Source organism: Plantactinospora sp. CNZ320, from assembly GCF_002846275.1.
Genome location: NZ_PJMP01000001.1, coordinates 4,751,635 through 4,807,809, shown reverse-complemented (window position 1 = coordinate 4,807,809; position 56,175 = coordinate 4,751,635). Strand labels below are relative to the sequence as shown.

50 protein-coding genes, 3 tRNA genes and 2 pseudogenes (2 of these 55 cut by a window edge) are annotated in these 56,175 nt (G+C 71.9%); 28 read left to right on the top strand and 27 right to left on the bottom strand.

Annotated elements, in window-relative coordinates:
• The 4 genes from CLT71_RS21405 to CLT71_RS21390 form a co-directional block, all read left to right on the top strand.
• A protein-coding gene (locus CLT71_RS21405; protein ID WP_101368672.1) for an adenylosuccinate synthase crosses the window boundary here: on the top strand, positions 1 to 147 show its end. The gene continues 1,149 nt to the left of window position 1, outside the view; only the last 147 of its 1,296 coding nucleotides appear in the window; its start codon lies beyond the left edge, outside the window; the stop codon is at positions 145 to 147.
• A gap of 75 nt (positions 148 to 222) precedes the next feature.
• Entirely contained in the window at positions 223 to 1,512 is a 1,290-nt protein-coding gene (gene purD / locus CLT71_RS21400) for a phosphoribosylamine--glycine ligase (protein ID WP_101368671.1), read from the top strand.
• Positions 1,513 to 1,717: 205 nt separating this feature from the next.
• The gene (locus CLT71_RS21395) at positions 1,718 to 2,347 is read left to right on the top strand and encodes a hypothetical protein (RefSeq protein ID WP_101368670.1); all 630 of its coding nucleotides are present in this window, start codon (positions 1,718 to 1,720) and stop codon (positions 2,345 to 2,347) included.
• 139 nt (positions 2,348 to 2,486) lie between these two features.
• Positions 2,487 to 3,431, top strand: coding sequence for an endonuclease/exonuclease/phosphatase family protein (locus CLT71_RS21390; RefSeq protein ID WP_486483376.1), 945 nt, complete (start codon positions 2,487 to 2,489; stop codon positions 3,429 to 3,431).
• Between the two features lie 32 nt (positions 3,432 to 3,463).
• Here CLT71_RS21390 and CLT71_RS21385 read toward each other — a convergent pair whose 3' ends face one another.
• The 3 genes from CLT71_RS21385 to CLT71_RS21375 all read right to left on the bottom strand — a co-directional run bounded on the left by CLT71_RS21385 (position 3,464) and on the right by CLT71_RS21375 (position 6,914).
• A complete protein-coding gene (locus CLT71_RS21385; RefSeq protein ID WP_101368669.1) occupies positions 3,464 to 5,119 on the bottom strand; it encodes an AMP-binding protein in 1,656 nt (551 codons plus the stop codon).
• Positions 5,120 to 5,130: 11 nt separating this feature from the next.
• Entirely contained in the window at positions 5,131 to 6,345 is a 1,215-nt protein-coding gene (locus tag CLT71_RS21380; protein WP_101368668.1) for an acyl-CoA dehydrogenase family protein, read from the bottom strand.
• Positions 6,346 to 6,461: 116 nt separating this feature from the next.
• A complete protein-coding gene (locus CLT71_RS21375; protein WP_101368667.1) occupies positions 6,462 to 6,914 on the bottom strand; it encodes an SCP2 sterol-binding domain-containing protein in 453 nt (150 codons plus the stop codon).
• A gap of 97 nt (positions 6,915 to 7,011) precedes the next feature.
• On the opposite strand from CLT71_RS21375, the gene CLT71_RS21370 reads away from it, so the two are divergent.
• The 4 genes from CLT71_RS21370 to CLT71_RS21355 all read left to right on the top strand — a co-directional run bounded on the left by CLT71_RS21370 (position 7,012) and on the right by CLT71_RS21355 (position 10,252).
• Entirely contained in the window at positions 7,012 to 7,659 is a 648-nt protein-coding gene (locus CLT71_RS21370; protein ID WP_101368666.1) for a TetR/AcrR family transcriptional regulator, read from the top strand.
• Between the two features lie 179 nt (positions 7,660 to 7,838).
• Positions 7,839 to 8,225: a winged helix-turn-helix domain-containing protein gene (locus CLT71_RS21365; protein WP_101368665.1), complete on the top strand. Its 387-nt coding sequence runs from the start codon at positions 7,839 to 7,841 to the stop codon at positions 8,223 to 8,225.
• Positions 8,222 to 8,584: a hypothetical protein gene (locus tag CLT71_RS21360; RefSeq protein ID WP_101368664.1), complete on the top strand. Its 363-nt coding sequence runs from the start codon at positions 8,222 to 8,224 to the stop codon at positions 8,582 to 8,584. The genes CLT71_RS21365 and CLT71_RS21360 overlap by 4 nt, the downstream gene beginning before the upstream one ends.
• 39 nt (positions 8,585 to 8,623) lie before the next feature.
• On the top strand, positions 8,624 to 10,252 hold the full coding sequence (locus CLT71_RS21355; RefSeq protein WP_143743529.1) for a serine hydrolase domain-containing protein: 1,629 nt from the start codon (positions 8,624 to 8,626) through the stop codon (positions 10,250 to 10,252).
• A gap of 166 nt (positions 10,253 to 10,418) precedes the next feature.
• Here CLT71_RS21355 and CLT71_RS21350 read toward each other — a convergent pair whose 3' ends face one another.
• From CLT71_RS21350 to CLT71_RS21340, 3 genes are all read right to left on the bottom strand, one after another.
• Complete coding sequence (locus tag CLT71_RS21350; protein ID WP_101371657.1) at positions 10,419 to 11,300, bottom strand: pectate lyase family protein; 882 nt, start codon at positions 11,298 to 11,300, stop codon at positions 10,419 to 10,421.
• A gap of 427 nt (positions 11,301 to 11,727) precedes the next feature.
• A complete protein-coding gene (locus CLT71_RS21345; protein ID WP_101368662.1) occupies positions 11,728 to 12,723 on the bottom strand; it encodes a MaoC/PaaZ C-terminal domain-containing protein in 996 nt (331 codons plus the stop codon).
• A complete protein-coding gene (locus CLT71_RS21340; protein ID WP_101368661.1) occupies positions 12,723 to 14,081 on the bottom strand; it encodes a 3-oxoacyl-ACP reductase in 1,359 nt (452 codons plus the stop codon). Before CLT71_RS21340 ends, CLT71_RS21345 begins: the two co-directional genes overlap by 1 nt.
• A 57-nt stretch (positions 14,082 to 14,138) precedes the next feature.
• On the opposite strand from CLT71_RS21340, the gene CLT71_RS21335 reads away from it, so the two are divergent.
• Entirely contained in the window at positions 14,139 to 15,431 is a 1,293-nt protein-coding gene (locus CLT71_RS21335; RefSeq protein ID WP_101368660.1) for an acetyl-CoA C-acetyltransferase, read from the top strand.
• Positions 15,432 to 15,444: 13 nt separating this feature from the next.
• Positions 15,445 to 15,851, top strand: a pseudogene (locus CLT71_RS21330) (hypothetical protein); the annotation flags it as partial.
• 58 nt (positions 15,852 to 15,909) lie between these two features.
• Here the strand turns inward: CLT71_RS21330 and CLT71_RS21325 are convergent.
• Positions 15,910 to 16,452 (bottom strand): hypothetical protein, encoded by a 543-nt coding sequence (locus tag CLT71_RS21325; protein WP_199187673.1) that lies wholly within the window; start codon positions 16,450 to 16,452, stop codon positions 15,910 to 15,912.
• Positions 16,449 to 16,781 (bottom strand): hypothetical protein, encoded by a 333-nt coding sequence (locus CLT71_RS21320; RefSeq protein ID WP_101368658.1) that lies wholly within the window; start codon positions 16,779 to 16,781, stop codon positions 16,449 to 16,451. Before CLT71_RS21320 ends, CLT71_RS21325 begins: the two co-directional genes overlap by 4 nt.
• Positions 16,782 to 17,097: 316 nt before the next feature.
• Between CLT71_RS21320 and CLT71_RS21315 the strand changes: the two genes are divergently transcribed.
• Both CLT71_RS21315 and CLT71_RS21310 read left to right on the top strand, forming a co-directional pair.
• Positions 17,098 to 17,646 carry a UTRA domain-containing protein gene (locus tag CLT71_RS21315; RefSeq protein WP_101368657.1) on the top strand — a complete coding sequence of 183 codons (549 nt, stop codon included), beginning with the start codon at positions 17,098 to 17,100 and terminating at the stop codon, positions 17,644 to 17,646.
• Between the two features lie 14 nt (positions 17,647 to 17,660).
• Positions 17,661 to 18,383, top strand: a complete 723-nt coding sequence (locus CLT71_RS21310) for a GntR family transcriptional regulator (protein WP_101371655.1) — start codon at positions 17,661 to 17,663, stop codon at positions 18,381 to 18,383.
• Between the two features lie 355 nt (positions 18,384 to 18,738).
• On the opposite strand, the gene CLT71_RS21305 is transcribed toward CLT71_RS21310, so the two are convergent.
• Positions 18,739 to 19,170, bottom strand: coding sequence for an uL11 family ribosomal protein (locus CLT71_RS21305; protein WP_101368656.1), 432 nt, complete (start codon positions 19,168 to 19,170; stop codon positions 18,739 to 18,741).
• Between the two features lie 200 nt (positions 19,171 to 19,370).
• Between CLT71_RS21305 and purB the strand changes: the two genes are divergently transcribed.
• Positions 19,371 to 20,795: an adenylosuccinate lyase gene (gene purB, locus CLT71_RS21300; protein WP_101368655.1), complete on the top strand. Its 1,425-nt coding sequence runs from the start codon at positions 19,371 to 19,373 to the stop codon at positions 20,793 to 20,795.
• 109 nt (positions 20,796 to 20,904) lie between these two features.
• Here purB and CLT71_RS21295 read toward each other — a convergent pair whose 3' ends face one another.
• Positions 20,905 to 21,363 (bottom strand): YbjQ family protein, encoded by a 459-nt coding sequence (locus CLT71_RS21295; RefSeq protein ID WP_101368654.1) that lies wholly within the window; start codon positions 21,361 to 21,363, stop codon positions 20,905 to 20,907.
• 218 nt (positions 21,364 to 21,581) lie between these two features.
• On the bottom strand, positions 21,582 to 22,262 hold the full coding sequence (locus CLT71_RS21290) for a DUF1986 domain-containing protein (RefSeq protein WP_101368653.1): 681 nt from the start codon (positions 22,260 to 22,262) through the stop codon (positions 21,582 to 21,584).
• Positions 22,263 to 22,618: 356 nt separating this feature from the next.
• On the opposite strand from CLT71_RS21290, the gene purS reads away from it, so the two are divergent.
• From purS to CLT71_RS21270, 4 genes and pseudogenes are all read left to right on the top strand, one after another.
• Positions 22,619 to 22,882, top strand: a complete 264-nt coding sequence (gene purS, locus CLT71_RS21285) for a phosphoribosylformylglycinamidine synthase subunit PurS (RefSeq protein WP_101368652.1) — start codon at positions 22,619 to 22,621, stop codon at positions 22,880 to 22,882.
• On the top strand, positions 22,879 to 23,562 hold the full coding sequence (purQ, locus tag CLT71_RS21280) for a phosphoribosylformylglycinamidine synthase subunit PurQ (protein ID WP_101368651.1): 684 nt from the start codon (positions 22,879 to 22,881) through the stop codon (positions 23,560 to 23,562). The genes purS and purQ overlap by 4 nt, the downstream gene beginning before the upstream one ends.
• 248 nt (positions 23,563 to 23,810) lie before the next feature.
• Positions 23,811 to 26,238 (top strand): annotated as a pseudogene (gene purL / locus CLT71_RS21275) (phosphoribosylformylglycinamidine synthase subunit PurL); the annotation flags it as partial.
• A 554-nt stretch (positions 26,239 to 26,792) separates the two neighbouring features.
• Entirely contained in the window at positions 26,793 to 27,569 is a 777-nt protein-coding gene (locus tag CLT71_RS21270) for a 2-phosphosulfolactate phosphatase (RefSeq protein ID WP_101371654.1), read from the top strand.
• Between the two features lie 145 nt (positions 27,570 to 27,714).
• Here CLT71_RS21270 and CLT71_RS21265 read toward each other — a convergent pair whose 3' ends face one another.
• On the bottom strand, positions 27,715 to 29,760 hold the full coding sequence (locus CLT71_RS21265; protein ID WP_486483375.1) for a carboxypeptidase-like regulatory domain-containing protein: 2,046 nt from the start codon (positions 29,758 to 29,760) through the stop codon (positions 27,715 to 27,717).
• Between the two features lie 96 nt (positions 29,761 to 29,856).
• On the opposite strand from CLT71_RS21265, the gene CLT71_RS21260 reads away from it, so the two are divergent.
• The 5 genes from CLT71_RS21260 to amcA all read left to right on the top strand — a co-directional run bounded on the left by CLT71_RS21260 (position 29,857) and on the right by amcA (position 34,734).
• Positions 29,857 to 30,210 (top strand): sterol carrier family protein, encoded by a 354-nt coding sequence (locus CLT71_RS21260; RefSeq protein ID WP_101368650.1) that lies wholly within the window; start codon positions 29,857 to 29,859, stop codon positions 30,208 to 30,210.
• Positions 30,211 to 30,361: 151 nt separating this feature from the next.
• Positions 30,362 to 31,927, top strand: coding sequence for an amidophosphoribosyltransferase (purF, locus tag CLT71_RS21255; protein WP_101371652.1), 1,566 nt, complete (start codon positions 30,362 to 30,364; stop codon positions 31,925 to 31,927).
• A gap of 144 nt (positions 31,928 to 32,071) precedes the next feature.
• The gene (gene purM, locus CLT71_RS21250) at positions 32,072 to 33,217 is read left to right on the top strand and encodes a phosphoribosylformylglycinamidine cyclo-ligase (RefSeq protein WP_101368649.1); all 1,146 of its coding nucleotides are present in this window, start codon (positions 32,072 to 32,074) and stop codon (positions 33,215 to 33,217) included.
• A gap of 205 nt (positions 33,218 to 33,422) precedes the next feature.
• Complete coding sequence (gene amcB, locus CLT71_RS21245; RefSeq protein ID WP_486483709.1) at positions 33,423 to 34,526, top strand: cyclophane-forming radical SAM peptide maturase AmcB; 1,104 nt, start codon at positions 33,423 to 33,425, stop codon at positions 34,524 to 34,526.
• Positions 34,495 to 34,734, top strand: coding sequence for a multiple cyclophane-containing RiPP AmcA (gene amcA, locus CLT71_RS21240; RefSeq protein WP_101368647.1), 240 nt, complete (start codon positions 34,495 to 34,497; stop codon positions 34,732 to 34,734). The genes amcB and amcA overlap by 32 nt, the downstream gene beginning before the upstream one ends.
• Positions 34,735 to 34,980: 246 nt before the next feature.
• On the opposite strand, the gene CLT71_RS21235 is transcribed toward amcA, so the two are convergent.
• Together CLT71_RS21235 and CLT71_RS21230 are read right to left on the bottom strand one after the other, a co-directional pair.
• Positions 34,981 to 35,196, bottom strand: coding sequence for a DUF3073 domain-containing protein (locus CLT71_RS21235; protein WP_101368646.1), 216 nt, complete (start codon positions 35,194 to 35,196; stop codon positions 34,981 to 34,983).
• Positions 35,197 to 35,540: 344 nt separating this feature from the next.
• Entirely contained in the window at positions 35,541 to 36,623 is a 1,083-nt protein-coding gene (locus tag CLT71_RS21230; RefSeq protein WP_101368645.1) for a Glu/Leu/Phe/Val dehydrogenase dimerization domain-containing protein, read from the bottom strand.
• A 195-nt stretch (positions 36,624 to 36,818) separates the two neighbouring features.
• On the opposite strand from CLT71_RS21230, the gene CLT71_RS21225 reads away from it, so the two are divergent.
• Both CLT71_RS21225 and CLT71_RS21220 read left to right on the top strand, forming a co-directional pair.
• Positions 36,819 to 37,658 (top strand): DUF8083 family protein, encoded by an 840-nt coding sequence (locus CLT71_RS21225; protein ID WP_101368644.1) that lies wholly within the window; start codon positions 36,819 to 36,821, stop codon positions 37,656 to 37,658.
• A 264-nt stretch (positions 37,659 to 37,922) separates the two neighbouring features.
• Positions 37,923 to 38,132, top strand: coding sequence for a BldC family transcriptional regulator (locus CLT71_RS21220; protein ID WP_007073996.1), 210 nt, complete (start codon positions 37,923 to 37,925; stop codon positions 38,130 to 38,132).
• A gap of 83 nt (positions 38,133 to 38,215) precedes the next feature.
• Here the strand turns inward: CLT71_RS21220 and CLT71_RS21215 are convergent, their stop codons facing one another.
• The 7 genes from CLT71_RS21215 to CLT71_RS21185 all read right to left on the bottom strand — a co-directional run bounded on the left by CLT71_RS21215 (position 38,216) and on the right by CLT71_RS21185 (position 48,870).
• Positions 38,216 to 38,929 (bottom strand): ABC transporter ATP-binding protein, encoded by a 714-nt coding sequence (locus CLT71_RS21215; RefSeq protein WP_101371651.1) that lies wholly within the window; start codon positions 38,927 to 38,929, stop codon positions 38,216 to 38,218.
• A 47-nt stretch (positions 38,930 to 38,976) separates the two neighbouring features.
• Positions 38,977 to 39,963, bottom strand: a complete 987-nt coding sequence (locus tag CLT71_RS21210) for an ATP-binding cassette domain-containing protein (protein ID WP_101368643.1) — start codon at positions 39,961 to 39,963, stop codon at positions 38,977 to 38,979.
• A 25-nt stretch (positions 39,964 to 39,988) separates the two neighbouring features.
• Positions 39,989 to 42,772, bottom strand: coding sequence for a permease (locus CLT71_RS21205; RefSeq protein ID WP_101368642.1), 2,784 nt, complete (start codon positions 42,770 to 42,772; stop codon positions 39,989 to 39,991).
• Entirely contained in the window at positions 42,769 to 45,978 is a 3,210-nt protein-coding gene (locus tag CLT71_RS21200; protein ID WP_101368641.1) for an ABC transporter permease, read from the bottom strand. The genes CLT71_RS21205 and CLT71_RS21200 overlap by 4 nt, the downstream gene beginning before the upstream one ends.
• A gap of 319 nt (positions 45,979 to 46,297) precedes the next feature.
• The gene (locus CLT71_RS21195) at positions 46,298 to 46,546 is read right to left on the bottom strand and encodes a hypothetical protein (RefSeq protein WP_101368640.1); all 249 of its coding nucleotides are present in this window, start codon (positions 46,544 to 46,546) and stop codon (positions 46,298 to 46,300) included.
• Between the two features lie 187 nt (positions 46,547 to 46,733).
• Positions 46,734 to 47,381: a hypothetical protein gene (locus CLT71_RS21190; RefSeq protein WP_101368639.1), complete on the bottom strand. Its 648-nt coding sequence runs from the start codon at positions 47,379 to 47,381 to the stop codon at positions 46,734 to 46,736.
• 115 nt (positions 47,382 to 47,496) lie between these two features.
• Positions 47,497 to 48,870, bottom strand: coding sequence for an ABC transporter substrate-binding protein (locus CLT71_RS21185; RefSeq protein ID WP_101368638.1), 1,374 nt, complete (start codon positions 48,868 to 48,870; stop codon positions 47,497 to 47,499).
• Between the two features lie 170 nt (positions 48,871 to 49,040).
• Between CLT71_RS21185 and CLT71_RS21180 the strand changes: the two genes are divergently transcribed.
• The 3 genes from CLT71_RS21180 (at position 49,041) to CLT71_RS21170 (ending at position 52,630) form a co-directional block, all read left to right on the top strand.
• Positions 49,041 to 49,430 (top strand): hypothetical protein, encoded by a 390-nt coding sequence (locus CLT71_RS21180; RefSeq protein WP_101368637.1) that lies wholly within the window; start codon positions 49,041 to 49,043, stop codon positions 49,428 to 49,430.
• A gap of 85 nt (positions 49,431 to 49,515) precedes the next feature.
• Entirely contained in the window at positions 49,516 to 50,226 is a 711-nt protein-coding gene (locus CLT71_RS21175; RefSeq protein ID WP_101368636.1) for a DUF2786 domain-containing protein, read from the top strand.
• Positions 50,227 to 50,386: 160 nt separating this feature from the next.
• Complete coding sequence (locus CLT71_RS21170) at positions 50,387 to 52,630, top strand: FUSC family protein (protein ID WP_101368635.1); 2,244 nt, start codon at positions 50,387 to 50,389, stop codon at positions 52,628 to 52,630.
• A 27-nt stretch (positions 52,631 to 52,657) separates the two neighbouring features.
• On the opposite strand, the gene CLT71_RS21165 is transcribed toward CLT71_RS21170, so the two are convergent.
• The gene (locus CLT71_RS21165) at positions 52,658 to 53,179 is read right to left on the bottom strand and encodes an SRPBCC family protein (RefSeq protein ID WP_101368634.1); all 522 of its coding nucleotides are present in this window, start codon (positions 53,177 to 53,179) and stop codon (positions 52,658 to 52,660) included.
• 282 nt (positions 53,180 to 53,461) lie between these two features.
• Between CLT71_RS21165 and CLT71_RS21160 the strand changes: the two genes are divergently transcribed.
• Positions 53,462 to 53,965 (top strand): hypothetical protein, encoded by a 504-nt coding sequence (locus CLT71_RS21160; RefSeq protein ID WP_101368633.1) that lies wholly within the window; start codon positions 53,462 to 53,464, stop codon positions 53,963 to 53,965.
• Between the two features lie 138 nt (positions 53,966 to 54,103).
• Here the strand turns inward: CLT71_RS21160 and CLT71_RS21155 are convergent.
• The 5 genes from CLT71_RS21155 to CLT71_RS21135 all read right to left on the bottom strand — a co-directional run.
• Positions 54,104 to 54,177 (bottom strand) — tRNA-Phe (locus tag CLT71_RS21155).
• Between the two features lie 103 nt (positions 54,178 to 54,280).
• A tRNA-Asp gene (locus CLT71_RS21150) sits at positions 54,281 to 54,357 on the bottom strand.
• 37 nt (positions 54,358 to 54,394) lie between these two features.
• Positions 54,395 to 54,467, bottom strand: a tRNA-Glu gene (locus tag CLT71_RS21145).
• Positions 54,468 to 54,606: 139 nt separating this feature from the next.
• Positions 54,607 to 55,398 carry a polysaccharide deacetylase family protein gene (locus CLT71_RS21140; RefSeq protein WP_101368632.1) on the bottom strand — a complete coding sequence of 264 codons (792 nt, stop codon included), beginning with the start codon at positions 55,396 to 55,398 and terminating at the stop codon, positions 54,607 to 54,609.
• Positions 55,399 to 55,489: 91 nt separating this feature from the next.
• A protein-coding gene (locus tag CLT71_RS21135; protein WP_101368631.1) for a MerR family transcriptional regulator crosses the window boundary here: on the bottom strand, positions 55,490 to 56,175 show its 3' portion. Its footprint extends 241 nt past the window's final position; the window shows 686 of its 927 coding nt (coding positions 242–927); the start codon falls outside the window, past its right edge; its stop codon occupies positions 55,490 to 55,492.

The window sequence follows — 56,175 nt, the reverse complement described above, 5'->3', positions numbered from 1 at the left end:
GCGCGTTCCGAGGCGGAACTGCCGGAGAACGCCCGCCGCTACCTGGCCCGGATCGAGGAGCTGTGCCGGACCCGGGTCAGCGTCGTCGGCGTCGGCCCCGGCCGGGACGAGAACGTCGTCCGGCACGAACTGCTCCCACCCCGGTGAGGAAGGGCCCCCCGTACAACAAAAAGCGATAGCCGGGGGCCCTTCCTTACACCCCTGACCGTAGGATCGGTGGCCGTGCGCGTACTACTTCTCGGTGGCGGTGGGCGGGAGCATGCTCTGGCGCTCGGCCTGGCCGCCGACCCGGCCGTCGACCAGTTGATCGCCGCACCCGGCAACCCGGGCATCGCGGCGGTCGCGGAGTTGCGCCCGGTGCAGGCCACCGACCCGGCCTCGGTCGCGGCGCTCGCCGTCGAGGTCCAGGCCGACCTGGTCGTCGTCGGTCCGGAGGCGCCGCTGGTCGCCGGGGTCGCCGACGCGGTACGCGCCAAGGGCATCGCCTGCTTCGGCCCGTCCGGTGCGGCGGCCCGGATCGAGGGCTCCAAGACGTTCGCCAAGGACGTGATGACGACGGCCGGAGTGCCGACGGCCCGGGCCCGGACGGTCGACAACCCCGGGACCGGGGTCGGATCGGCGCTGGTGGCGCAGGCACTCGACCAGTTCGGCCCGCCGTACGTGGTCAAGGACGACGGACTCGCCGCAGGCAAGGGCGTGGTGGTCACCGAGGACCGCTCGGCGGCACTCGACCACGCGGCCGGCTGTGCCCGGGTGGTCGTCGAGGAGTACCTGGCCGGGCCAGAGGTCTCGCTCTTCGTGGTCACCGACGGCGAGACCGCGCTGCCGCTGTTGCCGGCCCAGGACTTCAAGCGGGTGGGCGACGGCGACACCGGGCCGAACACCGGCGGCATGGGGGCGTACGCGCCGTTGCCGTGGCTGCCGCCGGGGACCGTCGACGAGGTGATGGCCACGGTGGTCGAGCCGACCCTGGCCGAGATGCGGCGCCGGGGTACCCCGTTCAGCGGGCTGCTCTACGTCGGGCTGGCCATCACCCGGCACGGGCCACGGGTGATCGAGTTCAACGCGCGGTTCGGCGACCCGGAGACGCAGGTCGTACTCCCACTGCTGGAGACGCCGCTCGCCGGCCTGCTGCACGCGGCGGCAACCGGCTCGCTGGCCGCGCATCCGCCGCTGCGCTGGCGTTCCGGCGCGGCGGTCACCGTCGTGGTCGCCTCGGCGGGCTACCCGGGCACGCCCAGCACCGGTGACGTGATCACCGGCGCCGAGCGGGCCGGGATCGTGCACGCCGGCACCGCACGCCGGGACTCGGACGGGGCGTTGGTCTCCGCCGGGGGCCGGGTCCTCGCCGGTACCGGCCTCGGCGCCGACCTGGACGCGGCCCGGGCCGCCGCCTACGAGCTGGTCGCCGGGGTCGACCTGCCGGGCGGGCACCACCGGACCGACATCGCGGCGCTCGCCGCGGCGGGTCGGCTCGCCGCACCCGACCGGGCCGAGTCGCCGGCTGGCTGAGCCGCTCTCCGGCCTCCGCCCGACCGGGCGTTGAGGCTGCTCTCCGATCGTGCCGCAGCCCCGTCCCTCCGGCGGGCGGTGGGTCCGGCGCGGCGCACGTGTGCCGGCTGGCACGAAACCGTGATTCGCTGATCGCACCCGGTTGCCTACCGTGAGATCAACCCCGGCCGTCGGTCCCGGGGATCCCACTGCCGGAGGAGCCAGCATGCACAGGTACCTGACTCGGGCGGCCCTGTTCGCCCTCGGCGGCGCGGTCGCGGTCGCGGCGACCGGCTGTGTGACGATCGAGAGGGGCGGGCCCGGGACCGCTGGCTCCGCGCCGACCAGCTCGGTGCCGGCCACCGGTGACGCGGGCCTGGGCAGCGCCCCGCCGGACGAGACCGCCGCGACGCCGGATCCGACCGGCAGCCCGGCGGGCAAGGGCGGCAAGCCCGGCGGCGGCTCCAGCGGCGGCGGCAACACCGGCAACACCGGGGGCGGCAGCGACCACAGCGGTACGACGAGCAAGAAGCCGAGCGGCCCGACGATCGTGTACTACCGGATCAAGCAGAAGCCACAGTGCGACCAGGGTACGAACGTGAACCGCATCCCCGGCGTGCCGGTGATCCTGGAGTGGAAGGTGACCGGCGCGGACGAGGTCACCATCTCGGTGGACGGTCCCGGGATCTACAACACCTATCCGGCGGTCGGCACGGCGACGATCGACTTCTCGTGTGGCGGCAGCCCCGGCGAGTACGCCAAGCACACCTACCAGCTGCGTACCGTCGGCGGCGGCGAGGTACGGTCCAAGACGCTGAGCGCCTCGGCCCTGATCCACGAGATCCCCCAGGTCTGAACGGACTCGATCCCTGAAGGCCTGAACGGTTCGCCATCGACAGTCCTTTTCGATCATCCACTGTGTACGGGTCAGACGCGGGCACCCGTCGGCCGTTATCCTCGCCATCTTCGATCGGTCGATCAGCAGGAGGTTGGCGATGCGGTTTCGACGGGGGCTCGCGACGTTCGCGGCGGCGGTGTTGACCATGGTGTCGGCGGCGGTGTTGCCGACCGCCGCGCCGGCCTTGGCTGCCGAGGTCAATGCCACCTACAACGTCTGGACCTGGAACGTGGCCGGCTGGAAGATGCACCGGGGCGCCACCGGCAACGGGCTGATCGGCGCGCTTGCGAACTCGATCCGCGCCCGCAACGCCCACTTCGCGGCGCTTAACGAGCTGTGCTGGAGCCAGTACAAGGCGGTGCAGTCCAACCTGCGCGCCTCGGGTTGGCCGCAGGACGTCGAGAACTTCTCCCGCTTCGAGGCGCACAACCAGACCATCTGCGGCGGTGAGCCGTTCGGGCTGGCCATCTTCAGCAAGGCACCGATGGGGGGTGCCAACCGTTACGCGCTGGCCGCGGACGGCAGCTCGGAGCGGCGCCAGCTGCTCTGTGCACCGCTGGAGGCCCGGCCGCGCCTGCGGTTCTGCACCACCCACATCACCCCGTCCAACGAGGTCATCAACGGCCAGAAGATCAACGAACGCCAGCTCGGCGAGGTGCTGAGCCGGCTGGAGAGCTTCAACACGGCCGGCGACACGGTGATCATCGCGGGCGACTTCAACGCCCAGCCCAACTACGGGCGGATGGACCCCTGGTACTCCCGGAACCTGAACGTCCCGCTCAACGGCGGTAACCGGGGCGACTACCGGGAGTTGGACGACACCCACTCGGCCAGCCCGGGCTACGGCGAAACGACGGTCGCCGACGGCGACACCAGCGGGCCGGGCGGCCAGGGCAAGAAGATCGACATGATCTTCGTACGGGAGAACCGGATCGCCGGTACCTACACCGGTGACTCGCTCTCCATCTCGACCGGGTGCGGCGGCGCCTGCTCCGACCACCGGATCCTGATCGGCACGGTGACCGTCCGGGTCACCACCTGATTCGTGGCCGCCACCACCGGGCCGGGCGGCGGTCAGGCCCGGTGGTAGCGGCGCAGTTCCCGGGTCAGCACCTTGCCGGTCGCGTTGCGCGGCAGGGCGGGTACGAAGAGCACGTCCCGGGGCACCGAGAACCGGGCGCGGTAGCGGCGGACGTACTCGCGTACCGCGTCCGGGTCGAGTGTCTCGCCCGGGTGCAGCACCAGGTACGCCGCCAGCCGCTGCCCGTACGTCCGGTCCGGTACGCCGATCACCGCCACCTCGCGTACCTGGGGCAGCTCGGCGAGCAGGTTCTCCACCTCGGACGGATGGACGTTCTCGCCACCGGAGATGATCATGTCGTCGGCGCGGCCGTCGACGAAGAGCAACCCGTCGGCGTCCAGATGGCCGAGGTCGCCGGTGTCCAGCAGCCGCCCGCCGGCCGGGTCGCCCCGGTCCTCCGCCTCCCGAGCGTCCGCCTCCCGAGCGTCCGCCTCCGGATCGTCCGTCTCCCGACCCTCCGCCTCCGGGCTCCGGGTCGTGTACCCCTCGAAGAGCAGTTCGTTGCCGACCAGGATCCTCCCCACCCGGCCGGCCGGGACCGGCTCGCCACGCGGGTCGACGACCAACAGCCGGGTGCCGTGCGGTGGTCGGCCGGCGGTGTTCGGCTCCCGGCGCAGCTCGGCCGGGGTGGCGATGGCCGCCCAGGAGACCTCGGTGGAGCCGTAGAGGTTGTAGAGCACGTCGCCGTAGCGGTCCATGAACCGGGTGGCCAGCCCGCCGGGCAGCGCGGAACCGCTCACCGCCACCACCTCCAGCGGCGGCCGGGTCTGCGGGGACGGCACCTCCAGCAACCGCTGCACCATCACCGGTACGGCGAAGAGCGCCGTGCAGGAGTGCCGCCGCACCGCCTCCAGCGTGGCCGACGGCTCGAACCTGCGGTGCAGTACGACGGTGCCGCGCAGCGCGAAGGCGATCTGTAGGGCGGCGTACCCCCAGGTGTGGAAGAGCGGGGCGGCGATCATCATCCGTACCCCGCTGTGCAGCGGTATCCGGTCGATGATCGCGACGAGCGGGCCGACGCCGTTCGGGGTGGGCCGGCGGGCACCCTTGGGCGTACCAGTGGTGCCGGAGGTGAGCACGATGGTCCGGCCGTTCCGGCCCGGCGGGTGCAGCTCACCGAGGGGCGCCCCGGCGACCAGTTCCCGGTACTCCCGCTCGTCGATCCGTTCCACCTCGGCCGGCAGCCCGACGACCCGATCGAGGAACTCGGCGTCGTGCACCAGCAGCCGGATCCGTTGCTCCTCGGCGATCGTCCCGAGCTGCGCCCCGGAGAGGCCGGTGTTCACCAGCACGATGTCGCCGCCGAGCAGCCCGCCGGCGAGAGCCGTCTCCACCAGGCCGGAGTGGTTGCGGCAGAGCACCCCGATCCGGTCGCCCTCCGCGACGGCGTACCGGGACCGCAGCGACCGGGCCAGCCGTTCGGCCCGGTCCAGCAACTCCCGGTAGCTGATCCCGCCATCTTCCTCGTCGATCAGCGCGAGCCGGTCCGGGTCCCGGGCCGCCGCCTGGCGCAGCTCGCCGACCAAGCTGAATCCCCAGTCCCGCAGCGCGCCGAGTTGCGCCGCGACCCGCCGGGGCGAGCCGGGCCTGAGCAGCCCACGCCGGGTCAGCGTGCTGACGAGGAACGCGAGGTTGGCGGGGGCGGGCAAGGCGGCTCCGATCAGCGGATCTGGCGACCGGAGATGGCCCGGGAGATCACCAGCCGCTGGATCTCCGAGGTCCCCTCGAAGATGGTGTAGATCTTGGCGTCCCGGTACCAGCGCTCGACCGGGTGCTCGCGCAGGAAGCCGGCGCCGCCGAGGATCTGCACCGCCTTCCCGGTCACCGAGACGGCCACCTCGCCGGCCTTGAGCTTGGACATCGAGCCCTCGCCCGCACTGAACGGCCGGTTGTTGCGCCCCATCCAGGCGGCTCGCCAGACCAGCAGCCGGGCGGCGTCGATCTCCATCCGCATGTCCGCGAGCTGGAACGCGATCGCCTGGTTCTCGATGATCGGCCGTCCGAACTGGACCCGCTCCTGGGCGTACGCCAGGGCGTACTCGTACGCCGCCCGGGCCACCCCGACCGCCTGGGCTCCGACCGTCGGCCGGGAGAGTTCGAAGGTACGCATCGCCGCCTGGCTCTTGCCGCGCTGGCCGGAGCGGGCCCGGTCGAGGCGTTCGCGCAGTGCGTCGTACCCGCCGAGCAGGCAGCGGCCCGGTACCCGTACCTCGTCGAGAAAGACGTCGGCGGTGTGCGAGGCGCGTAGCCCGAGCTTCTTGAGCTTCTTTGTCGCGGTCAGCCCCTCGGTGCCGGGCGGCACCACGAACGCGGCCTGGCCCCGGGAGCCGAGTTCGGGTTCCACCGACGCGGTCACCACGTGCACGGCGGCGATCCCCCCGTTGGTGGCGTACGCCTTCTGCCCGGTCAGCACCCACTCGTCGGTGGCGGAGTCGTAGCGGGCCCGGGTGCGCATGGCGGAGACGTCGGACCCGGCCTCGGGCTCGGTGCTGCAGAACGCCGCCACGGCCGGCCGGTCGGTGTCGCCGAAGCACTGCGGTACCCATTCGACCATCTGGTCGGGGGTGCCGGAGCCGTAGATGGCGGCGACCGCCAGGGTGGTGCCGAAGATGGCCATGCCGATGCCGGCGTCACCCCAGAAGAGTTCCTCGTTGGCCAGCGCCAGGGAGAGGCCGGTCGGGTCGGCCCAGCAGTTCGCGATGAACTCGAAGCCGTAGAGCCCGACCTTCGCCGCCTCCTGGATCACCGGCCAGGGGGTCTCCTCGCGGGCGTCCCACTCGGCGGCGGCCGGGCGCACGATCTCGGCGGCGAAGCCGTGCACCCAGTCGCGCAGGTCCCGTTGCTCTTCGTTCAGGTCGAGCGAGAACTCGGTCACGCCATTCCCTCGTCGGTCGTCGGGTCCGGGGTACGGGCACCGGTTCGTCCGGGGTACGGGCACCGGTTCGTCCGGGGTACGGGCACCGGTTCGGCCGGGCCCGGCACCGGGGGGGATCAGGCCTTCGGGATGTCGAAGAGGTTGGCGATGTTGGCGGCGAGCCCGAGGTCACCCTTTGCCTTCAGCTTGCCGGTCATGAACATCATCACCGGGTTGGCGCCACCGGAGACGATCTTCAGGAACTCCACCGGGCCCATCGTGAGGGTGAGCTTCGGCTCCCGCTGCGGGGTCTCCGAGATCTGGCAGGTCCCGTTCTCGATGACGATCTCGTAGGTGTCGGAACCGCCGTCGGCCCGGCCGGTGATGGTCCAGTGGATGACCGTGTTGGTGTTGCCGGCCCGGTCAGCCCGGAACAGTGCCGGCATCCGGCCGAACACCGCGTCGAGGACCTTGCCGCGCAGGTCGCCACTCATCACCTCGGCCAGCTTGTCGTCAGGGGTGGACTTGACGATCTGGGCGAACTGCTTGGGCTCGAGCGAGGCGAAGTTCGCCGGGTCGAAGTCGGTCATTCGAGAGTCCTCCGGGCTGCTGTGGATGTCGCCGTTCCGGTCGACTTTATTGGTTACTCATGCGTAACCTTACGCACGAGTAGGTAAGCTCGCAAGGGTGTCGACTCCGCCCGCCTTCCGGCGGCTGCCCCGGGCCGTACGGGAGCAGCAGATACTCGACGCCGCCGTCAGGATCTTCTCCCGGCGCGGCTTCCACGCGGCGAGCATGGACGAGATCGCCGACGGCGCCGGAATCTCCAAGCCCATGGTCTACGCCTATCTCGGCTCGAAGGAGGAGCTCTTCACCGCCTGCCTGCACCGGGAGGGGACCCGGCTGGTGGAGGCGATCGTCGGCGCGGTCGTACCGGACCTGCCGTTCGAGGAGCGGCTCTGGCGCGGCCTGCGGGCGTTCTTCCGGTTCGTCGGGGCGCACCGGGACGGCTGGGCGGTCCTCTACCGGCAGGCCCGGGGCGAACGACCGTTCGCCAGTGAACTGGCGGTGATGCGGAGCCGGATCATCGAGGTGGTCGCCGGGATGCTCGCCCGGGGCCTGGCCGCCGACGGCCGCGAGGTCCGCGCCCCCGAGCTGGAGGTCATGGCGTACGCCCTGGTCGGTGCCTCGGAATCGGTTGCCGACTGGCTGGCCGACCATCCCGACGCCGACCCGGACGCGATGGCCGGCCGGATGATGGACTTCGTCTGGACCGGCGCCGGCAACCTGCTCGCCGGCCACTCCTGGCGTCCCCCGGCCACCCCGCCGGGCTGACGTCGCCAGCGCCTCTGTCGCCTGGACAACCTGCGCCTGGCCGGCCTGTTGCCGTCGTTTTCCATGATCGCCCCCCGTTGCTTCCATGATCGGCCCCTTGACGTCTGCGGCCGGGGGTGTCAGTGTCATCTGACAGGGGGTGTCAGATGAGACTGACACCCAAGAAGGGAACCGGACGCATGGACCAGGCCCCACCCTCGGGGGAGCAGTTGCTGCTGATGCTCACCGCGCTGGCCAGCCCGCACCGGCTACGGATCGTCGCGGCGCTCGCCGAGGGCCGCAGCTACGTCAGCCAACTGGCACGTCGGCTGGGGATGAACCGGCCGCTGCTCTACATGCACCTCCAGCGGCTGGAGGCGGCCGGCCTGGTCGTCGGTGAGCTGGAGACGGCCCCGGACGGCAGTTCGGTGAAGTACTTCGAGGTGGTGCCGTTCGCACTGGCACTGACCCCGCAGGTGGTCGCCGGAGCCGTCCCGACGCTGGCGGCGGCGGCGGAGCCCGGAGCCGGCGCAACCGGAGGGAACGGCCCGGCAACGGGCGGATCGGGAGAGGACACGAGCAGGTGAGCACACTGTTGGCAGCCGAGCCGGAGATCGCGCGGACCACCGCCGTCGCATCGGCCGCGCTTGACATCGCGCAGACCGCCACGATCGCGACGGCGGCGTTTGCGGTGGCGCTGGCCGCCGTCGTCGGCTTCGTCGGCCTCGGCTTCTACCGGGCCCGGCGGAGCACGGCCGGCGAGGCGGCGTACCGCGAACTGGTCGAGCGGGTCGTCGAGGCGGAGACCCGGACGGCGGAGGCCACCGCCGCGACCGCCGAACAACTGGGCGGGCTGCGCACCGAGTTGCACGGCACCCGCGACGAGATGACCGAGGTCAAGCGGCGGCTTGCCGAGTTGGAGCGGCTGCTCAGCCAGATCGGCTGAGTCGTCGCCCGGCGGCAGCGCACGGGGGAGGAAACGCGAATGAGATCCAGCCCGAGACACAGCATCCTGACGGTCCCGCGACAACGCGGTGTCTTCCTGACGGCCCTGCGACACAGCGTCCTGACGGTCCTCGCGGCGGTGCTCGCCCTGCCGGTGGTGGTGTCCGCCGGTACCGGCCCGGCGGTCGGAGCGCCACGGCGGGACGACCTGGCCCGGCCGGCCGACCTGGCCCGGGCGGAGAGCTACCTGCGGGAGTACATGTCCGAGGTCCGCGCGCCCGGTCTGGCGTACGCGGTGGTGCGTGCCGACCGGGTCGTCGGGCAGGGCGCCTGGGGGGTCGACGGTGACGGTGACCCGATCACGCCGCGTACGCCGTTCGTGCTCGGCTCGGTGGCGAAGTCGTTCACCGCGCTGGCGGTGATGCAGCTCGTCGAGGCCGGCCGGGTCGAGCTGGACGCACCGGTCCGCCGGTACGTGCCGTGGCTGCGGCTGGCCGACGAGCCGGCCGCGGCCCGGATCACCGTACGGCAACTGCTCGTGCAGACCAGCGGGCTGCCGCAGGTGGCGACGACGGGACTCACCGACCGGTACGACAACGCGCCAGGTGCGCTGGCCCGGGCGGTACGGGACCTCGCGGCGGTACGGCCGACGGCGCAGCCGGGCGGGGCACACCAGTACAGCGACGCCAACTACATGATCCTGGGCGTACTGGTCGAGGAGGTGACCGGGGAGAGCTACGGCGGCTACCTGCGCCGGGCGGTACTCGATCCGCTCGGGATGGTCGACTCCGCCGCCACCGGGGCCGAGGCGGAGGCGGTGGGGGTACCGCCCGGGCACCGTTACTACCTCGACCGCCCGCAGCGCTTCGCCCCGTCCTTCGACGGTTCCGGCGTCCCGTACGGTTTCCTGGCGGCGAGCCTGACCGACGTGACCCACTACGCGATGGCACAGCTTGCCGACGGCCGGTACTCCGGTCGCGCGGTCCTCTCCCCGCAGGGCGTCGCGCAACTGCACACCGGCCAGGTCCCCACCGGCGGCGGTGGCCGGTACGCCATGGGGTGGCGGGACAGCACGCTCGGTGATCCGGCCGAGCGGATCGTCTGGCACGCCGGGGCGACGGCGAACTCGTTCGGCCACATCGTGCTGGTACCCGGATCGGATCTGGCCGTGGTGGTGCTGGCCAACATCTACGGCCTGATGATGGACGGGCCGCTGGTCTCGGCGGCCTTCAACGTGGCCCGGATCCTGCACGGCGGCGCGGCGGAGGCCGGCGCGGCGAAGGATCCGACCTTCACCCGACTGCTCGCCGGGTTGGGCGCGGTCGCGGTACTCCTGCTCGCTCTGCTGGTCTGGTCGGTCCTCCGGATGGTCCGTCGCTGCCCGGCCGGGCCGGCCCGGTCAGGCCGCCGGGTCCTCGCCGGAACGGCCGGCTGGGTCGCCGGCTGCGCCGGGCTGGCGGCCGGGGTGATCTGGGCGGTCCCGGCGGCCTGGGACGGCGCGGGCCTGGCGCAGGTGCGGCTCTTCGCCCCGGATGTGGGTGACGCGATCGTGGCGGTGGCGGTGCTGGCCGGGCTGCTGGCGCTGGCCCGGGTCGGTGTCGCCGCTGTCGCCCTGGCCGGTCGCCGGCCCGCGTCGCAGACCCGGCCGCGCTACGAGGCGGTCGGCTGACCACGCGGGCCTCGCGCCGCCGCGACAGCGCGACGAGGTGCTCCGGTCCCATCGGACCGGAGCACCCGTCACGCGGACCTTGACCCGGTGTCTTGGACCTTGACCCGGTGTCGCGGTGGTCTGTCGCCGGTGGCGCGGGTCGGATCGGGCGACGCCGTGCCGACGGTCAGATCCGGCCGGTGCCGGCGCCGCCGGTGACGATTGACTTGACGTTGGCGGCCGGGTCGACGCTGACGCTGTACGGGAGACTCCGTACGCTGCCGCCGGCCTGGCCACTGCCGGAGTTCACGAAGTGGTTGTTGCGGGCGACCAGGGTGCCGGGGCCGGAGCTGGCCTCGCCGAGGTGGTACGGGTCGTCGGTGTTCTCGAAGTAGTTGCCCTCGACGAGTACGCCCGCGCCCTCGGTGGAGGCGACGCCGTAGCCGCCGACGTTGTTGTAGTAGTTGTTGAAGACGTGCACCGGGTTGCCGAAGCGGACCCGGGGGTGCCGCTGGTTCGAGCCGTCGAACCAGTTGTGGTGGTACGTCACGCGCAGCTTGCCGGAGTCCTCGCCCGCGTTGTCGTCGGAGTGGCCGAGCAGGAACGACTTGTCGTGGTCGAAGACCCGGTTCCAGGAGACGGTGGCGCAGTCCGAGGCCCGCTTGATGTCGACCGCACCGTCGTTGCCGTTACTGAAGCTGTTGTGGTCGATCCAGACCCGGGTCGAGTACTGCACGTTGATCGCGTCGTCGCTCCAGTTCCGGAAGTTGATGTTCCGGATGATCACGTTGCTGACGCTGGCGACGTTGAGCCCGCCGCCGGTGATCGCGGCATTGCTGCCCACCCCGATGATGGTCTTGTTGGCGGCGACCTTCTGCATGCCGCTGATCGACAGGCTGCCGGAGACCCGGATCACCCGTGCGCCGCTGGCCTGCATCTCGCTCACCAACTGGCTGCCGCTGGTGACGGTCACCGGGGAGGCGTTCCCGCCGCCGGTGGTGCCGCCGCACTGGGTCGCCCAACCCTGCATGTTGAACGAGGCGGCCGACGCGCTGGGCGCCGCGACCATCGAGGTGGTGACGAGTACGGCGGCGGTGGCTGCGGCGAGCAGTGGCGTCCGGGTGAGCCGCCGTACGCGCTGGGACGTGGTGGTGGTTTCGGTGCTGGACACAGGTACCTCCGAGCGGAAGTGATCCACCTCGGCAGCCGGGTCGCGGGTGGGACGCAGGCGCCGCCAGCGATGGTGGAGGGGGTGCGGCCGGCGATCCCGGACACGCACTTCTTGGGGACGGGATGCTGGAAAGCGCTTTCCAGCATCAAACGAAGACTATCGATGTATCTACGGTGGTGTCAACGGCAAATCTCGATGTTTGTTACGTCCTGTCGGGCTTGGCCCGAGAGCGTGAAGAGCGTGATCAGTCCGGATCAGACCTGATCACGCCTGATCACGTCGTATCCCACCTGATCTCACCGGATCCCACCCGATCAGGCCGGATTCAGGCCGGGGTCGCGGTCACCTCGCCGATCAGGTGGGCGCGACCGCGTGACGGGTCGTGCAGCCCGAAACTCCAACCCGGGGCGGCGGAGAAGGCCACCGTGCCGGGCAGTGGCACTGGCCGCCTGAACTCCACCTCCACCGTGTACGCCTCGGGCAGCCGTCCCTCAAGCGCCGCCAGGCAACGGGCCTTGCTCCACATGCCGTGCGCGATCGGCCGGGGAAAGCCGAACAGCCGGGCGCCGATCCGCGAGGTGTGGATCGGGTTGTGGTCGCCGGAGACCCGGGCGTAGTCCCGGCCCACCCGGGAGTCCAGCCGCCACAGCGCGGTCGGGGCCGGGGGCGGGGTCGTCGACCGCTGCGTGGAGTCGCGCCGGTCGCCGCTTGCGGCACGCTCCCGTCGCAGGTACGTCGACACGCCGCGCCACACCACCTCCCCGTCGACCGAGGCGGTGCAGACCACGTCGAACTGCCGCCCCCGGTCGTGCGGGCGCAGGTCGACGGCGCGTACCGCCAGGTCCAGCGGCTCGGCCGCGTCCAACCGGCGGTACGTGGTGATCCGGTTCGTAACATGCACCAGGCCGACCAGGGGCAGCGGAAAGTCCGGCGCACTCATCAGGCGCAGCGCCAGCGGGAAGGCGAGTACGTGCGGATAGGTCGGCGGCAGCGCGTCGGCGAGCCGGAACCCGCACACCCGGTCGTACGCCGCCAGGTGGTCCCGGTCGACCGTGACCGCCCGGACCAGCAGCTCGGTGTCGGGGAGCCGGTCGCCGCGCCGGGCCGTCCCGAACCCCGGGGCCAACCCGATCGCCGCCCGGCGGTAGAGCGCTCCGGTGGCCGGCAGCACCGCCAACTCGATCCCGGACGCCCCCGCCGCTCTCCCCGACTCGTTCGCAGCGCCGCCTCCGGCGTGGTCCGGTAGCCCGCCGGTGTCCTTCGCAGCGCTGCCTCCGGCGTCGTCCGATGGCCCTGCGGTGTCGTGCGGTTGCTGTGTCATCACGCCCCCAGCAGGCTCTGGCCGCAGACCCGGACCACGTTGCCGGTGACCCCCGCCGAGCCGGGCGAGGCGAACCAGGCGATCGTGTGCGCGACGTCGACCGGCAGGCCGCCCTGGGCCATACTGTTCATCCGCCGGCCGGCCTCGCGGATCATCAGCGGGATCCGGGCGGTCAACCGGGTCTCGATGAAGCCCGGTGCGACCGCGTTCACCGTGATGCCGCGCTCGTCGAGGACCGGCGCCATCGAGTGCACCAGGCCGATCACCCCGGCCTTGGAGGTGGCGTAGTTGGTCTGGCCCCGGTTGCCGGCGATCCCGGCGATCGAGGAGACCCCGATCAGCCGCCCGCCGCGCGGGATCAGTTCGCGATCCAGCAGTACGTCGTTGATCCGTTCCTGGCTGGTGAGGTTGACCTCCAGCACCGAGTCCCACCGGTCCGGGGTCATCCGGCCGAGCGTCTTGTCCCGGGTGATCCCGGCGTTGTGCACCAGCACGTCGACCCGGCCGTGCCGGTCGGCCAGGTGGTCGGCGAGCCGCAGCGGTGCGTCCGGCGCGGTCAGGTCGAGCTGTACCGCCGTACCGCCGACGGCGTTGGCGACCTCGGCGAGCGCGTCACCGGCGGCCGGTACGTCCAGCGCCACCACCTGGGCACCGTCGGCCGCCAGTACCTCGGCGACCTTCGCCCCGATCCCCCGGGCGGCCCCGGTGACCAGGGCGATCCGGCCGTCCAGCGGGCGGTCCCAGTCGACCTCTGGCACCTCGGCCGGGCCGATCCGGATCACCTGCCCGGAGACGTACGCCGAGCGGCCGGAGAGCAGGAAGCGCAGGGTCGACTCGACCGCCCGCTCGGCGCCCGGCGCGACGTAGACGAGTTGTGCGGTCGTACCCCGGCCGAACTCCTTGCCGATGCTGCGGGTCAGCCCCTCCAGGGCACGCTGGGCGGTCGCCTCGCGCGGGGTGGCGCAGGACTCCGGCGCGGTGCCGAAGACGATCACTCGGCCGGACGGGTGCAGCGCCCGGGCCAGCGGGTGGAAGAAGTCGTAGAGGGCGCGCAGCCCGGCCGAGTCGGTGATGCCTGTGGCGTCGTAGAGCAGGGCGGCCTGCGGGGAGACCCGGCCGTCGGCGTCGGCGGGCCGGATCGCGGCCGGGTCGGAGACCTCCACGCCGGCCGAGCCGAGCTGTTTGGCCAGCGGTTCGACCAGGCGGCCGCCCGGGGCGGCGTCGAGGCGTACCGGGCCGTGCGTCAGCGGTTCGCCGGGGCGGTACCGGCGCAGCCGGGGCGGGTCGGGCAGGCCGAGGCGCTTGACCAGCGCCCGGCCGGGACCGGTGTGGGCGAAGCTCGCGTACCTGTCGCTCATGAGAGAAGCCTACTCGCGGGTAAGGTAGGAACAACCCTGCGTTCTGGAGGCGTCACCATGGAAGCCGTACGTCGCGTCGCGGTCCTCGGAGGCAACCGGATCCCGTTCGCCCGCTCCAACGGTAGGTACGCCAAGGCGTCCAACCAGGACATGCTGACCGCCGCCCTGGACGGGTTGATCGCCCGGTTCGGCCTGGCCGGTCAGCGGCTCGGCGAGGTGGCCGCCGGGGCGGTGCTGAAGCACTCGAAGGACTTCAACCTCACCCGGGAGGTGGTACTCGGCTCCCGGCTCGACCCGCGCACCCCGGCGTACGACCTCCAGCAGGCCTGCGGCACCGGCCTGGAGGCGGCGATCCTGGTCGCCAACAAGATCGCGCTCGGCCAGATCGAGGTCGGGATCGCCGGTGGCGTGGACACCACCTCGGACGCGCCGCTCGCCGTCAACGAGGAGCTGCGGCGTACCCTGCTGGAGATCAACGCGGCCCGTACCCTCGGCGGGCGCCTGAAGGCCGCCGCCCGGCTCCGCCCGGCCCAGCCGTTCCGGCCGGAGGTCCCGCGCAACGCGGAGCCGCGTACCGGACTGTCGATGGGTGAGCACGCGGCGATCACCGCCCGGCGGTGGAACGTCGACCGGCAGGCCCAGGACGAACTCGCGGTCCGGTCGCACCAGCGGCTCGCCGCCGCGTACGACCGCGGGTTCTTCGACGACCTGGTCACGCCGTACCTCGGGCTGACCCGGGACGCGAACCTCCGCCCCGACACCAACGTGGAGAAGCTCGGCAAACTCAAGCCGGTCTTCGGCACCCGTGGACCGGAGGCCGAGCACGCCAGCATGACCGCCGGCAACTCGTCACCGCTCACCGACGGGGCGTCGACGGTGCTGCTCGCCTCCGAGGAGTGGGCGAAGGCGCACAACCTGCCGGTACTCGCCTGGTTCGGTGCGTCGACGACCGCCGCCGTCGACTTCGTACACGGTGACGAGGGGCTGCTGATGGCCCCCGCGTACGCCGTGCCCCGGCTGCTCGCCCGGACCGGGCTGACCCTGGCCGACTTCGACTACTTCGAGATCCACGAGGCGTTCGCGTCGCAGGTGCTGGCCACCCTGGCCGCCTGGGAGTCACCGGAGTTCTGCAAGGAGAGGCTCGGCCTGGACGCGCCGCTCGGCACCGTCGACCCGGCGAAGCTGAACGTCAACGGCTCGTCGCTGGCCGCCGGCCACCCGTTCGCCGCGACCGGTGGCCGGATCGTGGCCACCCTGGCCAAGCTGCTCGCCGAGCGCGGCTCGGGACGCGGGCTCATCTCGATCTGCGCGGCCGGCGGTCAGGGCGTGGTGGCGATCCTGGAACGCTGAGGCTGTGCCGTCGCCGATCCGCCAGGCGCTGCGACCGGAGATCCGGCAGACGACAACACCAGCCGGCGGAAGACGGCGCCCCAGCCGCCGGCGGATTACCGTCCCGACGGTGACCGGAAGCCTCACGTCGTGGCCGAAACCCTCGCCGCGCTGCCCGGTCCGACCGATGGCACGGTCGTGCTTCCGCATCACCTTGACTGGTCCGGTCACGCCGAATACGACCTGAGCCGGCACGCACGCCTGGCCAGCATGTACAAGGTGGTGCTCACCGAAGTCAGCAGTGTTGACGACCTGAACACCTGGCTCAACGCCAGCCTTCTCCTGCGGCTCTGGCCCTCCCTCTGGCTGCCACCTGAGTTGCGACTGCGCTGGGAGGCAGCCTTCCCCGAACTCGCAGCAGCCCGCGCGAATGCCACCTAGCAGGTGGAGCTGACAGGACTGGCTGTGGTCGGGCGTTCTGGTGAGGCCTGATGCCAGGTCAGGCCGATCCGCCGGCCCAGTTCAGGAAGCGGGTACGCAGCTCCTCGGGCGACAGGTCGGGCAGGTCGGTGGCCGCGAGTGCCGCGTACCGGCCGAGGAGGCTGGGCAGCGCCAGCCGGTTGTGCTGGTAGCGGACCAGGAATCGTGCCTGTTGTTCAGGGCACGGCCAGTCCTCGCCGCAGCCGGCGCAGGTCCAGCCGGGACGCCTCGGCAGGTGCGCCCGACGAGGGGTGATCGTCCCGTCGAAGGACCCTGGGTGTCGCTGGCCGGCCCGTCCTTCGGACTGGTGTCGGCGGGACAGTGGACCCGGTCGGATCGCCACGGCGTCCAGCCGGACCAGTACGCGCCGCTGACGCAGTCGTACCCCGTCGGGTTGCTGTAGTTCGATCCCGCGCAGCTGGAGCCAGAGTCCGTCGGTGTGTCGTTCTCGGCGGCCCACCTCGATGACCTCAAGGATCAGTCTGCCGAGGCCGAAGCAGTAGTAACCTTCGGCAGCCTCCAGGATGTCGCCGACCCTGATGTCGGGCAGCCGGGCACTCACGTCTTCGCGACGGTGGCCGTCGCACCGAGGCGGCGCCGCCAGACGGCGGTCAGCAGTGGCGCGGTGCGCGGCAGGGATCGTCGGAGTGTGCCGAGCCAGCCGTGCCAGCCGCCCGACCTGTGCTTCGCGGTTTCGGGGGTGAGGACCTGCCGGCCCAGCTCCACGAGCCGGTTCGCTGCCGCGTTGGCCGGTCGGCAGGGTCCGGGCGTCAGGCAGACCAGGCAGAGCCCGGTCTGCCGATCGAGTACGTGCGCGTCGAGCATGTCGTAGGCGGCCCGCGCATCGGCCGCGTCTCGCTCGGCAAGGCTGCTGGACAGGTAGATGGTCATCGGCTCGCCTCTCGTCGCCACGACGTGGACGTACGGCGACCCCGCCGAGCCGGACCAGGATCCCGGCGCGAAAAGCCGTATTGCCGTACGGCCCGTGGGGTGATGACCCACCGTTCGGGGCGCCGCACGCCCACTCAATAGGTCGGCCCAGCTGTCGGGTCAGTTTGCGAGCCGACCTACTTTGACGACCTTACTGCCTTTCGAATAAGGTAACAAGGATCACCTTCTTGCTGATCCGAAGCACTGGGTAGGCGCCTAGTCTGTGACGGGTGGCGAGTGACGCTTGTCGCCCAACGGAACACCACGGGAGTCGATCATGGAGAGTTCGGAGTGGGTCAGCATCTCGACCCCGTACCTGACGCCCCGATCGAGCGGGGATCTGGACGCCTGGCACGCGGAGGCCTCGGCGAAGGGCGGGGTCGGCAGTCAGCGCCTGCTGGAAGTGAGTGAGATCGTGCCTGGGTCAGAGGTGGCGGAGGCCCTGGAAATAGATCTTGGAACTCGGGCTGTCGTGCGTCGTCGTCTGATGCTGTTCGACGAGCAGCCGGTGGAACTGACGGACTCCTATTATCCGTTGTCGATCGCTCAGGGAACCGCGCTTGCCGAGCCGCGCAAGATCAAGGGCGGTGCCGTCACACTCCTTGGCCAGTTGGGCTATCTTCCCGTGCAGGTGCGCGAGGACGTGTACGCCCGGCAGCCGAGCGAGACGGAACGCGCGACGCTCGGGTTGGGTGAGCACGAGTGGGTGCTGGGACTGAGCCGGGTGTCGAAGACCGGTGACGGGCGGCCGGTCGAGGTAAGTGTGATGGCGATGGTTCCGTGGGGCCGCCGGCTACGTTATGAGTTGTCGATCGACCGACGATGAAACGGAGGGCCGTCGTGGCCAGCGCGGGTGACGGACGGCCTCGTCACGAGCAGATAGCGGCTGACATCCGTGCCCAGATCATGGCGGGTGAGTTGCCGCCCGGTACGCAGTTGCCGTCGATTCCGACCCTGGTGACGACCTATCAGGCGGCAACCGCGACCATTCAGCGGGCTCTCGGAGCGCTGAAGGCAGAGGGCTCCGTCTACAGCGAGACGGGCAGGGGCGTGTACGTGCGGGATCGGCGGCCGCATGTGGTGGAGGCTGCTGCCTACATCGCGCCCACCCGGGGTGGCTACGAGTACCGGCTGATCGACGTTGCCGAGGTTGTGCCACCCGCCGAGGTCGCGCAGGCACTCGACTCGGGCGACGATGTCGCCCTTATGCGGCACCGGCTGCTGACGTACGACGGCGAGCCGGTCGAGCTTTCCTGGTCGTACTATCCGGCCGCGATCGCCAGAGGTACAGAGTTGGCCGATCGCCGGAAGATCGGTGGCGGCGCCGCTCGGGTTCTGGCAGAGAACGGCCACCGGCAGCGGGACCTGCATGACCGCATCTCGGCGAGGATGCCCACCACCGAGGAGGTCGAGGCGCTTGCGCTGCCGCCGTACGTGCCGGTCATCCGGCAGTTTCGGGTGATCCGCGCCGAGTCCGGCCGCCCGGTCGAGGTGTCGATCCTGGTCAAGGGCAGCCACCTGCACGAACTCCAGTATCGCCAGGATATCCGGCAGGAGAACTGACCGCCGGCACTGGTGACCTGGACGCCAGAGGCGTTACCGGAGTGCCGTAACGCCTCTGGCGTCCAGGTCGCGGATCGTCGACCTGTCGAGTAGCGGGTGTTGGCTGGTCGGGGACGCCGGTCTTCGACAACACCGCCGAGGTCCACGCCGATCCGGAGTTGTACGCGGCGCTCACCCGAGCCATGACGAAATCACGGTCAGGTGCCGGCGCCTGGGCGGTGGCGTGAGCCCCGAACGGGGGGCCGGGTGGCGCGCCGCCGCGCGCCAGGACGAGTTCGACATGCGTTTCGGCAACAGCGATGCGGCCAAGGGCTGGGCCGAGTTCAGTGCCCTCCACCACACCAGACTGTGCTGCTCAGTCGTCGGCGACGAGTACCCCCATCGAGCGGGCCGTGCCGGCGATCTGCCGCATCGCCGCCGCCACGTCCTCGGTGTTCAGGTCCGGCAACTTCCGCTCGGCGATCTCCCGGAGCTGCTGTTGGGAGATCTTCGCCACCGCCTGCGAGCCGGGCCGTGCGGAACCGCCGGCCAGCCCGAGCGCCTTGCGGATCAGGTACGCCGTCGGCGGCGTCTTGAACCGCAGCGCGTACGACCGGTCGTCGAAGACGGTGACGACCACCGGGACGATCTCCCCGCGCTGGGCTGCGGTGGCGGCGTCGTAGTCGAGCTTGAGCTGCCGGGTGTTGATGCCGGTCGGGCCGAGCATCTTGCCGATGTCGACCATCGCCGCGTTGCCGGCGTCGAGTTCCAGGGTGAGCTGGCGGTTGATCTTCTTCTGCGGTGCCATGCCGGCGAAGCTATGGATTCCAGCGACTGGAAGGTCAACGCCATTTCCCGGGGCAACCGTGTGGCACGGGCACCCGTGTCGCTGGGCACGGGCACCGGGCACCCGTGTCGCCGGGCACGGGCACGGGGCACCCCCGTGTCGCCGGGCACCACCGGGCACCCGTGCGGAGCGGAACCGTCGGGATGGCAGACAATGGCGGGGTGACCAGCATCCCCAACGTCCTCGCCAACCGCTATGCCTCGGCCGAGCTGGCCGCCCTCTGGTCCCCGGAGGAGAAGATCCGGATGGAGCGCCGGCTCTGGCTGGTTGTACTCCGGGCGCAGCGCGATCTCGGCGTGCCGGTGCCGGACGGCGCGGTCGAGGCGTACGAGCGGGTGTTGGACCAGGTCGACCTGGCCTCGATCGCGGCCCGGGAGCGGGTGACCCGGCACGACGTGAAGGCGCGGATCGAGGAGTTCAGCGCGCTGGCCGGGCAGGAGCAGGTGCACAAGGGGATGACCTCCCGGGACCTGACCGAGAACGTCGAGCAGCTCCAGATCCGCGCCTCGCTGGAACTTGTCCGGGACCGGGTGGTCGCCGCCCTGGCCCGGCTGGCCCGGCTCGCCGTCGAGCACGTCGACCTGGTGATGACCGGACGCTCACACAACGTCGCCGCCCAGGCGACCACGCTGGGCAAGCGGTTCGCCAGCGCCGCCGAGGAACTGCTGATCGGGTACGAGCGGCTGACCGACCTGATCGAGCGCTATCCGCTGCGCGGCGTGAAGGGGCCGGTCGGTACCGCCGCCGACCAGCTCGACCTCTTCGACGGGGACGCGGCGAAGGTGGCCGAGCTGGAACGCCGGATCGCCGAGCACCTCGGGTTCCGGCGCGTACTGGACAGCGTCGGTCAGGTCTATCCGCGCTCGCTGGACTTCGACGTGATCTCCGCGCTGGCCCAGACCGCCGCCGCGCCGAGCAGCCTGGCCACCACGATCCGGCTGATGGTCGGCCAGGAGTTGGCCACCGAGGGCTTCCGCCCCGGCCAGGTCGGCTCCAGCGCGATGCCGCACAAGATGAACACCCGGTCCAGTGAGCGGGTGAACGGCTTCGCCGTGATCATCCGGGGTTACCTGTCGATGGTCGGCGAGCTGGCCGGAGACCAGTGGAACGAGGGCGACGTCTCCTGCTCGGTGGTGCGCCGGGTCGCGCTGCCGGACGCGTTCTTCGCCGCCGACGGGCTGTTCCAGACCTTCCTGACCGTGCTCGACGAGTTCGGCGCGTACCCGGCGGTGATCGCCCGGGAACTCGACCGCTACCTGCCGTTCCTGGCCACCACCAAGATCCTTGTCGCGGCGGTGCGGCGCGGCGTCGGCCGGGAGACCGCGCACGAGGTGATCAAGGAACACGCCGTCGCGGTGGCGCTGGCGATGCGGGAGAAGGGTGCCGCCGAGAACGACCTCTTCGACCGGCTCGCCGCCGACGGCCGGCTCGGGCTGACCCGGCCCGAGATCGCCGAGCTGGTCGCCGACCGAGCCGGCTTCACCGGGGCGGCGTCCGCGCAGGTCCGGGCCGTCGCCGACCGGATCGCCGCGGTGGTCGCCGCGCACCCCGAGGCCGCCGCGTACGACCCGGCACCGATCCTCTGATCCCCGCAACCCGGCGCTGGACCGCGCGATCGCCCCGATCGCCCCGACAGGCGTTAGGAAGGGCCCCTTCATCTACCGAAAACGATAAGCGGGGGCCCTTCCTTGCATGTCAGCTTCGGGGGGTGGGGGTGCCGGCGGCGCTGCCGAGGTCAGGTGCGCTGGGCGCCTCGGCGATGGCGCCGGAGCCCAGCGGTTCCGCCAGGTGGGCCGTCTCGGCCGCCACCTTCGGCTGGTCGCTGGGCGGATTCACCGGTGGCTGCCGGACGGCGACCACAGCCGTGCCGTACGCGCAGAGTTCCATCCACATCTCGCCCACCTCGCGATGGTCGAACCGCATCCCGATCACGGCGTTCGCGCCGAGCCGGGTCGCCTCCTCACCCAGCTTCTGCACGGCGTCGGTACGCCAGCGGGTGAGGTTCTCGGGCGCCTTGGGGTCATAGGCGCCACCACGGAGGTTCTTCACGCCTTCCCGGTACGGGTTCCGGGTTCGGGCCTGGGAAGATACGACCTCGCCGAGTACCGCGCGGATCTCGTACCCCGGTAGATGATCCGTCGTCACGACCAGCACAGCTTGATGCTGGCAGAGCCGGCCCCGTCCACTTTGCGAGGGCTGTTCACATCGCTCCAGTTTGCGAAACGGCGCGGCTGCCGCGAACCGGTTGCCGGAGCCCGTTCCCGGCCGGGTCGTCGCCAAACGACGCGGGGGCGGGAAAACGGCGCGGCGCGGACGTCCCGTCGCAGCGGGAACGTCCGCGCCGTTACCCCTGAGGAGGGTGGGGGTGTTGCCTAGACGCCGGAGACGGAGGTGATCCAGGAACGGTTGTAGGCGACGCTGCCGTAGTTCTGGATGCTCTGCCCGTCGGCGGTGGAGGCGACGCCCACCTGGGCGCCGTTGTAGACCTGCGGCCCACCGGAGTCACCACGCCAGGCGTTGCCGTTGATCCGGGTACTGCGGATCGCCCGTCCGCCGTACGCGTCGGTGACGTTCGTGCTCGTCACCCGTACCGTGGCGGTCTTCAGCGTCGTCGACGCCGAGCAGCCGCTGTAGCAGGTCATCCCCCACCCGTAGATCGAGTTGGTGGAGTTGACCGGCGGGTAGGCGCTGGACAGGGGCATGTAGCTGGTGTTGATCGAGGTGGACAGGTTGAGCAGCGCGAGGTCGTACCGGCCGTAGCTGGCGGTCACCCCACTGGTGACGCCGCCGGAGGACCGGTTGACGCTGCCGACCCGCACCGACATCGTGCCGCTGACGCAGTGCCGGGCGGTGAGCACCCAGCGGGCCGCGATGATGGTGCCGGAGCAGGTGAACGAGCCGTTGCTGAAGACGGCCGCGGCCCACGGGGCCGAGGAGACGGTGCCGCCGCCGATGATGAACGGGGTGGCGGGGGCGGCAGTGGCGACGGACGGCGCGACTAGCGCGCCGGCCATGGCGGTGGCGAGCATCACCAGGGTTCGGCGAAGACGCATGGGGGGCTCCTTCCGGGGGGTTACCCGGGGTCACCGGGTCGGTTCGAGCCGCCGTAGGCGGGAGGATGTCCGCCGTACGGACCTGGACAGTCAACGTTCGGCGTGGAGAACCGGACGTTTGACGCCACACGCTAAGCCGTTCGTCACCTATTCACAAGGGTGAACCTCTGCGGTCGGTTTCCGACCCTCTCCGGCGGGTGACCGAGTCCACCGGAGGCGCCCGGCGGGCACCCGTGGACGGTCGGGGCATCGACGCGCCGGCCCGTGCGTCAACTGGCAGGTCGGCCGGGTACGCTGGCTCCGCTCGCCCCTTTCGTGGGCCGGCACCCAACTGCGTACACAGTCAGGAGTGCCCAGTGCCTCGCGTCGTCGTCGACGTCATGCTCAAGCCGGAGATTCTCGATCCTCAGGGCCAGGCCGTCGCGAATGCGCTGCCGAGGCTCGGAGTCACGGACGTGTCCTCCGTGCGCATCGGCCGGCGGATCGAGATCGAGTTCACCGGCCAGCCGGACCTGGACCGGGCTCGGGAGATCGCGGACAAGCTGCTGGCCAACCCGGTGATCGAGGACTTCTCGGTCCGGGTGGCCGAGGCCGGAGACGCCGAGGAGCGCAATCCATGACCGCCCGGATCGGCGTGGTGACCTTCCCCGGGTCGCTTGACGACCGGGACGCCGCCCGAGCCGCCCGGATCGCCGGTGCCGAGGTGGTGTCGCTCTGGCACGACGACCCCGACCTGCACGGTGTCGACGCCGTGGTGCTGCCCGGCGGCTTCTCCTACGGCGACTACCTGCGCTGCGGCGCCATCGCCCGGTTCGCCCCGGTGATGGAGACCGTCGCCGCCGGGGCCCGGGACGGCCTGCCGGTGCTCGGCATCTGCAACGGGTTCCAGATCCTCTGCGAGGCGCACCTGCTGCCCGGCGCGCTGACCCGCAACCAGCACCTGCACTTCCGCAACCGTGACCAGGTGCTGCGGGTCGAGTCGACGGGCACCGCGTGGACCAACACGTACCAGCCCGGGCAGGAGATCCTGATCCCGGTGAAGAACGGTGAGGGCTGCTACGTCGCCGACGAGCGCACCCTCGACGAGCTGGAGGCGACCGGTCGGGTGGTGGCCCGCTACCTGGGCGGCAACCCGAACGGCTCGCTGCGGGACATCGCCGGGATCAGCAACGAGGCCGGCAACGTGGTCGGACTGATGCCGCACCCGGAGCACGCCGTGGAGGCGCTGACCGGCCCGTCCCTCGACGGGCTCGGCTTCTTCACCTCGGTCCTCAAGCACCTCGCGGGAGTACCCGCATGATCGAACGGAGTGAGGTCATGGGCCAGCCAGAGCCCGCCCTCGCCGGCCGCCCCTCGGCATCCGATCCCGCCCCGAAACCCGTCTCGGCCGTCGACGCGCTGGGCAGGATGGCAGCGGCGGAGGCGCCCGTACCCGGTCCGGCGGCATCGGCACCCGTGCCTGGTCCGGCGGCGTCGGCGTCAGTGCCCGTACCCGGTCAGGCGTCGGCGTCGGCGAACGTCCCCGCCCCCGCGGAGCTGCCGGTGAACGGCTACCCGGGCGGCCTGGACACCGTGTCGAACGCGGCGGGCACCCCCGGCGACCTTCAGCCCTACGCCGAGCTGGGCCTGCGCGACGACGAGTACGACCGGATCCGGCAGATCCTCGGCCGCCGTCCCACCCAGTCCGAGCTGGCGATGTACTCGATCATGTGGAGCGAGCACTGCTCCTACAAGTCGAGCAAGGTGCACCTGCGGCAGTTCGGTGAGAAGGCCCCGCCGAGCGACCGGCTGCTCGCCGGCATCGGCGAGAACGCGGGCGTGATCCAGATCTCCGACGAGCTGGCGGTGACCTTCAAGGTCGAGTCGCACAACCACCCGAGCTTCGTCGAGCCGCACCAGGGCGCGGCGACAGGTGTCGGCGGCATCGTCCGGGACATCCTGGCCATGGGCGCCCGGCCGGTCGCGGTGATGGACCCGCTGCGGTTCGGCGCCGCCGACCACCCCGACACCGCCCGGGTACTCCCCGGCGTCGTCGCCGGAATCGGCACCTACGGCAACTCGCTCGGCCTGCCCAACATCGGCGGCGAGGTCGTCTTCGACGCCTGCTACCAGGGCAACCCGCTGGTCAACGCGCTCTGCCTCGGGGTGCTTCCCGTGCAGCGCCTACAGAACAAGGCCGCCGCCGGCCCCGGAAACGTGGTGGTGCTGCTCGGCGCCAAGACCGGCCGGGACGGCATCGGCGGGGTCTCCGTGCTGGCCAGCGCCACCTTCGACGACGGAAGCGCGCAGCGCCGCCCGTCGGTGCAGGTCGGCGACCCGTTCATGGAGAAGCTGCTGATCGAGGCGTGCCTCGAGCTGTACGACGCCCAACTCGTCGTCGGCATCCAGGACCTCGGCGGCGCCGGGCTGACCTGTGCGCTGACCGAGACCGCCGCCGCGGCCGGCACCGGCATGCGGGTCTGGCTGGAGCGGGTACCGCTGCGCGAGGCGTCCATGCAGCCGCACGAGATCCTGGCCAGCGAGTCGCAGGAGCGGATGCTGCTGATCGTCGCCCCGGAGAAGCTCGACGCGGTGCTGAAGATCGCCGACAAGTGGGGCGTACCGGCCAGCGCGATCGGTGAGGTGACCGGCTCCCCCGAGGGCTCCGGGCCGGGCCGGCTGCTGGTCACCTGGCAGGGGCACACCGTGGTCGACGTACCGCCAGGCTCGCTGGTGGACGACGGTCCGGTCTACGCCCGCCCGATGCGGGAACCGGCCGACCTGATCCTGCTCCAGGCGGACCGGGCCGAGACGCTGCCCCGGCCGGCCACCGCCGAGGCGCTCCGGGAGACCCTGCTCCGGATGATCGCCTCGCCGAACCTCTGCGACAAGACCTGGATCACCGAGCAGTACGACCGGTACGTGCTCGGCAACACCGTGCTGGCGCAGCCGGAGGACGCCGGTGTGATCCGGATCGACGAGCGGTCCGGGCTGGGCGTCGCGATCTCGGTCGACGGCAACGGCCGGTACGCCCGGCTCGACCCGTACCACGGGGCGAAGCTGGCGCTCGCCGAGGCGTACCGGAACGTCGCGGTCACCGGCGCGAAGCCGGTCGCGGTGACGGACTGCCTGAACTTCGGCTCGCCGGAGGACCCGGGCGTGATGTGGCAGTTCGCCGAGGCCGTACGCGGGCTCGCCGACGGCTGCGCCGAGCTGGGCATCCCGGTCACCGGCGGCAACGTCAGCTTCTACAACCAGACCGGCGCGGCGGCGATCCACCCCACCCCGGTCGTCGGGGTGCTGGGCGTGCTCGACGACGTCGCGCAGCGGGTGCCGATGGGCTTCGCCCGGACCGCCGGGGCCGACCACGACCTGATCTTCCTGCTCGGTGAGACCCGGGTGGAACTCTCCGGTTCCGAGTGGGCCTGGGTCACCCACGAGCACCTCGGTGGGGTACCGCCGAAGGTCGACCTCGCGGCCGAGCGGAGCCTCGGCGAGCTGATCGCCGAGGCGGCCCGGGTCGGGCACCTGCGCTCCGCGCATGACCTCTCCGATGGCGGCCTCGCCCAGGCACTGGTCGAGTCGACCCTCCGGCACGGCGTCGGAGCCAGGATCGCCCTGCCGGAGGGCTTCACCGCCGGTTCGATGCCGTTCGTCTTCCTGTTCAGCGAGTCGGCCGGCCGGGCGATGGTGGCGGTGCCGCGCGGGCACGAGAAGGCGTTCACCGCGCTCTGCGTCGAGCGCGGGGTGCCGTGGACCCTGATCGGGGTCACCGACACCAGTGCCGACGAGTTGGAGATCCGGGGTCAGTTCACCCTCGGCCTCTCCGAGCTGCGCGCGGCGTTCAGCGCCACCCTGCCGAGCCTGTTCGGCGAGAGCGCGACGGCGCTGGCCGAGGCCGTCGCGACCGGGACGAGCACGCCGGAGGCCGGGACGAGCACGCCGGAGGCCGAGTCGACCGGTTCCGAGTCGACCGGTTCCGAGTCGACCGGTTCCGAGTCGACCGGTTCCGAGTCGACCGGTTCCGAGTCGACCGGTTCCGAGCGGGTCGAGGCCCAGCCGGTGGCCGGCATCGAGCAGCCGGTCACGGGCGCTGACCAGCCGGTCGCCGGCACTGACCACCTGGTCGCCGGTCCCACCGCTGCCGGTCCGGAAGCGGAAGCCGCCGCTGCCGAGGGATCGGCTGCCGAGGCTGCCGCCACCCCTGCCGAGACTGCCGTTGGCGCAGGCGTGGCTGCCGGCTCGGACGCCGCTGCCGGCCCGGCCGCAGCGGGTGGCGAGGAGGCCGCTGCCGCTGGCCCGGACGCTGGCGCTGGCGAGAATGCCGTTGCCGAAGCCGTGGCGGCTCCGGGGGAGGCCGCTCCGACCACTGCCGCTGCCGCTCCGACCGCCACTCCGACCGCCGCCGCCGAGGACCCGCAGTCGGCGGGCCAGGAGTCGGCGGGCCAGGAGTCGGCGGGCCAGACCGATGCCGGAGAACGCCGGACGGATTGACCCGGGTGCGTGCCGGTCGGGTCGATCCGGCGGCGGAGGAACCGCGTTGTGACGAGGCTGACCGGACCATCGGACGGCTCGGCGGAGTCCGTCTACGCCCAGCCCGGTAGCGGCGCGAGGCTGGACTGGGGGCTGGCCGGCGCGGCCGAGCTGAGCCGGGTCTGTGCGGTGCTGGTGGTCGTGGACGTGCTCTCCTTCACCACGTCGGTGGAGGTGGCCGTCGCCCGGGGGATGCGGGTCCACCCGTTCCCCTGGGGCGCCCAGGCGGCGGAGTACGCCACCCGGGTCGGCGCGGTGGCTGCCGTCGGTCGCCGCGCGGTCACCCCGGACCATCCCTGGTCGCTCTCCCCGGCGGCTCTGCACACCGCACCGGTCGTGCCGGACCTGGTACTTCCGTCGCCGAACGGTTCGGCGATCAGTGCCGCCGCCAGCGCGACCGGGCTGCCTGTGGTGGCGGCCTGCCTGCGTAACGCCACCGCCGTCGGGCGCTGGCTCCTCGCCCAGGGGTACGGCTCAACCACCGCACCGATCGGCGTCGTGGCGGCCGGGGAGCGCTGGCCGGACGACAGTCTCCGGCCCGGTGCCGAGGACCAGCTCGGCGCTGCGGCCGTACTGGACGCACTCTCCACAGTGTCCGGTGGGCTCTCTGTCGAGGCGGCGCTGGCGCTGGCCGCACTGAACAGCCTGCCCGACGTGCCTGCGGCGGTCCGGGGCAGCGTCTCGGGGCGGGAACTCGTCAGCGGAGGATTCGGTCAGGACGTCGAGATCGCGGTCCAGGTCGATGTCTCCGATGTGGTGCCGGTACTCCGCAACGGCGTCTACTCGCGGGCCTGACCAGCGCGTCGACCGCCCGACGGTCAGCGCAAGGGTTGCCGCGACACCAAGGAGCGCTACCAGACGAGAGGGCCGACACCGAAAGAAAGGGGCCCGGCTCGCCGTCGCGAACCGGGCCCCTGCGGGTCGTGTCGTGCAGCCCGCCTCAGTCGTCCAACCAGTCGAGCGACCGGCGCTCCGAACGGCTCGACTGCTGCGGCGCACCGGACCGGCTGTGCCCGGCCCTCGGCGCGTCGTCGTAGTAGCCGGCAGCGTGCTGCTGGTCGTAGCCAGCACGGTCGTCGTAACCGTTCTGGTCGTCGTAACCGCCACGCGGCTGGTCGTAGCCGGCGCCGGTGGTCGGCTGGTCGTAGGCGGTCCGGTCGGCGCCGTAACCCTGCTGGTCGTAACCGGCCCGGTTGTCGTAGCCCGGCTGGTCGTAGCCGGCGTCGGCGCGATCGTATCCGGCGCCCGTACGCGGCTCGTCGCCGTAGCCGGCCTGACCCGCGCCGTAGCCTCCGGCCCCGTACCCGTCGTCGTCCCGGCCGTACTGCTGGGTGGGCTCGTAGCCGCCGTGGCCGGCACCCGAGGACGGGCGGTAGGCGTTCGTGTCGTACGGGTCGGCCGCCGGGCCGTACTCGTCGGCACCGCCCCGGGCCCCGGTGTAGCGCCCGGTCGGCTCGTCGTACCCGTCGTCGTAGCCGCCCGCACCGTTGGCGGAGTATCCACCGCCGGAGACGGGTGCACCGTAGCCGGCGCCCGAGCCGGGAGCGTTGCCGTAGCCGGCGCCCGAGCCTGGAGCGTTACCGTAGCCGGCCCCGGAGGCGGGTGCACCGTAGCCGGCACCTGAGCCGGGAGCGTTGCCGTACGCACCGGCACCGGCACCGGAGCCGGGGGCGTCACCGTAGCCGTTGGCGTTACCGCCCCAACCCGGCTGTCCGGCGCCGTAACCCGGCGTCTGTGGCCCGGGCAGCGGTGCACCGTACGGGTCGGGGAACTCGTCGTCGACCAGCGGAGCACTGTGCATCATGGTCGGCGCGTCGGCCAGGTTGCCACCGCGGTTGACCATCGTCGGGTCGGCGCCGGCGCGGTTGGTGACCCGGGTGGCGTCGTCGTAGCCACCCCGCCCGGCCGCGACGCCCCCGCGCGGCCCCGGGCTGCCCGGGCCGTCCTCGTCGTCATCCGAGCCGTCTTCCTTGCGGCGCATCAGCAGCAGCACGATCGCGCCGACACCGAGGGCGACCAGCAGGCCGCCGGCCAGGATCAGCACCCAGGAGCCGAGCCCGCCGCCGGAGTCCTCGTTGGCGGCCTGGTCCGGCGCACCCGCCTCCTGGCTCTCCTCGGCACCGGCCTCCTCGGTCGGATCCCCCTCGGCGGCGTCCTCGGTCGGCTCGACCGTGGCCTCCGGGGTCGCGGTCGGCGCGGCGGCCAGGGCGAGCTGGATGCCCTGTCCGTTGACCTTGGCACCGGCGGCCCCGTTCACGTCCTTGGTGTCGCTGATGCCGTCCTTGGTGGCCCTGATCTGGAGCCGTCCCGGCGCGATCGGCCGGTCCTGGGAACCCCTGAACTGGTAGTTCCCGTTGCTGCTCGTGGTGGTGTTGTGGGTCCGGCCCTGTCCGTCGGTCAGCCGGACGCTGGCGCCGGGAACACCTTCGCCGGTGGCCTCGTTGGTGACCCGTCCGGACACCTCGGAAACCGTCTGCACCTCCGGCGGCGCCTCCGGCCCACGCACGGTGATGTTCCGTGAGGCCGAGTCGCTGTCGTTACCGACCTGGGCGGTGATCTGGACGGCGCCGGACCGGGTCTGCCCGGCCGCGACGTTACCGGCGCGGAGTGTGACGCTGTAGGACTTGGTTGCGCCGAGGTCGATGGTGTCGGTGAAGTCGCACCGCTCGCCCTGGCACTGCACCTCGTTGAAACCCCGGACGTTGATGTTGAACGAGGTCTCCCCGCCCAGCACGCCGCCGTTGTTGTTCTTGACGCTGAAGCTGAGCGTGGTCGTCTGCCCCGCGTTGAGGTTGGCGTTGACGCTCGTGATCGTCACGTCCGGATCGTCAGCCAAAGCTGGTGTGGTGGGGAGAGCGAAAACAGCGCTGGCTGCCAGCGCCACGACCACACCGGCCCGGGAGATCCAGGCTCGTCGGTGTGCTGTCACGTCCACCGCCTTCCGGGGCTCCACCGCCGACCCGTCGTCGGCCGGGGATCTACCCATACGACTACACCGTCGGCAACTATGCCTTGTCCGACCGGACGAGCGCGACCCAGGGGCGCCGAAAAATGCCATGAAGCCGGGTCGTATCGTCCCGACGTGTCCTCTCCGCACATTAAGTCCGCAGCGGTCACCGCAGCGCTGGCCGACCTCGACGCCGGCCGTACGCCGGACCGGGCGACCTCGCGGGACGCCGTTCGTGCCCTGCTGAGCGAGCTGGCCCGGGCAGTGCCCGGTCGGGCGGTGGAGGTCCGGGTTCCACCCTATGGGGCAATCCAGTGTTGTCCCGGTCCGCGACACACCCGTGGTACGCCGCCGAATGTGGTGGAGATGGCACCGGAGACCTGGATCCGGCTGGCCACCGGGCGGTTGTCCTGGTCGACGGCGGTCGCCGAAGGCCTGGTGCAAACCAGTGGCAATCGTTCTGATATCTCCGCTTTTCTTCCGATTTAGTCGTTCTCCTTCATCACCATCTGTCACTTACGGGGGTCATAACGTGGCTCTCTGTATCGGCTGCGGTTCGCGTACACTGTCTGAGTCGACAGAACCCGAAATCAGCCGGGTGACAGGCGAGTCCGAGCAGATCAGCAAGAGGGAGCGGCAGGTGCCCCGAGGCGACGGCCGGTTGAGCCATGACCTCGACCCCCAACGACCCGGACCACAGGACGCGTGCGGTGTTTTCGGAGTCTGGGCTCCGGGCGAAGAGGTGGCGAAGCTCACCTACTTCGGTCTCTACGCGCTCCAGCACCGCGGTCAGGAAGCTGCCGGCATCGCCGTCAGCGACGGGTCGGGCGTGGTGGTCTACAAGGATCTCGGCCTGGTCGCCCAGGTCTTCGACGAGCCGACGCTGGCGAGCCTGCGCGGCCACCTGGCGATCGGACACACCCGCTACTCCACCACCGGTGGTTCGACCTGGGAAAACGCCCAACCGACCATCCGGGCCAACACGGCGGGCACCACGATCGCGCTGGCGCACAACGGCAACCTGGTCAACACCGCCGAGCTCGCCCGGGACGCGATCGAGCGGGGCATGGACTCGGACGGTTCGACCTCCGACACCGCCCTGGTGACCACGCTGCTGGCCAGCCGCCCAGACCTCTCGGTCGAGGCCGCCGCGCTCGAGGTGCTGCCGACGCTGCGCGGTGCGTTCAGCTTCGTCTTCATGGACGAGACCACCCTCTACGCTGCCCGCGACGCGTACGGGGTTCGTCCCCTGGTGCTCGGTCGGCTGGAGCGTGGCTGGGTGGTGGCGAGCGAGACCGCCGCGCTGGACATCGTCGGGGCGAGCGTGGTCCGCGAGATCGAGCCCGGCGAGCTGATCGCCATCGACGAGCACGGCCTGCGGTCGGCCCGGTTCGCGGCACCGGAGCCGAAGGGCTGTCTCTTCGAGTACGTCTACATTGCCCGGCCGGACACCACGATCGCCGGCCGCAACATCCACGCCGCCCGGGTCGCGATCGGCCGGAAGCTCGCCCGGGAGCACCCGGTCGAGGCCGATCTGGTGATCCCGGTTCCGGAGTCCGGCACCCCGGCCGCGATCGGTTACGCCGAGGAGTCCGGCATCACCTACGGCGCCGGCCTGATGAAGAACCCCTACGTCGGGCGCACCTTCATCCAGCCGTCGCAGACGCTCCGCCAGCTCGGCATCCGGCTCAAGCTCAACCCGCTCCGGGAGAACGTCCGGGGCAAGCGGGTGGTCGTGGTGGACGACTCGATCGTGCGCGGCAACACCCAGCGGGCGATCGTCCGGATGCTGCGCGAGGCCGGCGCCCTGGAGGTGCACGTCAGGATCTCCTCGCCGCCGGTCAACTGGCCGTGCTTCTACGGCATCGACTTCGCCACCCGGGCGGAGCTGCTCGCCAACGGGCTGGACAACGACGGCATCCGGCGCTCCATCGGGGCCGACAGTCTCGGGTACGTCTCGCTGGCGGGTCTCATCGCGGCCACCGAACAGCCGAAGACCCGGCTCTGTCGGGCCTGCTTCGATGGGGAATATCCGATCGAGCTGCCGGCGGGGAACCTGATCGGCAAGCACGTACTCGAAGGAGTTGACCGTCGGGTCGCCGGCGCCGGGGCGGAGGAGGTGGCCGCGAACGGGGCCACCCGTGGCTCAGGCGGTCAGCCGTTCGTGACCAGTCCCAGTGGCGGCGAGGTGTCGTCGCACGCGTAGGCACCACGCCGGGCACCGCTCATGGGCACGCCGCCCGGCGCCAGGACCGGCCCAACCGGACACATCCGGCCGGGCAGCAGGAAGTCGAGTGATCCTCGACCGCTACCGACGCGGCCAGCCGCGAGAACCACTAAGGGGAGAACCGTGACGCACGTGACCGAGCGCAGTGGTGCAGGAAACGGCCCGGGCGGCACCCGTCAGCCCTGGACGGCGGGAATGGGCCGGTCCGGACGCAAGCGCACCGTGTCGTACGCGGACGCGGGCGTCTCGATCCACGCCGGTGAGCGCGCGGTCGAACTGCTCCGCCCCAAGGTGCAGGGCACCCGGCGCCCCGAGGTGATGGGCGACATCGGCGGCTTCGCCGGCCTGTTCCGGCTGGACACCCAGAAGTACCGCAACCCGATCCTCGCCTCCTCCACCGACGGGGTCGGCACCAAGCTGGTCATCGCGCAGCAGATGGACATCCACGACACCGTCGGTATCGACCTGGTGGCGATGGTGGTGGACGACCTGGTCGCCTGCGGCGCCGAGCCGCTCTTCCTGCTCGACTACATCGCCTGCGGCGAGGTCGTCCCGGACAAGGTCGCCGAGATCGGCGCCGGCATCGCCGACGGCTGCCGGTACGCCGGCTGCGCGCTGCTCGGTGGCGAGACCGCCGAGCACCCGGGTGTGCTCCGCCCCGACGAGTACGACGTCTCGGCCACCGGTGTGGGTGTGGTGGAGGAGAGCGAGATCCTCCGCCCGGAGCGGGTCGAGGTCGGCGACGTCGTGATCGCGATGGGTTCCTCGGGCCTGCACTCCAACGGTTACTCCCTGGTCCGGCACGTGCTGCTCGGCGCCGGTCGGATGCGGCTGGACAGCGTTGTCGAGGACTTCGGCCGGCAGCGCACCCTGGGTGAGGAGTTGCTGACCCCGACCAAGATCTACGCCCAGGACTGCCTGAAGCTGATCGCCGAGGCCGAGGTGCGGGCCCTGGCGCACGTCACCGGCGGCGGCATCCCCGGCAACCTCGTCCGGGTGCTCCCCGACCACGTCGACGCGGTGGTCAACCGGGCCACCTGGCGGCCGCAGCCGATCTTCGACCTGGTGCAGGCCAAGGGCCGGATCGAGGACCCGGACATGGAGTCCACCTTCAACATGGGCGTGGGCATGTTCGCGATCGTGTCGGCCGAGGACGCCGACCGGGCGCTGGCCTGCCTGACCGGGCGCGGTGTCGAGGCGTGGCAGGCCGGTGAGATCATCGAGGGGACCGGCGAGGTGCACATGATCGGCCAGCACACCCGAGGCTGACCCGACAGGGGACCGGCCGCCAGCGGTGTTGCTGTGCCCGGGTCGAGTACAACAAAAACGCCAATCCCGCATCCGCGATATTGCCCGTGATTCTCGGCATACCTGGTCAGGACTTCACCGGGGTGGTCGCTGCCACCTAGCCTGAGGGGCACCTCAGAGGCGGGGGAGGAGGGCCATGGCTGTCCGTGGACAGGAGTTTTCCGGCATGCGGGGGATCGCCGCGGTCCCCAGTTACGTGGTGATGCAGCCGACCACGCTGTGCAACCTCGACTGCGCGTACTGCTATCTCCCGCTTCGGGCGGCGGACCGCCGGATGACCGTACCGGTCGCGGCAGCGGTGGCCGGCCAGGTCAACGGCTGGGCCCGACAGGGGCGGTTCTCGGTGGTCTGGCACGGTGGCGAGCCGCTCGCCGCCGGACGGGAGCACCTGGCGGCCCTGCTGGCGCCCTTCGACCCCTCGGTCGAGCACCACGTGCAGACGAACGCGACGCTCATCGACGACGCCTGGTGCGAGTTCTTCGTCGCGCACCGGATCCGGGTCAGCGTCAGCGTCGACGGGCCCCGGGACCGCAACCGGGAGCGGGTCGGCCGGGGTGGACAGCCGTCGTACGACCGGATCATGGCCGGCGTCGAAGCGCTACGCCGGCACGGGATCGCCTACTCCGCGCTCTGCGTGGTGGGCCGGCCCGAACCAGGGCTCGCCACCGAACTGTACGACTACTTCCTCGACCTCGGCTGCGACGTGTTGGGGATCAATGTCGAGGAGACGGAGGGGGTCAACACCCGGCGCAACGCCCACCCGGCCGAGCTGGTACGCGGCTTCTGGGCCGAACTCGTCGCCGCCTGGCGCCGGAACCCACGGATCCACCTCCGGGAGGTCGAGTGGTCGCTGCGGTACGCGGCGGCGGTCCTCGACGGGGCCGAGGACGACGTACTGCCCCGTCAGCTCGATCCCATCCCGACGATCGGGTACGACGGCTCGGTGGTGCTGCTCTCGCCCGAGCTGGCCGGCTTCTCCGACCCGGACTACGGGGACTTCACCAGCGGAAACGTCCTGGAGACCCCGTTGCGGGACATCCTCGCCACGGCCGGGCGGACGCCGTGGGTCGCGGAGTTCCTCACCGGCGTGGAGAACTGTCGTGCCCGGTGCCCCTACTTCGGGTTCTGCGGGGGCGGGCACGCCGCCAACCGCTACTTCGAACACGGGCGTTTCGACGGCACGGAGACCGACCACTGCCGTAACAGCAAGATCCGTCTACTAGAGGGAGTGTTGGACCATGCCCGAGATCACGAGCCAACGGCTGCCTGAGCCCGTCGGGGCCGTACCGCACGATGGGGTGGCCGCGCGGGTGCTGGATGCTCGGGCCGGACTCACCAGCCTGCTGCGGGAGGCGGCGGAGGCGCGCCGGCTCCGGGACGAGGTGGCGGCCGGCGGGGACGGTGCGAGCGCCGTCTGCGCCTGGAACCACTTCGAGAACATCCCGACGTTCTACAACTGGAACAACCGCCCTCGCTGAACGGGCACGTCCCGCGCCGCGTCGGCCGTCCCCGACGTGTGCTGATGGCCGGTAAGCGACGGTTCGACCGCGCTCACCGGTACTGGACGGGGTACGACCAGCGTAAGGACCTGCCGGCAGCCGGAGAGAGATGCTCCGGAGCCGGCAGGTCCTTACCGTTTGGCGTCCCGATCGGCGACATGGCCCGCAGGCACTCGGACACGCGTGAGCACGCGGTGTTACCGCGTGCTCAGATGTGACCAGAGGTCAGCGGGCCGAGACCCATTTACCCGGGTCGTCGTCCGCGTCATGATCCTCGTCATCGTCGTCGACATACTCTTTGTAGTCGTCGTCGAAGTCGTGATCCGACTTGCGGCTGCCGCCGAGTTCTCGCTGCAAGGCGGCGAGGTCGGTGTTCGGGGAGTGGTACTTCAACTCCCGGGCGACCTTAGTCTGCTTGGCCTTAGCACGGCCGCGCCCCATGGCTCGACCCCCTCGCACAGAATTCGGGGCAGCCCGAAGGCGGGCCCCGATGACGTCAGGCATCTCTCGTGGCTCTTACGGTACATGGGGATGCCCCGGTTCGGCACCTCGGGTTACCACCGCCCGTGCCCGCGCGTCGCGTGGACATCGACGGGCGGCCCCATCCTACTCAGTAAGGAGTGCCTGCCCGCCCTGTCCGTGACGTGTTTGGGGCCTCCGGACCCATCGGTCCAGTACAGCGTACTTTCTGCCTGAATGGCCGGCAATCCACCTGAGGTCCGTCCCGCCCGGGCGCGGAGCCGGGGTATTCGCCTCGGCTCCGCGCCAGGTGGAACGGGTACCCGTCAACGCAGGTGGATGGTGCGCAGCCGGCCGACCTCGGCCATCCGGCGCTCGGCGAGCCGGTCGGCGGCGACGGCCGGCGGCACGCCCTCGGCGTCGGCCAGCCGCAGGATCTCCCGGGTGGTGTCGTAGATCCTGGTCGCCCGCAGCTTGGCCCGCTCGAAGTTGAAGCCCTCGATCTCGTCGGCGACCTGGATCACCCCGCCCGCGTTCACCACGTAGTCGGGGGCGTAGAGCACGCCCCGGTCGGCGAGCAGCTTCTCGATGCCCGGGTGCGCGAGCTGGTTGTTGGCCGCGCCGACCACCACCGAGGCGCGCAGCGCCGGCACGGTGTCGTCGTCCAGGGCGCCGCCGAGGGCACAGGGTGCGTAGACGTCGATGTCGGAGGTGATCAGGGCCTGGGTGTCTTCCACCACGTCGACCTGCGGGTACGCCTGCCGGACCCAGGCCAGCGCCTTCGGGTTCACGTCGGTTGCCACCACCGAGGCGCCGTCGTCGATCAGGTGCCCGGTCAGGTGTTTGCCGACCTTGCCCAGCCCGGATACCCCGACCCGGCGACCGGCCAGGGTCGGCGAGCCCCAGGCGTGCTCGGCGGCGGCCCGCATCCCCTGGAAGACCCCCCAGGCGGTCAGCACCGAGGAGTCTCCGGCGCCGCCGTGCTCGACGCTGCGGCCGGTCACGTAGCGGGTCTCCCGGGCGACCAGGTCCATGTCGGCGACGTAGGTGCCGACGTCGCAGGCCGTGTAGTAGCGACCGCCCAGCGACTCGACGAAGCGGCCGTACGCCCGCAGCAGCGGTTCGGACTTGGTCCGCTCCGGGTCGCCCCAGATGACCGCCTTGCCGCCGCCGAGGTCCAGCCCGGCGAGTGCGTTCTTGTACGCCATGCCACGGGACAGGTCGAGCACGTCGTGCAGCGCCTCGGCCTCGGTGTCGTACGGGTAGAACCGGGTGCCGCCGAGCGCGGGGCCGAGGGCGGTCGAGTAGATGGCGATGATCGCCTTGAGCCCGGTCTGCTTGTCCTGGCAGAACACGACCTGCTCGTGGCCGTCGGATTCCGGACCGTCGGTGCTGGCGAATACGTCCATGTCTCGCTCCTGATCTGGAGGTGGGCATCCTCGTGGGATGCGACGGGAGGGGGCTCCCGGTGCCGGCGGGGGATGTTGCCGGCCTGCTCCGAGCCTAATCGCGATCGGCCCGGGCGTGGGTCACGGCCAGCGCGCCCGAGATTGATTGGAGATGCTGGAGACTCTTCGACTTCCGTTTCGTGGGAGGATCGCGCCGTGCCGTCGCTCTTCGCTTCCTACCTGCGGGTGTACGAGCCGTTGACCGCCTTCGACCGGGACCGGCAACTCTTCTGGCGTCGCTACGTCAAGGAGGGCCGGGCGGTGGCCCCGCTGGAGGGGCCGGTCCGACAGCGGACGGCGGTGATCGAGGCGCTCGGTGCCGGCTGGACCCGACTGCCCGACCTGCCCGAGGAGGCGTACGTCCTGGAGGCGGACGACACGCTGCTGGTCTGCCCCTGGAACCTGCGGGTACGGGTCGCCGAGGCGGCGCTGAGCGCCCGGGACGGCGTACCGCCGGTGCTGGCCGACGCGTTCGTCCCGCCGGTACTGGCCGGCCAGGCGAAGGCCGTGGTGGAGGACTGGCGCAGCGGGGCGCGGGTGCTGGAGCACGGGGTGCCGAGGCTGCACGAGCAGATCGCCACCTGGGGGGTGCCGCTGCGCTGGTTCGTCTTCGTCGACCCGGAGGAGCGCGAGCTGACCACCCGGCCGGACCGGCGGGTGCTGCGGTACCGCACCGAGATCTCCAAGGCCCGGCGGCGGGCGTCCCGGGGCCTGTCGGTGCTGCGCAAGTCGGTCGGGGACGCACCGATCACCGAGGCCGTCGAGGAGGGGGCCCGCTGGCTCGAGGAGTTCCATCCCCGGTCGGTGGTGGAGCTGGACTACGGCGGGCTGGTCGACCTGCTGCCGGACGAGGCGCTGGCCGCGGACGACTCGCCGGAGCTGGTCGCGGCCGGGTTGGCCGGGCTCTCCAGGGGCGACGCGGAGGCGGCCACCGAGGCGTACGAGAAGCTCGTTGCGCGCTGGCGTGCCGTGCAGTTACTGGAGCGTTGCAATTAGCGAACAATGCGGCTCGGGGGGCACTGGGAGCGCACACAGATGAATGCCGCTCGTAATATCGGCGTTACCGGGGGCAATCACCCGTCCGGTTAATTCTTTTTCTGCATAAAAAAGGACCATATTTCGGTCATTGTTCATCCGTCCATCCAGGGACCTTCGGCCGTTCGGCCCATGTCGGACATCGGGGACTAGCCGGACCATGGGAGACGCGTCGGCCGGCGGGACCCCGGCCGATGTCTATAGGCACCTGTGGAGGAGTGACCGATGGCATCGCGTACGCATGAACCTGAGCCGCTACTCACGCCGGCAGAGGTCGCGTCGATGTTCCGTGTCGACCCGAAGACCGTGACCCGGTGGGCTAAGGCGGGGAAGCTCAGCGCGATCAGAACGCTGGGCGGACACCGCCGTTACCGTGAGTCGGAGGTTCGTGCCCTGCTACAGGGCCAGATCCCCCAGCAGCGGCAGGGCGACTGAGACTCGGAACCGAACGTTCGGATCAGGGGTGGGACTCGTACGGAAGTACGGATCCCACCCCTGAATCGTCTCCGGGGGCGTGCTCAACCCCCGGCCAGTGCCGCCTCTTCCAGACCCGCCCCGTCCACCAGCCGGCCGTCGCGCAGGGTCAGGACCCGATCCGCCAGGTCGATCAGGGTCGGATCGTGCGTGGCCACCAGCGCGGTCATCCCCCGGGCGTGCACCAGGGCGCGGAGCAGATCCATGATCGAACGGCCGGTCTCCGAGTCGAGCTGGCCCGTCGGCTCGTCCGCGATCAGCAGCGCCGGATCGTTCGCCAGTGCCCGGGCCACCGCCACCCGCTGCTGCTGGCCGCCGGAGAGCTCGTACGGACGCTGCGCCGCCTGACCGCCCAGCCCGACCAGTTCGAGCAGCATCGTCACCCGCTCCTCCCGCTCCGCCCGGGGCCGCTTCGCCAGCCGCATCGGCACACCGACGTTCTCCGCCGCCGACAGGATCGGGATCAGCCCGAAGGACTGGAAGACGAAGCCGATCGTGGAGCGGCGCAACTCCAGCAGCTCACCGCTTCCGGCTGCCGTGATCTCGTGCCCGGCGACGTGGATCCGCCCGTGGCTCGGCCGGTCCAGACCACCGATCAGGTTCAGCAGGGTGGTCTTGCCCGCGCCGGAACGACCCCGGATCGCCACCAGCTCGCCACGGGCGGCGGTGAACGAGACCTCCCGTACCGCGTGCACCACCCGGTCACCGGCCAGGTAGTCCCGCCCGACCCCCTCGACCCGGACCAGTTCCTCGCCCATCGGCAGCCCTCCCGCCCCGTCGCCGTCCACTCGCCCCGCCCCGCCGGTCACGGCTGCGCCCCGTTCCCGTCCCCGCCCGGCCGGACCTGCACGTGATCCGGTTCCAGGTTCAGCCGTACCCGGTCGCGCAGGCTCAGCGCGTCGACGAAGGCGGCCGGCAGCTGCATCCGACCCGACCGGTCCAGCAGCGCGTACTCCTCGGTGACCAGTTCCTCGACCCCGTCCGCGCCGAGCCGGGTGGAGCGGCGTACCTCGGAGGCGGTCCGACCGTCGCGGATCGCGACCGTCCGGCGGACCTGGGACGAGACGGCGTGGTCGTGCGTGACCACCACGATGGTGACGCCCAGCTCGGCGTTGATGGTGCGCAGTGCGCCGAAGACGTCGGCGGCGGTCGCCTCGTCCAACTCACCGGTCGGCTCGTCGGCGAAAAGCACCTCCGGATCGTTGGCCACCGCGACCGCCACCGCACAGCGCTGCTGCTCCCCGCCGCTCATCTGGTCCGGCCGCCGGTCGGCGCAGTAGCCGACCCCGACCATCTCCAGCAGCTCGGTCGCCCGGCTGCGGGCCGCCCGGCCGCGCAACCCCCGGGCCAGCCGCATCGGCAGCTCCACGTTCTCCAGAGCCGTCAGGTACGGCAGCAGGTTGCGGGCCGTCTGCTGCCAGACGAAGCCGACCGTGTGCCGGCGGTACCGCAGCCGGCGCTTCGGCGACATCGTCAACAGGTCGAAGTCGGCGACCCGGGCGATCCCGGCGGTCGGCACGTCCAGCCCGGAGAGGATGTTCAGCACTGTCGACTTGCCCGAGCCGGAGGCGCCGACGATGGCGAGCAGCTCGCCCCGGTCTACCACCAGGTCCAGCCCCTGTAGTGCGACCACCTCGACGCCCTCGGTCTTGAAGATCCGGACCAGCCCGTCGCAGACGATGTGCCCGCGCAGCCGGTCCTCGCCGCCGGCCCGCGCCGCCGCCCGCTCGGCGGCCCTGCGCTGGAGTACGGCGAGATCGGGCGCCGCCGTGGCAGTCGTCGGACTCGCCATCAGTTCCCGTCCCCTCTGCGCGCCATCAGTTCTCCTCTCCGAGACGGAGCACCTCGCCGAGGCGCATCCGCCGGTTGACCAGATTCTCCACACCGAGGGCGGCGACCAGCGCCACCACGACCAGCAGCAGTACGCCGACCACCAGCATCGGATCCAGGTGGATCCGGGCCGGCAGGCCGCCGGTGAAGCCGGCGAGCCCCAACGCCGGCCCGAGCAGCCGGGGCAGGGCCACCCCGACCGCCCCACCGGCCAGCACCGCGACGCCGAGCAGCGGCACCAGTTCGTAGACGAGCAGTCCCCGACCCTGCCGACCGGAGAGCCCCATGGTGCGCAGCCGGGACAGCATCCGGCCCCGGCCCGGCGCCTCGGCGAGTACGGCGAAACCGACCGCCAACAGTGCCAACGCGGTCGCCCCGGCCACCCCGGTGCCGAAGGTGAAACTCAGCAGCCGGTTCACGCCGCTGCGCTCCAGCGCCTCCCGGTGCCGCACCCAGGTGTCGACGGTGACCGCCGTCTGCGGGCGTACCTGCTCGACCGGCTGGGCCAGCACAGTCGCCAGGTACTCCCGCTGGGCGGTGTCGACCGTCGCGGTCAGCTCGGCGATCGAGAAGCCCTCCCCGGCCACCAGGAACTCGTTGGGCAGGATCGGCTGGAACTCCGGCACCGGCAGCGCCTGCCACGGCAGTACGACGAACCGGCGGACCTCGGCCGCCAGTCCCGGGAAGCCGGCGGCCACCTGGTCGACCCGGAACTCGTACCGGCGGCCCTGCACCTCGGTGACCGCACCGGCACCGACCGCCTCGGCCACCTCCGGCGAGACCAGTGCCGGCACCGGGCCGTCGACCCGCCCCGGCGCGGCCAGCCCCGCCGGCACGGTGACGTCGACGCCGCTCGCCGCCAGCACCCGGGCCAGCGACGGACCGTCCACCACCAACACCTGGGTCTGGCCGAGGTTACGTCCGCCGAGCAGGTTCGGGGTGGGCGAACGCAACGGCTGACCCACCTCGACCGCCAGCGGGCTGACCGCGCTCACCCCCGGCAGCGCGTCGAGCCGCTCGGCGGTGGACCGGTCGGAGTAGGAGCCGGCGACCCGGGCGTCGGCACCGACCTCCTGGTCGGTGACCCGGTCCCGGGCCTCGGCGACGGTGCTGGTCACCACGCTCGTGAAGACCCCGGTGGCGATCGCGACGACGAGCACGGCCAGCGGCCCGACGGTCACCGGCGCGCCCCGGGCGGCCCGGGCCAGGCCGACGAACGGCACCACCGTACGGGCCCGGGCGGCGATCCGGCCCAACTGGCGCAGCGGCCACGGCACCAACCGCAGCGCTACCAGGGCGGCGGCCACGGCCAGCAGCACCGGCACCGACACCAGGTACGGGTCGACCCCGCTGTCCTGGCTCAGCCCGCGTCGGCGCAGCAGCACCACACCGAGCACCGCGAGCAGCAGGACGAAGAGTTCGGCGGTCAGCCGGCGTACCGACGGGCGGTGGCGCACCAGGTCCTGTCGCCGGCCCACGAAGCTCGGCCGGCGCTGGCCGAGCGTCGCCAGCAGCGGGATGGCCAGGGTGGTGCCGACGGCCACCAGCGCCACCCCGAGCGGTTCGATCCCGGCGGGACGCCCCGGCGCCAACCGGCCGAGCAGCCAGCCAGCGAGTACCGCGAGCGGCAGCACGGCGACCGTCTCCCGCAGGGTACGGGCACCGATCTCCACGGCTGTCGCACCCCGGGCCCGGAGCAGGGTGAACTCCTCCCGGCGGCGCTGCACCGCCAGCCCGGCGGCGAGGGTCACCAGCCCGAGCAGGGTGGCCAGGATGCCGGCCTGCACCACGGCGAGCAGTGCCCGCACCGCCCGGAGTTGACCGTCGAACCTGGTCAGCGCGCTGTCCAGACCGGTCGCCAGCACCAGCCCGCGTTCCGGCGGGGTACGCCGGGTCGTGGCGATCGCGGTGAGCGTCTCCGGGATGTCGGCGGTGGTCATCCGCTCCTCGTCGACCCGGTAGCGCCACTCGTAGGTCAGCCCGAGCCGCCGGCCGGCGGCGCTGATCCCGTCCAGGTCGGTCAGTAGCGCCGTCCGGTGCGTCATGCCCATGGTCGGGTCCGGGCAGGGGATCTGGGCGATCCGGATCGCGTCCCAGGCTGGTGCGGCCGGGTCGATCGGGTCGTACAGCCCGACGATCCGGACCGGGACCGAACCCGGGCTGAAGCCCGTGCCGTTGAGCACGACGACGGTGCCGACCCGCAGCCCGAGCAGGCCGGCGCCCTCCCGGGACAGCGCCGCCTCGACCCCGGCCCGGGATGCCGGCCAGCGTCCCTCGACGACCCGCAGCTCCTGTTCGACGCCGGCCTGGCCGCGCAGTTGCAGCTCCGGCCGGCAGGTTCCGCGCAGCGACGGCGCGTCACCGGCCACGGCCAGGTCCTTCGGCCCGATCCGGCCGGCGAACCACTGCTGACCGACAAGCGTGGGCAGCGGCCCGGGCAACCGTGTCCGGTACCGGTCGAGCCAGTCCCCGGCCACGGCGGCGGGCGGGCCCTCCCCGGGGGCGAACGACGCGCTGAAGGTCAGGTCCCGGACCTGGTACGGCAGCTCGCGTACGTCGTGTCGCATCCCGTCGTCGGCGAACTCGTTCGCCAACCGGGGTGCCCCGGTCACCAGCAGTGCCGCCACCAGCCCGAGTACGCCGAGCAGCCCCAGATAGCCGGCGAAGATCCGGGCCCGACGCAACGGCCCCGGCAGTCGACGACCACGGCTCCGCTGCGGCACCGATCCACCCCGCACGCTGTCCCGTCCCTCCACCGGTTGCGCGTTCACCGGTCCTCCCCGATCCGGAGCTGGGCCGCGGCCAGCCGTTGCCGCATGGTGGCGGCGGTCAACCCGCTCAGCGCCAGCGCGAGCACCAGCAGCAGCGCTGCGGTACCGGCGGCCGGCAGCCAGGCGACGTCGAGCAGCGGCAGCGGTACCGGCCGCTGTGCCGACGGGGTGAGGATGACAAGCGGGGCCATCGTCGCGGCCACGCCGATCCCCACCGCCAACCCGACCAGCACGCCGATGCCGGCCAGGAACGCCTGCTCGACCAGGAGCGACCGGGCCAGCAGCCGGGGGCCGGCGCCCAGCGTGTGCAGCACGGCGAGTTCGGTGACCCGGCGTCGGGCGGTGGCCCGGACGTCCACGGTGATGCCGACCGCCGCGAGCAGGATGGCGCCGAGCGCGGCGGCGAAGAGGGCGGCTCGGGCGCCGACGCCGTACGGGTCCTCGCCGGAGCGGCTGGCCACCTCCACCCGGTCGGCGACCTGGAGCCCGCCGAGTTCCGCCGCCGCCCGGGCCGCCTCGGCGTGCTCGTCGGGGCGGGTGGCCAGCCACCACTCCTCGGGTTCGGAGAGGATTCCCCGCTTGTGGAAGAGCGCCGTACCCAGCGACGGCAGGTCGACCAGGAGCGCGGCCGGCTCCGGCGTGCCGGGCAGGGCGGCGACCGTACCGGTGATCCGTATGTCGACGGACCCGCCGGCGAGTACCAGTGCGGTCTGCTGGCCGACGCCGAGCCGCAGCGCCGCCAGCGCCTGCGGGGTGGCCACCACCGGTACCTGCCCCGGGCCGGCTGCGACGGTGACGGCGAACGAGATCGGCGCGCTGACGCCCGCCCAGTAGGAGCCGCGTGCCTGGTGCCGGACGGCCAGTCCACCCGGCCCTGCCGCCACTGCCGAGTTCTCGCCGGAGCGCTCCACCGCCTGCCACTGCCGGCCGTCGGCGAGCGGAAGTTCGGCACCGGTGCCACCGGTCGGGGCGGCGCGCAGCTCGGTGAGCCGCCAGTCGACGACGTACCTGGGAGGCCCGACGGTGTCCACTGTGAAGCCGGCCAGTTTCGGTGGCCCGTCGTCGCCCGCCACCGGCAGTTCCACGTCGAACCGCAGTGGGGCGTCGTCGTAGCTCGCGCCGAGCGGCACCCGGAGATAACCGCCGTGCGGCTCGGTGAAGATCGCCGTGGTCCGGATCGCGGTGCGGGCCGAGCCGCCGGTGCCGGTGGTGGTGATCTGGCCGGTCAGCCGGCGGGTCTGCGGCGGAAGCGCCACCACCGGGGCGCTCACCCGGGCGTCGGTCATCGCGGCGAAGAGTGTGCCGGCATCGTCCTCGACCAGGTCGTCGCGGAGCCGGACGACCCGTTCGGCTGCGGCGGCGTCCAGGGCCACCATCTCGGCCGGCACCTCCTCGGAGCCGAGCCGGGGACTGTCCCGCAGGGCCGGCAGGACCAGTTCGGCGCCGGGTAGTTCGGCGAGCTGGCCGGCCCGGGCCGGCGGGGCGACCCCGGTCGACTCGACCAGCCGCAGGTCGGCGCCGACCTGGTGGTCGGCCTGGTCGGTCAGGGACCGTTCCGAGGTGGCGGCCAGGCACCAGGCGAGGGTGCCGACCGCCACCGCCAGGGCGAGCAGCAGCACCGGGCCGGCGTGCGGCCGGCGGCCGGCCTGCCACATCCCGAGCATCGTGCCGGTCCAGGACCGCCGGTCGACCCACCGCTGCGCGAGCCGGGCCATCGGTGGCAGGAGGCGCAGCGCGAGTACCGCACCGGCCAACACCCCCACCGTGGGGGCCGCGGCGAGCAGCGGGTCGATCCCGAGAGTGCCGTCCGGGCGGGCGCCGGCGAGCGGGGAGGAGTACTGCCGCAGTTGCAGCCAGCCCAGCACCGCCAGCGCGACGAGCGCGACGTCCAGCCCGGCCCGCTGCGCGATCGTCCGCCGGCTCGGCCGGGACCGGGTCGCCATCTCGTCGACGTAGCTGCCGGCGCGGCGCAGTGCCGGGCCGAGCATCGCCAGCGCGCAGCCGAACGCGGCCAGCGCGGCGATCAGCCAGGTCCGGGTGTCGAGCCGGGGACTCAGGTGCAACGCGGCGGCGGCCAGCATCGGGGTACGGTCGGCGAGCCGGACCAGCTCGGTGGCGAGTACCGGTGAGAGCACGGCGGCCGGCAGCACGACAAGTAACGCCTCCCGGGCGGCGAGCCCGGCCAACTGGCCCCGGCCGGCTCCCCGGGCCCGCAGCAGTGCCACCTCGCCCCGGCGCTGTTCGGTCAGCAGGAGCGCGACCAGCAGCAGCGCGTACCCGCCGAGGACCACCACCAGCAGCATCGGGGTGACCAGGGCGGACCGGCCGACCAGCCCGGCCTGCTCCAGCCGCTGCACGAGCTGGCCGAGCTGGGTGGTGACCAGCCCGGAACTGCCGAGCCCGGTCTCGGCGGGCAGGCTGGCGGTGGTCTGCTCGGCGGCCTCGCCCAGCCGGCCCAGCGAGCCCGTCGTCGCCCCGGACAGCTCGGGTTCGACGAGCCATCCGGCGGAGGCGTTGGCGATGAAGTGGTCGAGGAAGTCGGCCCGGTCGACGACCAGCGGCCCGTACGTGGCGGATCCGGTGGCCGCCCCGTCCGTCGCCTCGGGCACGAGTCGCCAGTACGGGTCCCGGGTGTCGCGCGGTCGCCAGACCCCGGTGACGGTCACCTCGGTGATCCGGTCGGTGACCCGGTCGATGATCGGAATCCGGTCGCCGACCCGGACTCCGAGGATCTTCGCGACCGGTTCGGCGAGCGCGGTCTGCACGGGCCGCCGGCCGGGGCTCGGCCAGGCACCGTCGCTCAGCAGGGCGTGCCCGGGAAGGTCGTCGAGGAAGACCACCCGGGCGAAGACCAGACCCTGGGCGTCGGGTACGGCGTCCCCGGTGCGACCGGCGAACTGCCGCCCGGCCGCGTACCCCGCACCGGAGACGCCGGCGGGCAGTCCGCCGAAGCCGCCGGCGAACCGGGACCGTACCGCCGCGTCCCGCTCGGCGAGGCTCTCCGGGGTGCTGCCGGCGGTGCCGCGTACCAGGATCGACCGCTCCTCCTGGGAGGCGGACGCGACGGCCCGCTCGGTGCCGGAGTCGACCACCTCCCGGCTGTAGCCGGCGAGCCCGGTGAGCAGGGCGGTGGCGATCAGGGTCGCCCCGATCGCCGCCAGGAGCAGACTCTTCGCTCCCCGGGCGCGCCGAAACACCAGCCTCATCGTTCTGCTTCTCCCCCATGGGCGAGGCGGGCGGCGTCGGTCGTCGCCCCTCCTGGGTGCGAAGCGCCCGAGGGCGAGCGAAAGGTTGGCGTACCGGACGGTGATTTGTCACGGCGGACGACTTCGTGACCTGACGATGACTGAACCGAGATCAAGTCGTGTCCGTCCCGCCGGGTCGGCGGGGGTGGGGATATGCGCCGAGGAGACCCAGCGATGCCGATGCCACGTCACGTCACACGACAAGGCCGTGGTGGCGGCTCCCCGGGTTGTCGTACCCGTCGGAGCCGCCACCACGGCCGTTTGTCCGGCCTCGCGCCGGTCAGACGATCGGTGGGTGCCCGCCGTCGCCGTCCACCACCTCGTCCGGCTTGCCGTCCTCGTCGGCGTCGACCATCGTGATGTCGACCTTGCCATCACCGTCGGTGTCGAACTGGAAGAGGTCCGGCTTGCCGTCGCCGTCGGTGTCGACCACCCAGACGTCGGTCTTGCCGTCCTGGTTGGCGTCCGCCCGGAGCAGTTCGATCCGTTCGTCGCCACGGGTGTCGACGGTCTCCTGCGTCTCACTCATCTGATGCCCTTCCCGTCAGCTCGAAGTTCTGGCCACGCCGGAACCCTCGGTCCGCGTGCTGCCCCGAACACCCACGAGAACCTCCCCGACACGACTACCGCACTGTGTCACCTCGCACTACCCCCGTGGGGCCCGGAGCATGCCGACGGGCGCGGTACTCCGCCAGCCGGACGGCGGCCCGGCGCGATCAGTTCGTGACGTACGGGTTGGTCTGCCGGTCCTGGTAGTTGACCTGGTCGACGGTGCCGTCACCATCGGTGTCCAGCATCAGCCGGTCGGCCTGGCCGTCGGAGTCGGAGTCGACCCGGATCTCGTCCGGCCGCCCGTCGAAGTTGCTGTCGGTCATCCAGGTGTCCGGCCGGCCGTCGAAGTCGGTGTCCGCGACCACCTGGTCCACCACACCGTCCCGGTTCGTGTCGGTGACCACCGAGTCGATCCGGCCGTCCCCGTCGTTGTCCTCCAGCACCTGGTCGACCCGACCGTCCAGGTCGGAGTCCCGCTCGACGGTGTCCAGCCGACCGTCCCAGTCGGTGTCCTGGTAGCGCACGTCGGCCGCCTGGTCGCCGTTGACGTCGAACTCGAGCAGTTCGGCGTAACCGTCGCCGTCCAGGTCGGTGGCGATCTCGGTGACGCCGCTCGCGTAGTGCGTGACGACGGAGGTGACCGCCGGAGGCTCGTCGCCGCCCTCCAGCAGGTCGGACGGCAGCGGGTCCGAGGAGAGCGGATCCGAGACGAGGTCCACCGCCGGCCCGAGACCCTGCTGGTCGTCGACGCCGGGCAGTTCGTGCTCCGGAAGAGCATCCTCCAGCACGCTGGGGTCGCCGTCGTAGCTCATGTCGTACCTCCCCGGTCTCCGGGTGCCTGACGGGACCGTCAGGCACCGAGGTAACGCTAGGGCGACGAGCCCGCCCGGCGACTCCCGGAAGTGTGCCACTCCGGCGGCGGGGCCACTACTGCTGCTGCTGGATGCTCACCCCGGCTGCGGCGAGCGCCTCGATGACCCGCGCCGACTCGCCGTACCCGACCACCAGGATCGCGTCGGGGGCGAACTCCTTGATCTCCTGGGCGCCCTTGGTGAAGTCCACCGGTGGCGCGTCGGGCCCGTCCTTCACCTCGTAGTTGAACAGCCGTACCTGGTCCGAGCCGTGTCCGGCCCGCTCCAGTTCGGCGCGGACGTTGCCCTGGAGACCCTCGCCGTACGAGTCCTGCCGGGCGACCAGCGCGATCCGGTTCGGCCCGTCCCGCAGGATCATGTCGGCGAGCGCCCGCCCCTGGAGGATGTCCGACGGGGCGGTACGGAAGTAGAGCCCCTTGTCGTCCACGGTGCTCAGCCCAGCGTCGGTGTTGCTCGGCGAGAAGAGCACCAGCCCGGCCGCCACGACGTCCGGCAGTACCGCCCGGGAGATGCCGGAGCCACCGGCGCCGATGATGACGTGCACCCCGGCGCGTACGTGCTGCGCCACAGTAGCCTTCGCGGTGTTCGGATTGGTGCCGTCGTCGCCGTCGACCCAGACCACCGGCTTGCCGAGTACGCCGTCGGCGGCGTTGACCTCGTCGATCGCCAGCAGCGCGGCCGCCGCCATCGGCGGGTACGCCAGCGCCAGGTCACCGGTGCGCGGCAGCAGCCCGCCGAGCTTCAACGGTGCGCCGCTGCGCTCCTCGAGCGCCTTGGTCTGCTTCTTGCCGGCCGGCGGCTGCTTGACGCTGGCCGTGGACTCGTCACCGGCGCCGAGGAACTCGGTCTTGCCGTTGTCGAGCTGGTCGTCGCTGCCGAAGTGCAGGGTGGCGTAGCTGGCCGTGGAGGGCTCGCCGACGTCGGTGAAGCCGCCCCGTTTCAGCGAGACGCCCCGGTAGGCGACGTCGGTGCCCTGCCGGGCGAGTTGCAGGCAGGCCGCGATCGAGTCACAGCGCTCGCCGCCGGTGGTGACCCCGACGATCTGCTTGGCGATCTCGGCCGGATCGGTGGTGCCGGCGAGCTGCGCAGCGATCGCGCTGATCGCGACGGCGTCGTACGACTCGGCGGCGTAGAGGAAGTCGGAGAGCTTCGGGTCCTTCCGTAACAGCCGGTTCTTGAAGTCGTCGGAGAGTGGGGTGAGTGGCGTTGTGCCCTTCATGCCCTTGATCAGGCCGGTCTGCTGTTTGAACTCCGCCTTGAAGGAGTTCTGCATGTTGCCGTCCGTGCCGTACAGGCGAACCTGGGTCGGCCCGGTCTGCTCGGCCTGCCCGGCTTCGCCGTCGCCGTCCGAACCGCAGCCAGCAAGCAGCAGTGCCGCACAGGCCGCGGCGGACAGAGCGGCGCGGCGGGTGCCGCGGAATACGAGCATGGGGGTGTCCTTCCTCCCCGGAGATCCGTTGCGCAGATTAGCGCGCCTGCTTCCGGCGCGCTCCCGCGGTCGACCGCCAATTGTTGATCGAGGTGCATTATCGTCCTGAATAGGGCGCCTTCATGCCGTTTGTCGGACGCTGCTTGACCTGGCGGCATACCCTTCCGCACGTGACGGACGTTCCGCAGGAGACGCTGGATGACGCCACCGCGGTGCTCACCTCCGCGCTGGCCGGCGACAGCGACGGCGTGGTCGGCACGTTCGACGCGGTGGTCGACCGGTCCGGTGTCGCCGGCGCCTACGAGGTGGCCTGGTGCCTCGCCGCCACCATGGTCGGCGACGGTGTGCCCCGGGGCGCGTGGACGCTCGACTTCCCCGGCATCGACGAGGCAGGTTACGACGCGCGCTGGGTGGCCCGGTTCGTCAGCGCCTACGCGAACGCCGACGGCGACACCGGCGCCGCGCTCTTCGGCGCCGCGCTCGCCGACGGGCAGCTGCCGGAATGCCTGCTCACCCTCGCCGGATCGGCCGTCGCGACACTGCGGCACCGGGCCGGATGAAGTCTCCATCGACATCCATCTTTGCATGATCCTCGGTCGGCTCGCCCAGGGGGCACCCGCCCGGCTGGTGTGATAGCTCTGTTGCATGTCCGACGCGATGCTCAGCAAGGTCCGCAAGTTGCTGGCCAAGGCGGAGGACCCGGCCTGCACGCCGGCCGAGGCCGAGGCGTTCAACGCCAAGGCGACCGAACTCATCGCGCGGTACGGGGTGGACCGGGCCCTGCTCGCCGCCCGCGACCCGGGTACCGACCCGGTCGGTGACCGGGTCGTCGACATCCCCGCCCCGTACGCCCTGGACAAGGTGGGACTGCTGGCCGGGATCGCCGATGCGCTGCGGTGCCGTTCGGTACGCCGACGCGGCGAGAGCGGGTTCGTCATGCACCTGTTCGGCTTCGCCAGCGACCTCGAACGGGTGGAGGTGCTCTTCACCTCGCTGCTGGTGCAGGCCGCACACGGCATCTCGGTCGCACCGGTACCCCCGGGGGACCATCCGGCCGCCTTCCGCCGGTCCTGGCTGGCCGGCTTCGCCTCGGCGGTCGCCGGGAGGCTGCGCCGGGCCGAGGCGGCCGCCGCCTCGACGGCCCCGTCCGGCACACCCTCGATGGCACTGGTCCTCGCCGACCGTTCGAACCGGGTCGAGCGGCGTCTCGCCGAGGCATACCCGCGACTGCGTACCGCCGCACCCCGCCGGCTGCTCGGCGGCGGCCTGGAGCAGGGGGCGGTGGCGGGCCGCCGGGCCGACCTCGGCGGCACCGGCCTCAACCCCGGCCGCTCCACCCCACTCTCGTCCGCCTGACCGTTCCGACCCCTCCCGGACGCCGGAAAGTGTCGGCGGGGCGTCGACGGAGGTGAGAGGGTGAGGGCGGGCGGCCACGGGGGCCGCGAAACCCCGCTGCCCTGACCCTCGCCGCCTCCGGCTCGGCGACCCGGTCGGGGCGCGGCGGCAGAGGGCAGCCATGACCAGGATCGGCGTCGTGCAGTGGCTGCGTCGGCGGGACCCGGATCACCGGGTACTCCGCCGGGGCGTCCGGCTCGCACTGGTCGCCGCCGCCGGACTCTTCGGCGGCACGTACGGCCTGGGCAACCCGCTGCTCGGGCTCTACACCCTCTTCGGTGCCATTGCGATGGGCTTCATCTCGCAGGTGCCCGGCGGCCCCACCCAGCGGGCCCGTACCCTGCTCGCCGCGCTGCCGTTCGCCTGGCTCCTGGTCACCGTCGGGACCTTCCTCGCCGTCAACACCCCGATCGCGGCAGCCGGCATGCTGGTGGTGGGATTCGTCGTCCCGTTCGCCGGGGTGGGCGGGCCACGGATCCTCGGCCTCGCCACCGGGTTGCAACTCTTCTACATCGCGGCGTCGTTTCCGCCGTACCAGCCGGGGACCCTGCCGTCCCGGCTCGGCGGGGTGACGCTCGGGGTGGTACTCCTGGTCACCGCCGAACTGGTGCTCTGGCCTGATCCGACCCCGCCCGGCTACCGGCAGCGCCTCGGCGAGGCGGCCCGTTCGGTGTACCGCTGCCTCGACCTGCTGGCCGGGCTGCCCGCCGGGGTGCCGGTCGACCGCGCCGAGATCTGCCGGCGACAGCAGGAGTCGGAACGGGCGTTGGACGAGGTGTGGCTGGCCCGGATCCCGCCGACCCAACGGCCGGCCTCGGCCGGGCGGCGCGACCGGGCGCTGCGGCACGGCGACCGGGTGCTGCGCCAACTCGTGCACCACGTGGACCTGATCGCCGAGGAACTCGGCGACCTCCGCGACGACGAACTGGCCCGGCTGCTGCGGCTGTCGGCGGAGGTGCTGCACGCCGCCGCCCGGACGCTGTGCGGCGGGGCGGGCGTGGTCGAGATCACCCGGTTGACCGAACTGGAGGCCCGGGTCAGGGACCTCTACGACCGGCCGCCACCCGTACCGGGGCCGCCGGCCGGCGCCGCCAGCCCGGCGCAACTGCGCAGGGAGGCGGTGAGCCTGCGGGTCGCCAACGAGGTCTACTCGTTCGGCGTCGCGGCCCGGATCGCCGTCGGGTTGCGCCCGCCGGCCCGGTCGCCCGGCGGCCCGGGCATGGACGATTTCTGGTACGCCCACCGCTCGCCGTTCGCGCTCTACTGGCAGCAGTTCCGGTTCCACCTGACCACCCGCTCGGTCTACCTGCAGGGGGCGGTACGCGTCTCCCTGGCCCTGGCCACCGCCCGGGTGGTCGCCGGCTTCCTGCACCTCAACCACGGGTTCTGGGTACTGCTGGCGATCCTCACCCTGATGCGGACCTCGGCCGTGGACACCCGCAGCGCGCTGCGCCCGGTGCTGCTGGGTACCCTGCTCGGCGCCGCTGTCGGCACCCTGCTGCTGTACGTCGCGGGCGAGGTCCCGGAGTTGCTGCTGGCGGCACTGCCACTGGCCATGGTGCTGACCTTCACGATCGGGCCACTGCTGCCGCAGCTCTGGGGGCAGGCGCTGTTCACCGTGCTGTTCGTGATGGTCTTCGCCCAGGCCGGCCCGGCGAACCTGCAGATCGCCGGGGCGCGGCTGCTGGACGTCACGATCGGTGCCGTGGTCGGGGTGCTCGCCGGTCTGCTGCTCTGGCCGAAGGGCGGCGGTGGGGAACTGCTCCGCTCCATCGCCCGCTATCTGGCGGTCAGCGCCGCCGCGGCCGAGGAGGTCACCCGGACCCTGGCCGGCCGGCCGTCCCGGCAGGACGCGCTCGGTGCGGCCCGGCAGGCGTGGATCCTCGCCGAGGCGTCGTTCCTGCAGTACCAGTTGGAACGGGACGACCCCCGGCTGCCGCGACTCAACTGGCAGGCCGCACTCGCCGCCGGCCAGCACCTGCACCTCGGCGCGGTGTACCGGCTGCGTCGGGGCGCGCACGCCCGGCTGACCTGGGTGGCGGACGGCGCCGGGCCGCTCGACGATCTCGCCGGCCAGCTCCGGCGCGGCTACTCCGACCTGGCCGAGCAGTTGGCCGAGGGCCGGCTGCGCCGCCGGGTCAGTCCGCCGTCGCCGCCTGAGGACTTCGACGACCGGGTACGCAGTGTGCTGGCGGCGGGGGAGTCCCGGGCCGCCGCACTCAACCTGGTGGACGTGGAAACCTGGCTGACCGGCGCCGGAACCTATCTGGAGCGGATCCAGTCGACCGGGATGACGCCGAAGACCGAGGCGATGACGCCGAAGGCCGGGGTGACGCCGGAGTCGGATCGACGGCGATCGGGGTGAGCGGCAGCCCGGCGTACCACCGGGGTATCAGTCCTGGCCGGCGGAGTTCTCGACCGCGCTCGCGTACCGGGAGAGCAGCTCGTGCCAGCCCGCGGTGAGCGCATCGCGGTAACCCTCGGCGGCCTCGCCGTGCCGGTCGAAGTCCCGGTGCTCCACCTCGACCAGGGTGCTCCCGTCAGCCTGCGGCGCGAACCGCACCTCCACCACGCTGGCCTGGTCCGGGTCCGGCACCGGGGCGCGGTCCGGCCCGATCTGCCAGTTGAAGACCAGGCGGCGCGGCGGCTGCCAGTCCAGCACCCGGCCCCAGTCGGCGCGGAACCCGTGCGGACCGATCTCGTACAGCATGCCGCCGCTGCCGGGCTCGATGCCGAGCTTGGCCAGTTTCTGCGGACCGGACCAGGTGTATTCCTTTACCCACCAGTCGGCCAGACCCTCGGTGAAGGCAGCGAAGGCCCGGTCTGCCGGGCCCGGAACACGGAGGCTGCTGCGCACGGAGTAGGCGCCTGTGTCCTGCTGGATGTCGGAGGCGTTCGTAGTCTCCTGTCCCATACGCCGGGACCATACCGGCTGCTGTTGAGCTGTGCAGCTTTGCATCGGCGGGCGGTCGTTCCCTGCGCCGAGCGGTAGATCATCAGTGGCCGTCGAGTTCGGTTGATTTGCGCTCGCAAAGACGCCGCGGACGCCGACTCCCCGCCAGTCGCCACGGATGCCGACTCCCGCCGTGCCGGTGGGCGCGGATGCGGAGTCCTGGCACTAGCATCGACCGGGAACGCTGTCTGCGCGGGCCGACCCGGCCACGCCGGGCGACGGCGGTGCGGGGAGGAGTTCCAGATGTCCGACGATTCCACCGTGGCTCGCACCGACTGGCGTGGACCACGCCGTCGCCTGTTCGTGATCGCGTCGTCATACCTGTTGGCGGTGCTGGTGTCGGCCCTGGTCGCCCGCGCGGGCCTGACGGCGGGCCGCTCCGGCGCCGACCCGATCGGGCTGCCCTGGGCGGTCGTCGGGCTGGCCGGCATGCTCGGTGCCGGCACCATCGCCGGTGCCGCCTGGTACGCCCGCCGTGGCCTCGGTACCGGGTCCACCGAACCGGCCCGGCTGGCTCGGGCGGTGCTGCTGGCCCGGGCCGGCCGGATCGGGATGCTGCTGTTCGCGGCCGTCGCGGCGGTACTCGGAATCGTGCTGGCGCCGGACGGTGCCGAGCGCGGCTTCGTCATCGTGGCCAGTACCGGTCTCGCCGCCCTGCTCGCGCTCTTCGCCCTGTTCGCCAACGACCTCAGCCGACTCCGCAAGCGCACCGCCCCGCCTCCGGCGACCGGCCCGGTCAGCAGGTAGCGTCCGGCCTGCCCTGGCCGGCCGAACGCTACGCGATCAACGGGTACCCCGTCGGGGATGGGGGGTACGCAAAATAGAGCGGTCCCGTCCGGCGTTGCCGCTGGGGGGACCGCTCTGATAGCCCGGCGAAAGGCTATGTGGCCAGGGGCGGGGTCGAACCGCCGACCTTCCGATTTTCAGTCGGACGCTCGTACCAACTGAGCTACCTGGCCGGGTTACTCGGCACATGTTATCGGTTCGGCCTACCCGCTGCCGTCCCGATCATCCGGGCCGAAACGCAGACCGCCGCGCGTTGGTACGCGCGGCGAGCGGCGCTGGCGGTCCTGACGGGACTTGAACCCGCGACCTCCGCCTTGACAGGGCGGCGAGCACTCCAACTGCTCCACAGGACCTTGCTCTTACTGCTGTCCCCGGCCGGAGCCGGGGTCGTGCCCCCAACGGGATTCGAACCCGTGCTACCGCCTTGAAAGGGCGGCGTCCTGGGCCGCTAGACGATGAGGGCGGCCCCGCCATCATTGCACATGACAACTTCAGCGGCTGTGCTCCCATCCGGCCCCGCCGGAGGCTCCGAAAGCATACGTGATGGCCAGCCGCCCGACCAAACCGGTATTGCCATCCGGACAAAAGCCCCCAAAAGCGCTTCACCTCAGCCTGGTTATCCCGTACTTCCGCTTCAGTGAGCTGATCACCTCGGGACAGGCGCCGAGAGTGCGACTTCGATCACCACCACCGTCGTGCAGCAGCACGATCGAGCCCGGCCGGGACTGGGCGGCCACCCGTCGGCTGATCTCCGCGCTGCTGGTGTCGTCCCAGTCCACCGGGTCGACGTCCCAGTGCAGCGGTTTCATGCCGAGGTCCCGGGAGACCGCTACCACGGCCGGGGTCCACTTGCCGCCGGGTTGCCGGTAGTGCCGCACCTTGGCCCCCGGTACCGCCCGCTGGATCTCCTGGTTGGTCCGGCGCAGGTCGGCCCGGATCTGCGCCGCGTTGCGGGTACCCAGCTTCAGGTCGTGCTGCCAACTGTGGTTGCAGAGCGTGTGACCCTCGCGCACGATCCGCCGTACCAGCGCCGGGTACTTGCGGACCTTCACCCCCACCACGCAGAAGGTGGCCCGGACCCCGGCCCGGCGGAGCTGGTCGAGCACCTTCGGCGTCCACTGTGGATGTGGACCGTCGTCGAAGGTCAGCGCAACTCCGCGTACCCCGGTCAGCCGTTGGGTGTTCAGCGGGCCGACGGTGCCCCGAGGGGCCGGCTTCTTCCGGCTCGGCTTGGCCGGCGACTGGGTCGGTGCGGGGGTCGCCGTCGCGGTCACCTGGGGAATCGGCGGATAGGGCAGCGGTGACCTGGCCGGCGCCGGTTGCTGGTTGGCGCACGCGGTGGACAGCAGCACCAGCAGGACGAGGACGGCGGCGAGCGCCGTACGTCGGGTCATCGGGCGGCTCCCGAGGGGGTTTCGGGTTACGGCTGCCCCACGTTAGCGGAAGTGCGCACGGGGGCGATGTCCCGAATGCTCGGTAGCCGAGTCAGCGCACCGAAGATCCGGGTACGTCCCGTAGCATCGCCACCGCCTCGGCCAGCGTCGCCGGCCGGCGTACCCCGGCGGGCAGCGGCTCGGACGGCCAGCCGGGCCCGGCGGCGGCCAGCAGCGGCGGCGACCAGGGGCCGGCCCGCACCGCGTCGAGCTGGGCCGGGTCGCCGGTCGCCGCCAGGTGCGACCAGACCACCACCGCCTGCGGGGCGGTCCGCGCCACGGCCTCGACCAGGGCCGGCACCGGTACCCGCGCACCGAGCAGCCGGCAGTGCACCCCGGCCTCGGCGAGCGCGGCGGCGAGCGCCTCCAGCGGCAGGCTGTGCTGCTCCTCGTCGGCGCAGGCGAGCAGGATCCGGGGTGGCGACGCGCCGGCCGGCGGCCGGGGCACCGCCGCCAGTGCCTCCGACACGCAGCGGGACAGCAGGTGCTCCACCTCGACGAACGCCGCGCTGGCGGCGTGCCGTTCACCGATGCCCGCCAGCACCGGCCGGAGTACCCGGTCCCAGGCGGCGACGACGCCGTCGGCCTCGATCGCCGAGCTGATGCCGGCCCGCATCGCCAGCAGGTCGAGTCGCATCGCCGCCCGCGCCAGGCCCCGGGCAGCCGGCCCGGCCCGGCCCACCGCGATCACCGTGCCGCCACCGGCCCGCCCCGGCTCCGGCCCGTCCCGGTCCGGCT

What these genes read in the sequence shown, in the direction of transcription:
- CLT71_RS21350 (WP_101371657.1), bottom strand. Translation starts at nt 11,300, where the DNA reads ATGGTCGCGGCGCCCAGCGCGTCGGCCGCCTCGTTCAACATGCAGGGT.
- CLT71_RS21175 (WP_101368636.1), top strand. Translation starts at nt 49,516, where the DNA reads ATGTCCGACGCGATGCTCAGCAAGGTCCGCAAGTTGCTGGCCAAGGCG.
- CLT71_RS21140 (WP_101368632.1), bottom strand. Translation starts at nt 55,398, where the DNA reads ATGACCCGACGTACGGCGCTCGCCGCCGTCCTCGTCCTGCTGGTGCTG.
- amcB (WP_486483709.1), top strand. Translation starts at nt 33,423, where the DNA reads ATGCGGGGGATCGCCGCGGTCCCCAGTTACGTGGTGATGCAGCCGACC.
- CLT71_RS21210 (WP_101368643.1), bottom strand. Translation starts at nt 39,963, where the DNA reads ATGGCGAGTCCGACGACTGCCACGGCGGCGCCCGATCTCGCCGTACTC.
- CLT71_RS21395 (WP_101368670.1), top strand. Translation starts at nt 1,718, where the DNA reads ATGCACAGGTACCTGACTCGGGCGGCCCTGTTCGCCCTCGGCGGCGCG.
- CLT71_RS21320 (WP_101368658.1), bottom strand. Translation starts at nt 16,781, where the DNA reads ATGACCATCTACCTGTCCAGCAGCCTTGCCGAGCGAGACGCGGCCGAT.
- CLT71_RS21195 (WP_101368640.1), bottom strand. Translation starts at nt 46,546, where the DNA reads ATGAGTGAGACGCAGGAGACCGTCGACACCCGTGGCGACGAACGGATC.
- CLT71_RS21265 (WP_486483375.1), bottom strand. Translation starts at nt 29,760, where the DNA reads ATGGGTAGATCCCCGGCCGACGACGGGTCGGCGGTGGAGCCCCGGAAG.
- CLT71_RS21355 (WP_143743529.1), top strand. Translation starts at nt 8,624, where the DNA reads ATGAGATCCAGCCCGAGACACAGCATCCTGACGGTCCCGCGACAACGC.
- CLT71_RS21235 (WP_101368646.1), bottom strand. Translation starts at nt 35,196, where the DNA reads ATGGGGCGCGGCCGTGCTAAGGCCAAGCAGACTAAGGTCGCCCGGGAG.
- CLT71_RS21220 (WP_007073996.1), top strand. Translation starts at nt 37,923, where the DNA reads ATGGCATCGCGTACGCATGAACCTGAGCCGCTACTCACGCCGGCAGAG.
- CLT71_RS21335 (WP_101368660.1), top strand. Translation starts at nt 14,139, where the DNA reads ATGGAAGCCGTACGTCGCGTCGCGGTCCTCGGAGGCAACCGGATCCCG.
- CLT71_RS21215 (WP_101371651.1), bottom strand. Translation starts at nt 38,929, where the DNA reads ATGGGCGAGGAACTGGTCCGGGTCGAGGGGGTCGGGCGGGACTACCTG.
- purQ (WP_101368651.1), top strand. Translation starts at nt 22,879, where the DNA reads ATGACCGCCCGGATCGGCGTGGTGACCTTCCCCGGGTCGCTTGACGAC.
- CLT71_RS21365 (WP_101368665.1), top strand. Translation starts at nt 7,839, where the DNA reads ATGGACCAGGCCCCACCCTCGGGGGAGCAGTTGCTGCTGATGCTCACC.
- CLT71_RS21165 (WP_101368634.1), bottom strand. Translation starts at nt 53,179, where the DNA reads ATGGGACAGGAGACTACGAACGCCTCCGACATCCAGCAGGACACAGGC.
- CLT71_RS21230 (WP_101368645.1), bottom strand. Translation starts at nt 36,623, where the DNA reads ATGGACGTATTCGCCAGCACCGACGGTCCGGAATCCGACGGCCACGAG.
- CLT71_RS21345 (WP_101368662.1), bottom strand. Translation starts at nt 12,723, where the DNA reads ATGACACAGCAACCGCACGACACCGCAGGGCCATCGGACGACGCCGGA.
- CLT71_RS21390 (WP_486483376.1), top strand. Translation starts at nt 2,487, where the DNA reads ATGCGGTTTCGACGGGGGCTCGCGACGTTCGCGGCGGCGGTGTTGACC.
- CLT71_RS21185 (WP_101368638.1), bottom strand. Translation starts at nt 48,870, where the DNA reads ATGCTCGTATTCCGCGGCACCCGCCGCGCCGCTCTGTCCGCCGCGGCC.
- CLT71_RS21305 (WP_101368656.1), bottom strand. Translation starts at nt 19,170, where the DNA reads ATGGCACCGCAGAAGAAGATCAACCGCCAGCTCACCCTGGAACTCGAC.
- CLT71_RS21315 (WP_101368657.1), top strand. Translation starts at nt 17,098, where the DNA reads ATGGAGAGTTCGGAGTGGGTCAGCATCTCGACCCCGTACCTGACGCCC.
- CLT71_RS21340 (WP_101368661.1), bottom strand. Translation starts at nt 14,081, where the DNA reads ATGAGCGACAGGTACGCGAGCTTCGCCCACACCGGTCCCGGCCGGGCG.
- CLT71_RS21200 (WP_101368641.1), bottom strand. Translation starts at nt 45,978, where the DNA reads ATGAGGCTGGTGTTTCGGCGCGCCCGGGGAGCGAAGAGTCTGCTCCTG.
- CLT71_RS21190 (WP_101368639.1), bottom strand. Translation starts at nt 47,381, where the DNA reads ATGAGCTACGACGGCGACCCCAGCGTGCTGGAGGATGCTCTTCCGGAG.
- amcA (WP_101368647.1), top strand. Translation starts at nt 34,495, where the DNA reads ATGCCCGAGATCACGAGCCAACGGCTGCCTGAGCCCGTCGGGGCCGTA.
- CLT71_RS21160 (WP_101368633.1), top strand. Translation starts at nt 53,462, where the DNA reads ATGTCCGACGATTCCACCGTGGCTCGCACCGACTGGCGTGGACCACGC.
- CLT71_RS21170 (WP_101368635.1), top strand. Translation starts at nt 50,387, where the DNA reads ATGACCAGGATCGGCGTCGTGCAGTGGCTGCGTCGGCGGGACCCGGAT.
- CLT71_RS21375 (WP_101368667.1), bottom strand. Translation starts at nt 6,914, where the DNA reads ATGACCGACTTCGACCCGGCGAACTTCGCCTCGCTCGAGCCCAAGCAG.
- CLT71_RS21290 (WP_101368653.1), bottom strand. Translation starts at nt 22,262, where the DNA reads ATGCGTCTTCGCCGAACCCTGGTGATGCTCGCCACCGCCATGGCCGGC.